Origin of the sequence: Rhodoferax sp. (assembly GCF_018063565.1) — a bacterium.
In the GTDB taxonomy this organism is placed as follows: Bacteria; Pseudomonadota; Gammaproteobacteria; order Burkholderiales; family Burkholderiaceae_C; genus Rhodoferax.
Genome location: NZ_JAGPBB010000016.1, coordinates 1 through 53,052 on the forward strand (window position 1 = coordinate 1; position 53,052 = coordinate 53,052).

At 58.8% G+C, this 53,052-nt stretch carries 57 protein-coding genes; 24 read left to right on the plus strand and 33 right to left on the minus strand.

What is annotated here, in order from left to right; translation table 11 throughout:
* Positions 1-487 precede the first annotated feature (487 nt).
* Complete coding sequence (locus tag KBF66_RS05725) at positions 488-1,867, minus strand: ribulose-bisphosphate carboxylase (RefSeq protein ID WP_296653713.1); 1,380 nt, start codon at positions 1,865-1,867, stop codon at positions 488-490.
* A 196-nt stretch (positions 1,868-2,063) separates the two neighbouring features.
* On the opposite strand from KBF66_RS05725, the gene KBF66_RS05730 reads away from it, so the two are divergent.
* Positions 2,064-2,831 (plus strand): ParA family protein, encoded by a 768-nt coding sequence (locus KBF66_RS05730; RefSeq protein ID WP_296653716.1) that lies wholly within the window; start codon positions 2,064-2,066, stop codon positions 2,829-2,831.
* A 7-nt stretch (positions 2,832-2,838) separates the two neighbouring features.
* Here KBF66_RS05730 and KBF66_RS05735 read toward each other — a convergent pair whose 3' ends face one another.
* The 4 genes from KBF66_RS05735 to KBF66_RS05750 form a co-directional block, all read right to left on the minus strand.
* Positions 2,839-3,771 (minus strand): AEC family transporter, encoded by a 933-nt coding sequence (locus KBF66_RS05735; RefSeq protein ID WP_296653721.1) that lies wholly within the window; start codon positions 3,769-3,771, stop codon positions 2,839-2,841.
* Between the two features lie 80 nt (positions 3,772-3,851).
* On the minus strand, positions 3,852-4,067 hold the full coding sequence (locus tag KBF66_RS05740) for a hypothetical protein (protein ID WP_296653728.1): 216 nt from the start codon (positions 4,065-4,067) through the stop codon (positions 3,852-3,854).
* Between the two features lie 10 nt (positions 4,068-4,077).
* On the minus strand, positions 4,078-4,347 hold the full coding sequence (locus KBF66_RS05745; protein WP_296653731.1) for a hypothetical protein: 270 nt from the start codon (positions 4,345-4,347) through the stop codon (positions 4,078-4,080).
* A 127-nt stretch (positions 4,348-4,474) separates the two neighbouring features.
* Positions 4,475-5,386 carry a LysR family transcriptional regulator gene (locus tag KBF66_RS05750; RefSeq protein WP_296653733.1) on the minus strand — a complete coding sequence of 304 codons (912 nt, stop codon included), beginning with the start codon at positions 5,384-5,386 and terminating at the stop codon, positions 4,475-4,477.
* A 131-nt stretch (positions 5,387-5,517) separates the two neighbouring features.
* On the opposite strand from KBF66_RS05750, the gene KBF66_RS05755 reads away from it, so the two are divergent.
* The 8 genes from KBF66_RS05755 to fba all read left to right on the plus strand — a co-directional run bounded on the left by KBF66_RS05755 (position 5,518) and on the right by fba (position 14,521).
* A complete protein-coding gene (locus KBF66_RS05755) occupies positions 5,518-6,246 on the plus strand; it encodes an HAD-IA family hydrolase (protein ID WP_296653739.1) in 729 nt (242 codons plus the stop codon).
* Positions 6,247-6,296: 50 nt separating this feature from the next.
* On the plus strand, positions 6,297-6,995 hold the full coding sequence (gene rpe / locus KBF66_RS05760) for a ribulose-phosphate 3-epimerase (protein ID WP_296653744.1): 699 nt from the start codon (positions 6,297-6,299) through the stop codon (positions 6,993-6,995).
* A 46-nt stretch (positions 6,996-7,041) separates the two neighbouring features.
* Positions 7,042-8,139 carry a class 1 fructose-bisphosphatase gene (locus KBF66_RS05765; RefSeq protein ID WP_296653909.1) on the plus strand — a complete coding sequence of 366 codons (1,098 nt, stop codon included), beginning with the start codon at positions 7,042-7,044 and terminating at the stop codon, positions 8,137-8,139.
* Between the two features lie 89 nt (positions 8,140-8,228).
* The gene (locus KBF66_RS05770) at positions 8,229-9,104 is read left to right on the plus strand and encodes a phosphoribulokinase (RefSeq protein ID WP_296653748.1); all 876 of its coding nucleotides are present in this window, start codon (positions 8,229-8,231) and stop codon (positions 9,102-9,104) included.
* Positions 9,105-9,246: 142 nt separating this feature from the next.
* The gene (gene tkt / locus KBF66_RS05775) at positions 9,247-11,328 is read left to right on the plus strand and encodes a transketolase (protein WP_296653752.1); all 2,082 of its coding nucleotides are present in this window, start codon (positions 9,247-9,249) and stop codon (positions 11,326-11,328) included.
* A gap of 14 nt (positions 11,329-11,342) precedes the next feature.
* Entirely contained in the window at positions 11,343-12,011 is a 669-nt protein-coding gene (gene gph, locus KBF66_RS05780; protein WP_296653755.1) for a phosphoglycolate phosphatase, read from the plus strand.
* Positions 12,012-12,075: 64 nt separating this feature from the next.
* Positions 12,076-13,269: a phosphoglycerate kinase gene (locus tag KBF66_RS05785; protein WP_296653758.1), complete on the plus strand. Its 1,194-nt coding sequence runs from the start codon at positions 12,076-12,078 to the stop codon at positions 13,267-13,269.
* Positions 13,270-13,483: 214 nt separating this feature from the next.
* On the plus strand, positions 13,484-14,521 hold the full coding sequence (fba, locus tag KBF66_RS05790; protein ID WP_296653761.1) for a class II fructose-bisphosphate aldolase: 1,038 nt from the start codon (positions 13,484-13,486) through the stop codon (positions 14,519-14,521).
* Between the two features lie 77 nt (positions 14,522-14,598).
* Here fba and KBF66_RS05795 read toward each other — a convergent pair whose 3' ends face one another.
* From KBF66_RS05795 to KBF66_RS05825, 7 genes are read right to left on the minus strand one after another with little or no spacing between them, the layout of a single operon-like run.
* Positions 14,599-15,237: a Rieske 2Fe-2S domain-containing protein gene (locus KBF66_RS05795; RefSeq protein WP_296653764.1), complete on the minus strand. Its 639-nt coding sequence runs from the start codon at positions 15,235-15,237 to the stop codon at positions 14,599-14,601.
* An 18-nt stretch (positions 15,238-15,255) separates the two neighbouring features.
* Positions 15,256-16,080 carry a universal stress protein gene (locus KBF66_RS05800; RefSeq protein ID WP_296653767.1) on the minus strand — a complete coding sequence of 275 codons (825 nt, stop codon included), beginning with the start codon at positions 16,078-16,080 and terminating at the stop codon, positions 15,256-15,258.
* Between the two features lie 2 nt (positions 16,081-16,082).
* Positions 16,083-16,511 carry a hypothetical protein gene (locus KBF66_RS05805; RefSeq protein ID WP_296653769.1) on the minus strand — a complete coding sequence of 143 codons (429 nt, stop codon included), beginning with the start codon at positions 16,509-16,511 and terminating at the stop codon, positions 16,083-16,085.
* A gap of 15 nt (positions 16,512-16,526) precedes the next feature.
* Positions 16,527-17,516, minus strand: coding sequence for a sulfite exporter TauE/SafE family protein (locus tag KBF66_RS05810; protein ID WP_296653774.1), 990 nt, complete (start codon positions 17,514-17,516; stop codon positions 16,527-16,529).
* Between the two features lie 49 nt (positions 17,517-17,565).
* A complete protein-coding gene (locus tag KBF66_RS05815) occupies positions 17,566-18,507 on the minus strand; it encodes a DmsC/YnfH family molybdoenzyme membrane anchor subunit (protein ID WP_296653780.1) in 942 nt (313 codons plus the stop codon).
* A gap of 21 nt (positions 18,508-18,528) precedes the next feature.
* The gene (soeB, locus tag KBF66_RS05820) at positions 18,529-19,254 is read right to left on the minus strand and encodes a sulfite dehydrogenase subunit SoeB (RefSeq protein WP_296653783.1); all 726 of its coding nucleotides are present in this window, start codon (positions 19,252-19,254) and stop codon (positions 18,529-18,531) included.
* Positions 19,251-22,172, minus strand: a complete 2,922-nt coding sequence (locus KBF66_RS05825) for a molybdopterin oxidoreductase family protein (protein WP_296653786.1) — start codon at positions 22,170-22,172, stop codon at positions 19,251-19,253. Before KBF66_RS05825 ends, soeB begins: the two co-directional genes overlap by 4 nt.
* A 193-nt stretch (positions 22,173-22,365) precedes the next feature.
* Between KBF66_RS05825 and KBF66_RS05830 the strand changes: the two genes are divergently transcribed.
* Entirely contained in the window at positions 22,366-23,583 is a 1,218-nt protein-coding gene (locus KBF66_RS05830; protein WP_296653788.1) for an ATP-binding protein, read from the plus strand.
* Positions 23,580-24,278, plus strand: a complete 699-nt coding sequence (locus KBF66_RS05835) for a response regulator (RefSeq protein WP_296653792.1) — start codon at positions 23,580-23,582, stop codon at positions 24,276-24,278. Before KBF66_RS05830 ends, KBF66_RS05835 begins: the two co-directional genes overlap by 4 nt.
* A gap of 17 nt (positions 24,279-24,295) precedes the next feature.
* Here the strand turns inward: KBF66_RS05835 and cobA are convergent, their stop codons facing one another.
* Genes cobA through dsrA form a run of 15 tightly spaced genes read right to left on the minus strand, consistent with a single transcriptional unit; the run spans position 24,296 to position 37,853 of the window.
* Positions 24,296-25,090, minus strand: a complete 795-nt coding sequence (cobA, locus tag KBF66_RS05840; RefSeq protein ID WP_296653794.1) for a uroporphyrinogen-III C-methyltransferase — start codon at positions 25,088-25,090, stop codon at positions 24,296-24,298.
* Complete coding sequence (locus KBF66_RS05845) at positions 25,087-25,455, minus strand: iron-sulfur cluster biosynthesis family protein (RefSeq protein ID WP_296653797.1); 369 nt, start codon at positions 25,453-25,455, stop codon at positions 25,087-25,089. Before KBF66_RS05845 ends, cobA begins: the two co-directional genes overlap by 4 nt.
* A 22-nt stretch (positions 25,456-25,477) precedes the next feature.
* A complete protein-coding gene (locus KBF66_RS05850; protein ID WP_296653800.1) occupies positions 25,478-27,217 on the minus strand; it encodes a cobyrinate a,c-diamide synthase in 1,740 nt (579 codons plus the stop codon).
* A 12-nt stretch (positions 27,218-27,229) separates the two neighbouring features.
* Positions 27,230-28,453, minus strand: a complete 1,224-nt coding sequence (nrfD, locus tag KBF66_RS05855) for an NrfD/PsrC family molybdoenzyme membrane anchor subunit (protein ID WP_296653803.1) — start codon at positions 28,451-28,453, stop codon at positions 27,230-27,232.
* A 3-nt stretch (positions 28,454-28,456) separates the two neighbouring features.
* Entirely contained in the window at positions 28,457-29,224 is a 768-nt protein-coding gene (gene dsrO, locus KBF66_RS05860; RefSeq protein WP_296653806.1) for a sulfate reduction electron transfer complex DsrMKJOP subunit DsrO, read from the minus strand.
* On the minus strand, positions 29,221-29,673 hold the full coding sequence (locus KBF66_RS05865; RefSeq protein ID WP_296653808.1) for a hypothetical protein: 453 nt from the start codon (positions 29,671-29,673) through the stop codon (positions 29,221-29,223). The genes dsrO and KBF66_RS05865 overlap by 4 nt, the downstream gene beginning before the upstream one ends.
* A gap of 4 nt (positions 29,674-29,677) precedes the next feature.
* Positions 29,678-31,636, minus strand: coding sequence for an NAD(P)-binding protein (locus KBF66_RS05870; RefSeq protein WP_296653810.1), 1,959 nt, complete (start codon positions 31,634-31,636; stop codon positions 29,678-29,680).
* A gap of 43 nt (positions 31,637-31,679) precedes the next feature.
* The gene (dsrK, locus tag KBF66_RS05875) at positions 31,680-33,173 is read right to left on the minus strand and encodes a sulfate reduction electron transfer complex DsrMKJOP subunit DsrK (protein WP_296653813.1); all 1,494 of its coding nucleotides are present in this window, start codon (positions 33,171-33,173) and stop codon (positions 31,680-31,682) included.
* Positions 33,174-33,187: 14 nt separating this feature from the next.
* The gene (locus tag KBF66_RS05880; protein WP_296653817.1) at positions 33,188-33,922 is read right to left on the minus strand and encodes a respiratory nitrate reductase subunit gamma; all 735 of its coding nucleotides are present in this window, start codon (positions 33,920-33,922) and stop codon (positions 33,188-33,190) included.
* A gap of 58 nt (positions 33,923-33,980) precedes the next feature.
* Positions 33,981-34,313: a TusE/DsrC/DsvC family sulfur relay protein gene (locus KBF66_RS05885; RefSeq protein ID WP_296653819.1), complete on the minus strand. Its 333-nt coding sequence runs from the start codon at positions 34,311-34,313 to the stop codon at positions 33,981-33,983.
* A 35-nt stretch (positions 34,314-34,348) separates the two neighbouring features.
* Positions 34,349-34,648: a sulfurtransferase complex subunit TusB gene (gene tusB / locus KBF66_RS05890; RefSeq protein ID WP_296653821.1), complete on the minus strand. Its 300-nt coding sequence runs from the start codon at positions 34,646-34,648 to the stop codon at positions 34,349-34,351.
* A 28-nt stretch (positions 34,649-34,676) separates the two neighbouring features.
* Positions 34,677-35,072, minus strand: coding sequence for a sulfurtransferase complex subunit TusC (tusC, locus tag KBF66_RS05895; protein WP_296653827.1), 396 nt, complete (start codon positions 35,070-35,072; stop codon positions 34,677-34,679).
* Between the two features lie 18 nt (positions 35,073-35,090).
* The gene (gene tusD / locus KBF66_RS05900) at positions 35,091-35,450 is read right to left on the minus strand and encodes a sulfurtransferase complex subunit TusD (protein WP_296653832.1); all 360 of its coding nucleotides are present in this window, start codon (positions 35,448-35,450) and stop codon (positions 35,091-35,093) included.
* 22 nt (positions 35,451-35,472) lie between these two features.
* Entirely contained in the window at positions 35,473-36,543 is a 1,071-nt protein-coding gene (gene dsrB / locus KBF66_RS05905) for a dissimilatory-type sulfite reductase subunit beta (RefSeq protein ID WP_296653835.1), read from the minus strand.
* Between the two features lie 29 nt (positions 36,544-36,572).
* The gene (gene dsrA, locus KBF66_RS05910) at positions 36,573-37,853 is read right to left on the minus strand and encodes a dissimilatory-type sulfite reductase subunit alpha (RefSeq protein WP_296653839.1); all 1,281 of its coding nucleotides are present in this window, start codon (positions 37,851-37,853) and stop codon (positions 36,573-36,575) included.
* Positions 37,854-38,159: 306 nt separating this feature from the next.
* Between dsrA and KBF66_RS05915 the strand changes: the two genes are divergently transcribed.
* From KBF66_RS05915 to KBF66_RS05955, 9 genes are all read left to right on the plus strand, one after another.
* On the plus strand, positions 38,160-38,414 hold the full coding sequence (locus tag KBF66_RS05915; RefSeq protein ID WP_296653844.1) for a hypothetical protein: 255 nt from the start codon (positions 38,160-38,162) through the stop codon (positions 38,412-38,414).
* The gene (cas6, locus tag KBF66_RS05920) at positions 38,411-39,025 is read left to right on the plus strand and encodes a type I-MYXAN CRISPR-associated protein Cas6/Cmx6 (RefSeq protein ID WP_296653849.1); all 615 of its coding nucleotides are present in this window, start codon (positions 38,411-38,413) and stop codon (positions 39,023-39,025) included. The genes KBF66_RS05915 and cas6 overlap by 4 nt, the downstream gene beginning before the upstream one ends.
* A gap of 31 nt (positions 39,026-39,056) precedes the next feature.
* The gene (locus KBF66_RS05925) at positions 39,057-39,386 is read left to right on the plus strand and encodes a TusE/DsrC/DsvC family sulfur relay protein (RefSeq protein ID WP_296653853.1); all 330 of its coding nucleotides are present in this window, start codon (positions 39,057-39,059) and stop codon (positions 39,384-39,386) included.
* Positions 39,387-39,404: 18 nt separating this feature from the next.
* The gene (locus KBF66_RS05930) at positions 39,405-40,031 is read left to right on the plus strand and encodes a hypothetical protein (protein ID WP_296653856.1); all 627 of its coding nucleotides are present in this window, start codon (positions 39,405-39,407) and stop codon (positions 40,029-40,031) included.
* A gap of 6 nt (positions 40,032-40,037) precedes the next feature.
* Positions 40,038-40,943, plus strand: a complete 906-nt coding sequence (locus KBF66_RS05935; RefSeq protein ID WP_296653862.1) for a TauD/TfdA family dioxygenase — start codon at positions 40,038-40,040, stop codon at positions 40,941-40,943.
* Positions 40,944-41,019: 76 nt separating this feature from the next.
* Complete coding sequence (locus tag KBF66_RS05940; RefSeq protein WP_296653866.1) at positions 41,020-42,495, plus strand: 2Fe-2S iron-sulfur cluster-binding protein; 1,476 nt, start codon at positions 41,020-41,022, stop codon at positions 42,493-42,495.
* Complete coding sequence (locus tag KBF66_RS05945; RefSeq protein ID WP_296653871.1) at positions 42,495-42,839, plus strand: S24 family peptidase; 345 nt, start codon at positions 42,495-42,497, stop codon at positions 42,837-42,839. The genes KBF66_RS05940 and KBF66_RS05945 overlap by 1 nt, the downstream gene beginning before the upstream one ends.
* A 26-nt stretch (positions 42,840-42,865) precedes the next feature.
* Positions 42,866-43,084 carry a hypothetical protein gene (locus KBF66_RS05950; protein WP_296653873.1) on the plus strand — a complete coding sequence of 73 codons (219 nt, stop codon included), beginning with the start codon at positions 42,866-42,868 and terminating at the stop codon, positions 43,082-43,084.
* 14 nt (positions 43,085-43,098) lie between these two features.
* Positions 43,099-43,539 (plus strand): hypothetical protein, encoded by a 441-nt coding sequence (locus KBF66_RS05955; RefSeq protein WP_296653875.1) that lies wholly within the window; start codon positions 43,099-43,101, stop codon positions 43,537-43,539.
* Positions 43,540-43,620: 81 nt separating this feature from the next.
* Here the strand turns inward: KBF66_RS05955 and KBF66_RS05960 are convergent, their stop codons facing one another.
* The 5 genes from KBF66_RS05960 to KBF66_RS05980 form a co-directional block, all read right to left on the minus strand.
* The gene (locus KBF66_RS05960; protein ID WP_296653878.1) at positions 43,621-44,724 is read right to left on the minus strand and encodes a YeeE/YedE family protein; all 1,104 of its coding nucleotides are present in this window, start codon (positions 44,722-44,724) and stop codon (positions 43,621-43,623) included.
* A 25-nt stretch (positions 44,725-44,749) separates the two neighbouring features.
* Positions 44,750-45,622 (minus strand): hypothetical protein, encoded by an 873-nt coding sequence (locus KBF66_RS05965; protein ID WP_296653879.1) that lies wholly within the window; start codon positions 45,620-45,622, stop codon positions 44,750-44,752.
* Positions 45,623-45,728: 106 nt separating this feature from the next.
* Positions 45,729-46,199, minus strand: coding sequence for a DsrE/DsrF/DrsH-like family protein (locus KBF66_RS05970; protein WP_296653881.1), 471 nt, complete (start codon positions 46,197-46,199; stop codon positions 45,729-45,731).
* A gap of 40 nt (positions 46,200-46,239) precedes the next feature.
* Positions 46,240-46,467, minus strand: a complete 228-nt coding sequence (locus KBF66_RS05975; RefSeq protein ID WP_296653885.1) for a sulfurtransferase TusA family protein — start codon at positions 46,465-46,467, stop codon at positions 46,240-46,242.
* A gap of 202 nt (positions 46,468-46,669) precedes the next feature.
* A complete protein-coding gene (locus KBF66_RS05980; RefSeq protein WP_296653889.1) occupies positions 46,670-47,404 on the minus strand; it encodes a phosphatase PAP2 family protein in 735 nt (244 codons plus the stop codon).
* A 161-nt stretch (positions 47,405-47,565) separates the two neighbouring features.
* Between KBF66_RS05980 and KBF66_RS05985 the strand changes: the two genes are divergently transcribed.
* From KBF66_RS05985 to KBF66_RS05995, 3 genes are read left to right on the plus strand one after another with little or no spacing between them, the layout of a single operon-like run.
* Positions 47,566-48,258, plus strand: a complete 693-nt coding sequence (locus KBF66_RS05985) for a response regulator (RefSeq protein WP_296653891.1) — start codon at positions 47,566-47,568, stop codon at positions 48,256-48,258.
* A 44-nt stretch (positions 48,259-48,302) separates the two neighbouring features.
* A complete protein-coding gene (locus KBF66_RS05990; RefSeq protein WP_296653894.1) occupies positions 48,303-49,655 on the plus strand; it encodes an ATP-binding protein in 1,353 nt (450 codons plus the stop codon).
* A 54-nt stretch (positions 49,656-49,709) separates the two neighbouring features.
* Positions 49,710-51,374 (plus strand): phosphoethanolamine--lipid A transferase, encoded by a 1,665-nt coding sequence (locus KBF66_RS05995; RefSeq protein ID WP_296653897.1) that lies wholly within the window; start codon positions 49,710-49,712, stop codon positions 51,372-51,374.
* A 23-nt stretch (positions 51,375-51,397) separates the two neighbouring features.
* Here the strand turns inward: KBF66_RS05995 and KBF66_RS06000 are convergent, their stop codons facing one another.
* Positions 51,398-51,784 (minus strand): diacylglycerol kinase, encoded by a 387-nt coding sequence (locus KBF66_RS06000; protein WP_296653902.1) that lies wholly within the window; start codon positions 51,782-51,784, stop codon positions 51,398-51,400.
* A gap of 124 nt (positions 51,785-51,908) precedes the next feature.
* On the opposite strand from KBF66_RS06000, the gene KBF66_RS06005 reads away from it, so the two are divergent.
* On the plus strand, positions 51,909-53,052 hold a 1,144-nt coding region (locus tag KBF66_RS06005; RefSeq protein WP_296653905.1), incomplete at its 3' end, for an integrase arm-type DNA-binding domain-containing protein.

Below are 53,052 nucleotides of genomic sequence, written 5' to 3' on the forward strand. Positions count from 1 at the left end.
GGCCACTTCATTGGTCTGTGCTTGATAGAACGGCTCTTGGGTGATGCTGTATTGCTGGGCAAGATTCGTCATGGCGGATTCCTGTGGGGTCAACTTTACGGTCGCTGGGAAAAAAGGATGCCGGGTGTTTTGTTAACTGTAACCCGCAGCGCGCGTGGGGTATCTGACTTCGCTCGTGTCCCCCGGCCCCGACTGCGTCTGGGCCTCCTCCTTAACCTCGCTACGCCAGACACCCCACACACGCTGCTGGACGCCGGTTAGGGGGTTACACAGTCTCAACGGAGGGCACAGTTCCACACTAAACGTAAGCGCTTGGTGATGGGCTGCCCTGCAAAGCGTGGACTTGGGGTTTTGCCAAGTCAAGGAGGAGGGGCGGACGCAGTCTACCCCGGGGGACATGAGCGGCGCAGGGCGGCCCATCGCCAGGCGCGCTCCAAACAAAGGAAACCCAAAGTTGCCTTCAGGTTTTCTGTATCAGAGCCCTTGCTTACTTGTGAACGCCAAGCTTCTCGCGCCAGCCCGGGAAGATCTGGTCAGCATCTTTCGGGAACGACTCGAACGCACGGGCAAATTCCTTGTGCTCTTTGGCGAACTCGATCGGGTCGGCACCGGCTTTCCAGCACTCATACGACTGGCGCAGGGAAATCGCACCGGCTGCGGGTGAGTCAATGTGGCCATAAGAGCCGCCACCGGCGGTGTTGATCACGTTGCCGTGGCCCAGATTCTGGAAGAAACCTGGCAGACGCAGCGCGTTCATGCCGCCCGAGATGATCGGGGTGGTGGGCTTCATGCCATACCATTTCTGGAAATAGACCGGGCCCTGACACTCGTCACGCTCAATCATGTAGGCAATGTTGCGGTCATCGCCTTCACCTTCCATCTTGCCGTAGCCCATGGTGCCGACGTGGATGCCGCTGGCCCCTTGCAGACGCGAGATTTTGGCCAGCACAAAGGCGGTGTAACCGCGCTTGGCGCTGGGGCTGGTGATCATGCCGTGGCCGGCGCGGTGGTAATGCAGGTACTGGTTGGGGTACTGGCGACGGGCGGTGGTGATCATGCCGGGGCCGCCGACAAAACCGTCCACCAGGAAGGCGACCTTGTCCGCATCCGGGCCAAAAGTTTCCAGAATGAAGTCAGCACGGGCGCACATTTCGTAGTGGTCGTCTGCGGTGATGTTGGCCGAGAACAGCTTGGCCTGACCGGTTTCGTCCTGGGCGCGCTTCAGGGCGTCATAGACCAGCGGATAAACCTTCTTGGCCGGGCAGAACACCTGGTTGCCTTGCGGCTCGTCGTTCTTGATGAAGTCACCACCCAGCCAGAATTGGTAGGCTGCCTTGGCAAACGGCTCGGGACGCAGGCCCAGCTTGGGCTTGATGATGGTGCCGGAAATGTAGCCGCCGTCTTTCACCGGGCGACCCAGGATGCGCCACATGTCAGTAATGTCTTTGGACGGGCCGTCAAACAGCTGGATGGCGCGCTCGGGCATGTAAAAGTCGTGGATCTTGGCGTGCTTGATGTCGCCCATGCCCTGGTTGTTGCCGATGACCAGCGTCAGGAAAGACACAATCATCATGCGCCCGTCAGTCATGTTGCGGTCAAACAGGTCAATCGGGTACGCAATGCGCATGTCTTCCGTGGCTTCGTCGATGTAGTACACCAGCGCATCCACACCGCGGGTGAAATCATCGGTGGTGCTGACTTCCACATTGGTGCCGGTGGAGGACTCGGCGGCAAAGTGCGCGGCCGCCTCCAGGTAGCCGTAGCCGGGCTTGGGTGCCATCTTGTAGGCCACCAGAATGTGTTTGCCACCGGCAATGAGGTCTTCTTCCTTGAGGCTCAGGTCAGCGTAGCGGTTCGATTGATCCATGGTTTATCTCCTGTTGAGTGGGTTGAAGCTGTTGATGGGCTGAACTATAGACACGCTTATTCATCATGAAAATTCAAATAAATTGCTAATCAAATTAGGTTTAACTGATGAATTGGAGGCCATGTGAGGGCGTTGAGTTCACGGACAATAGCGGCTATTACCCTGCCGATTCACTATTGCGTCAAAGGAGCGCTCCATGCCCATCGTTGTCTTCAATCAAAAAGGCGGTGTCGGCAAGTCCACCATCACCTGCAATCTGGCCGCCATCAGCGCCAGCCAAGGCCTGCGCACGCTGGTGATCGACCTGGACCCGCAGGGCAACTCCACCAGTTATTTGCTTGGCAGCACGGCCAGCGACGATCAACCCACCGTGGCGGGCTTTTTTGAGCATTCGTTAAGCTACAGCTTCAAAACCATTCCAGCGATTGAATTCGTGGTCGAGACGCCGTTTGAAAATCTTGACGTGATGCCGTCGAGTCCGGCGCTCAACGAGTTGCAGGTCAAGCTCGAATCGCGGCAAAAAATCTACAAGTTGCGCGAGGCTCTCAAGCAGCTGGGCGAAACTTACGACCGTATCTATATCGATACCCCACCGGCGCTGAACTTCTTTACCCGTGCCGCGCTGATTGGCGCCACCGGTTGCCTGATCCCGTTTGACTGCGATAGTTTTTCGCGCCAGGCGCTGTATGCGTTGCTCGAGAACGTGCAGGAAATCCGCGCCGACCACAACCCGCAACTGCAGATCGACGGCATTGTGGTGAACCAGTTCCAGGCGCGTGCCAACCTGCCACAACGCATGGTGGCAGAACTGATTGACGAAGGTTTGCCGGTGCTGCAGCCGTATTTGCCTTCGTCGGTGAAGATTCGCGAGTCACACGAGCAGTCGCTGCCGATGATTTATTTGGACCCCAACCACAAGATCACGTTGGCGCTGGTTGAACTGCATGACGGATTGCGCCAGTAACCTGGCTTCAGTGTTGCAGCACCAGGAGTAGCAAGCTCAATGTGATGAAAGATAGCACGGTTGCACCTAGTTGCGCCGCTGAGCAGAGTTTTTCTTGCCCAAAACGCTGCCCCAGCAGCGGGTAGATGCCCATCATGGGCACCGCGGCCATCAGGATGGCGGCGGTGCGCAAGTCGGGGTTTGACACCGGAAACAGCAGCAGGGCGGCCGCCACGGCCAACGGGTGCAGCAGCAGTTTGCCCAGCACGATCAGGCTGAGGTTGCCCACCATGCCACCCAGGTGCAGGCCATGCAGGTTGGCGCCTATGACAAATAGCGCCACCGGACCGGATGCCATCGCCAGCATGTCAACGGTGCGCGCCAGCGGTGTCGGCAATGGGATGCCCAAAATGGACAGGGCCATGCCCACGGCAATCGACACGATCAGCGGTGAACGCAGCAAGCGGGTGGCAATGCCGCCCAACACCGGCCAGAAGCGCTGCCCCTGACCGAAGCTGATCTCGGCCAGCGCCAGTGTCAGCGGGATCATCAGCAGGTTTTCCACCAGCATATTGAGTGCCAGCGCCACACTGGCAATCGGGCCAATCACCAGCAACGCCAGCGGATAACCAATGTAGCCACTGTTGGAACATGACATACCCATGGCACTGATGGCGCTGACATCAATAGGTGTCTTGAGCACCCAATGCGCAACCATCAGGCCCACTACCATGGAAACCAAGGACCCCAGCGCCAGCGCCAGCAGGTAGTGGGTGTCGATGACTTCGCCCATCGAGCGCTGCGAGAAAGTGCGCACAATGAGCGCAGGCAAGGCGAACATCAGCACAAAAGTGCCGAGCGGGCGAATCTCGGTTTTGGCAAATAGCCTGAACTGGATCGACAAATAACCCAAGCCGATGATCAGAAAAATGGGCAGGGTGATGGAAAAAATGTCCAGCATGGGGGCGATCTTGCAGCAAGGGGTCCCGCCAGAAACATCAGACCATCATGGTGTGCCCTGCGCGCATGTAAACCCGGAGTCTAGATCTGGCGGGCCCACGGACCCAGCGTCTGCCGCTCCGCGCGCGCCAGTTCGCGCGCAAACCGGGCGGATGCGAGCAACGAGTTCTTGAGCAGACCCCAGCGAACGGCTTGGGCGTACTGCTCACGCGCCAGGTCAAATGGCAGGCCCAGCAGCAAGGAGGCGGTGCGCCGAAAGTTGCCAGCGCCGGGGCTGGTCGGGGAGTTGGATTTCATGGTAATTTCCTCATTCGGCGGCTTTTTCATGACGGTTGGCGGCGGCATACAAGTCTTGGGCATACCGTGGGTCGTGGGCGTAAAAGCGGTCGGCATAGGCGCGCAGTTCTGCGGCTTGTTGTTGTGCCGTCAGTTGCGGATCCGGCTGGCGGTACTGCGCCAGCTTGAAAAATGCTGCCACGACCAGTCGTCGGGTGGCCAGCGCCAGATCTTGTAAGGCGGTCAGGACGTTTTGTGCTTCCAACGTCAGATTGGGCGCCTGATAAGTGGTGTCGGTCATGGTCGATTCCTTTGTGAAAACCAAATGGTGCAGTGCAGTGCAGTATAGGGTAAACCCTAATATCGCGAGGCATCCTTGGTTAGCGTGGGGTTTTTCCGTCTCCACTTTGCGACACCCTGACGAACCCTTAACTCCAGGTGTCCATCAAGGCGCCGCCCTGCTCGATCAGAAAGCCTTTGAACGCCTTGGCGGCCGGCGAGAGCTTTTTGCTGCTGAGATGCGTCACATACCAGTGGTTGATCTGTGGCAGGCCCTGTACGTCGAGCAGGGCAATGTGGCCGCTGGCGAGTTCGTGGCGAATGGTGCGCATCGACAAGAAGCTCAATCCCATGCCGGCCATCACCGCCTGCTTGATGGTCTCGTTGCTGGGCATGCCCATCACCACCCTGAGTGTTGTCTTGTGGTCTTCAAACAGGCGCTGCATCGCCGCGCGGGTGCCTGAGCCTTCTTCACGCACCACAAAGCTGTACTCGGCCAATGCTTCAAACGGCAGGTTTTTGCGCCGTGCCAGCGGGTGGTCGGGTGGTGCCACCATCACCAGCGGGTTGGTGGCAAAGGGGGTGGCTTCGCAGTCGAGGTGGCTGGGTGCGCGCCCCATCACCACCAGGTCGGTTTCGTTGCGTGCCAGCAGACCGAGCACGTTCTCGCGGTTATCGATGTTGAGCTGCACATCGATACCCGGGTGCAATCGGGTAAAGCGCACCAGCAGCATCGGGATGAAGTACTTGGAGGTGCTCACCACCGCCAGGTCGATGCGGCCTTTTTTCAGGCCCACATGCTCGGCCATCAGGGCCTCGAGGTCCTTGAACTGTCCCATGGCGTTGGTGGCGTAGGTCAAAAATGCTTCGCCTGCCGCAGTCAACTGAATGTTGCGCCCCATCGGCTCCACCAGCGCCAGACCGAACGCGTCTTCCAACTGGCGCAGTTGCATTGACACGGCTGGTTGCGTGACAAACAGGCGCTCAGCCGCCTTGGAAACCGAGCGCTGGCGCGCCACTTCCATAAAAGTCTGGATTTGTTTGAAGGTGTAGGGGCGCATGGACTGAGTTACATCAGGGGTTCCTGATGATTTTTCAATAAAACGTGATTAGAGTTTATGAGTCAGCCCCATTAAAGTAAAGCCATGCCGATCGCAGTCGGCCCTTTTTCACCCGCAAAGGACACTCTTCCATGGCCACTGGCGCTCTGAAAGCTCTGATTTTTGATGTCGACGGCACGCTGGCCGACACCGAGAGCGTGCACATGGCCGCCTTCAACCACGCCTTTGCCGAAGTCGGCCTGGGTTGGGTCTGGAGCACCGACATGTATATCGGACTGCTGGAGATTTCGGGCGGCAAGGAACGCATCCTGCATTACTGGAACCAGGTCAACCCTGCAGTCAGAGAGCTTGACGCTCACGCGCTGCACGACCAGATCGTGCGTATCCATGAGCTTAAAACAGCGGCTTACGAGGCGGCTGTCAACAGCGGTGCGGTGAGTCTACGCCCCGGCGTCCTCAAGCTCATGGACGAGGCACTGAGCGCCGGCCTGCAACTCTCGATTGCCACCACCACCTCACCGGTGAACATTGCCGCATTGATGCGTCACGCCGTCGGTGCGGACTGGCGTCTGAACTTTTCAGCCATTGGCGATGCGTCCACCGCCCCGATCAAAAAGCCGCACCCGCAGGTGTATTTGCAGATGCTGGCCGCACTCAAACTGCCTGCGGCTGCCTGCCTGGCGTTTGAAGACTCCAACAATGGCCTGCGGGCGGCCACGGCGGCGGGCCTGGGGACCATCATCACGCCGAACCCGTTTACCGCGCACCATGACTTCACGGGCGCGCTCAAAGTTGTGCCTGATTTGAGCCATGTCACGCTGACCGCCCTGCGCCAGTGGCAGAATTTCCCGCGGGCCTGAAGCGCACCCGCTGCCTGTTCAATTTTTAACCTTCTGAAAGCACCTTCCCCATGAACTCCAGCCCCGTCCTGCGTTTGGCTCCATCCATTCTGTCTGCCGACTTTGCCCGCCTGGGCGAAGAGGTACGCGCCATTGAGGCTGCGGGTTGCGACCTGGTGCACTTTGATGTAATGGACAACCATTACGTGCCCAACCTGACCATTGGCCCGCTGGTGTGCGAAGCCATCCGCCCCCATGTGAGCATCCCGATCGACGTGCATTTGATGGTCGAGCCGGTGGACGCCATCATTCCGCTGTTTGCCAAGGCCGGTGCCAACATCATCACCTTTCACCCCGAGGCGTCCAAGCATGTGGACCGCAGTCTGTCGATGATTCGCGAGCTGGGCTGCAAGGCCGGTCTGGTGCTCAACCCGGCCACCCCGGTGGATGTGCTGGACCATGTGATGGACAAACTCGACATGATTTTGCTGATGAGCGTCAACCCTGGCTTTGGCGGGCAGAAGTTCATCCCCAGCACACTCGCCAAACTGCGCACGGTGCGCGCCAAAATTGACGCCCATGTGGCCGCCGGTGGCCAGCCGATCTGGCTGGAGGTGGACGGTGGTGTCAAGACCGACAACATCGGCGAAATCGTCGCCGCTGGCGCCGACACCTGCGTGGCGGGCAGTGCCGTATTTGGTGCCAAAGACCCCGATGGTGGCTACAAGGGTGTGATGCAGGCGCTACGCCGCGCGGCCCACCCTGCCTGATCAGACCACCGCAAGTATTTAAATTACCAGGAGACTTCCTATGTCCATGACCCTTCGTTCCAACCGGTCGACGCTGACGCAATTCCTGATCGAGGAACGCCGCCGTTTCCCTTCTGCCAGCGGCGACTTCAATGCGCTGATTCTTGACGTGGCGCTGGCCTGCAAAGGTATCGCCAAGGCCGTGGCCTATGGCGAACTCGCTGGCATGATGGGCAACCATGCTGCCGACGAGGGTGGCTCGGTCAATGTGCAAGGCGAAACGCAGAAAAAGCTCGACGTGCTCTCCAACGACGTCTTCATGCAGCGCACCGAGTGGTCAGGCAACCTGGCTGGCATGGCCTCGGAAGAGATGGACTTGCCCTACCAGATCCCCAAGCAGTACCCGCGGGGTAACTACTTGATCGTGTTTGACCCGCTTGACGGTTCGAGCAACATCGACGTCAATGTGTCGGTGGGCAGCATCTTCAGTGTGCTGCGCGCGCCACAAGAGGTGATTGACTCCGGGCGCGATGTGGTCGAGGCGGATTTTTTCCAGCCCGGCACGAAACAGATGGCGGCGGGTTACGCCCTGTATGGCCCTACCACCATGCTGGTGCTGACCGTGGGCGACGGCGTCAACGGCTTCACGCTGGACCCGAATCTGGGCGAGTTCATGCTCACCCACCCCAAACTGCGCATTCCCGAAGACACGCAGGAATTTGCCATCAACGCCTCCAACGCGCGCTTCTGGCAGGTGCCGGTCAAACGCTATGTGGACGAGTGCCTGGCCGGCAAGACCGGCCCGCGTGGCAAAGACTTCAACATGCGCTGGATTGCCAGTATGGTGGCTGAGGCGCACCGCATTCTGATGCGCGGCGGCGTCTTCATGTACCCGCGTGACACCAAAGACCCGTCCAAACCGGGTCGCCTGCGCCTGCTCTACGAAGCCAATCCGGTGGGCATGATCATGGAGCAGGCCGGTGGGCGCGCCTCCACCGGTGAGATGCCGGTGCTCGAAGTCCAGCCCAGCAGTCTGCACCAGCGCATAGGCTTTGTGTTCGGCTCGAAAAACGAGGTGGAGCGCATCGAGCGCTACCACCGCGAACCGGTCGAGGTCGAACTGCACAACCCGCTGTTTGCCGAACGTAGTCTGTTTCGCGACTGATTATTAACAAAAAATATAGCTGCCAGCGCATACCCATATTGGGCTAGAGCCTGTTTTATACCAATTTTTAAACTTGAGGAGAGCTTGCCATGTCAGTACGTCACCCCATCATCGCCATCACGGGTTCCAGCGGCGCTGGTACCACTTCGGTTACCCGTACGTTTGAGAACATCTTCCGCCGCGAAAAGGTCAAGGCGGCGGTGATCGAGGGCGACAGCTTTCACCGTCATGACCGCAAGGCCATGAAGCTCAAGGCTGCTGAAGCCGAAGCCGCCGGCAACAAAAACTTCAGCCATTTTGGCCCGGAAAACAACATGCTGGGCGACCTGGAGGCGCTGTTTCGCAACTACAGCGAAACCGGCACCGGCAAGCGCCGCAAGTACCTGCACGACGCAGAAGAAGCTGCGCCGTACAAGCAGGACCCGGGCACCTTCACGCCTTGGGAGGACGTGCCCACCGGTACCGACTTGCTGTATTACGAGGGTCTGCATGGCGCGGTGGTGACCGACGAGGTAAACGTGGCCCAGTACCCCGACTTGCTGGTGGGGGTAGTGCCAGTCATCAACCTGGAGTGGATCCAGAAGCTGTATCGTGACAAGAAGCAACGTGGCTACAGCACCGAGGCGGTGACCGACACCATCCTGCGCCGCATGCCCGATTACGTGAACTACATCTGCCCGCAGTTCATGCACACCCATGTGAACTTCCAGCGTGTGCCCATGGTCGACACCAGCAACCCGTTCATTGCGCGCGACATCCCGAGTGCCGACGAGAGCATGGTGGTGATCCGCTTCAGTAACCCCAAGGGCATCGACTTCCAGTACCTGATGAACATGATCCATGACAGCTACATGAGCCGCGCCAACACCATCGTGGTACCGGGTGGCAAGATGGAGCTGGCGATGCAACTCATCTTCACGCCCTTCGTCTGGCGCATGATGGAGCGACAGAAAAAGGCTTCCTGATGCCTGGGGACAGACCAGGATTTGCAGCGCAAATTTGCTCTGTCTCCGCCGCCCGATCTTTTTCCCGTTTCAGATAAGACTAAGATTTGCACCGCAAGAAACTGCGCGTTCACTCAAAGACACTCTCACCATTTAAAAGACCATGACAACACCCACCCCCGAATTCGCCAAACAGATGGCCAATGCCATTCGCATGCTCGCCGTTGACGGCGTCGAAAAAGCCAAATCCGGCCACCCCGGCGCGCCCATGGGCATGGCCGACATTGCCGAAGTGCTGTGGAACCGCCACTTGAGCCACAACCCGACCAACCCGCTTTGGGCCAACCGTGACCGTTTTGTGCTTTCCAACGGGCATGGTTCGATGCTCATTTATGCGCTGCTGCACCTGACCGGCTACAACCTGCCGATGGAAGAGCTGAAAAACTTCCGCCAGTTGCACAGCAAGACCGCGGGCCACCCCGAGTACGGCATCACCCCTGGCGTGGAGACCACGACCGGTCCGCTCGGTCAGGGCATCACCAATGGCGTCGGTATGGCGCTGGCCGAAAAGCTGCTGGCACAGGAGTTCAACCGCGAAGAAGGCGGTGTCCAGCACAGCATCGTTGATCACTTCACCTATGTGTTTTTGGGTGACGGTTGCATGATGGAGGGCATCAGCCACGAGGCGTGCGCCCTGGCGGGCACACTGCGCCTGTCCAAGCTGGTGGCCTTCTATGACGACAACGGTATCTCGATTGACGGCCATGTCGAAGGCTGGTTCACGGACGATACGCCCAAGCGCTTTGAGGCCTATGGCTGGAACGTGATTCCTGGGGTTGATGGTCATGACCCGGCTGCCATTGACGCGGCGGTCAAGGCTGCCAAGGCGCAAGCCGGCGACGCCGCAGGCAAACCCACGCTGATCTGCTGCAAGACTGTGATCGGCATGGGCTCGCCCAACAAGGCTGGTACGCACGATGTGCACGGTGCTGCGCTGGGAGCTGCCGAAGTGGCCGCCACGCGTGAAGCACTGGGCTGGACATCGGCACCGTTCGAGATCCCGGCCGACATCGCCGCCAGCTGGAACGCCGTGGCGCGCGGTGTGGTGGCCGAGCGCGCCTGGCGTGACCGCTTTGAGGCCTACCGCGCGTTATACCCGGACGACGCTGCCGAGTTTGAGCGCCGCATGGCCGGTGACCTTTTGCCTGCATATTCCGAGAAGCTGCCAGGTCTGCTGGAATCCATTGCGGGCAACGCCACGGCCTTTGCCACCCGCAAGTCCAGTCAGAACGCGTTGGACGCCATTGCGCCGCTGGTGCCCGAGTTTTTCGGTGGCAGTGCCGACCTGACCGGCTCCAACCTGACCAACTTCAAGGGCTGCGTGCGTGCCAGCCGTGACACCTGGGGCAACCACCTGAGCTACGGTGTGCGCGAGTTTGGCATGGCCGCCATCATGAACGGTATTGCGCTGCATGGCGGCTACATCCCCTACGGTGGCACCTTCCTGACCTTCAGCGACTACAGCCGCAACGCCATCCGCATGGCGGCGCTGATGAAGATCCGCGTGATTCATGTGTTCACCCACGACTCCATTGGTCTGGGCGAAGACGGCCCGACGCACCAGAGCATCGAACACATCCCTTCAATGCGCATCATCCCCGGACTGGACGTGTGGCGTCCTGCCGACGGACTGGAAACCGCAGTGGCCTGGGCGCATTCGATTGAGCGCCGTGACGGCCCGAGCGCCCTGTGCCTGTCGCGCCAGAACCTGCCGCGTCTGACCGATGTCAGCATGGTGGACAACATCCGCAAGGGCGGCTACATCCTGTCGGAGGCGGAAAACCCTCAGGCCGTGATCGTGTCGACTGGCTCCGAGCTTGAAATCGCCATGAAGGCGCAAAAAGTGCTGGCCGAGGATGGTATTGGCGTGCGGGTGGTGTCCATGCCGTGCACCAACGTGTTCGACCGTCAGCCGCCGGCTTACCAGGAAATGGTGATTCCGTTCAACACCCCGGCGCTGGCCATCGAGGCTGCACACCCCGACTTCTGGCGCAAGTATGTGGGCCGCCACGGGGTGGTGCTGGGCATGCCCACGTTTGGCGAGTCGGCCCCGGCTCCCAAGCTCTACGAGCACTTTGGCCTGACGGTGGACCGCGTGGTGACCAACATCCGCACCATCGTGCACCGCGCCGCCAGCAAGCGTGCCGAGCCGCTGCCCGACACCGTGGTTCCCTCGGGCAACTAAGGCGCGGCCGTTTCATGCGCAAGTTTGATCTGGTCATGTTTGACCTGGATGGCACGCTGGTAGAGACCGCGCCCGAAATCATGGACGCGGTCAACGACACGCTTGCGCGTTTCGATCTGCCGCTGGTGTCGCAACAGCAGGTTAACGACTGGATTGGCCACGGTACCTTGTCGCTGCTGGTCGACGCGGTGGCGTTTGCCACCGGGCGGCCACCCGACGAAGTCCGTGCCAGCGAACTGCTGCGCACCATGGTGGGCGAGTACAACGTGTTTTACGGCCGCCGCTGTGGTACGCGCAGTCATTTGTACCCGAAGGTGCGCGAAACCCTCGAAGCGCTGCGCGCGCAGGGCACCCGGCTGGCGGTGGTGACCAACAAGGAAGAGCGTTACACCCAGATCGTGATGGAAGTGCAGAAACTCACGGATTTGTTCGATGTGGTGATCAGTGGCGACACCTTGGCGACCAAAAAACCCAACCCGGCCGGTGTTGCGCATTGCCTGACCCGGTTCGGTGTGACTGCCGATCGCGCGCTGTTCGTCGGTGACTCCAGCATTGATGCGGCGACCGCACGCGCGGCCGGGGTTGCGGTGTGGCTGTTGCCCTATGGCTACAACATGGGTCAACCCATTGCGGCGTGTCAGCCCGACCGTCTGATCCAGAATTGTTCTGAACTTCTTAATTAGTAGCTGCTGGCGCTTGTTAAATAAGCGCTAGAGCCCGATTTGTCATTAACTTTTGGAGTCTGTCATGAAAGTCTTGCGTTTTGCTGATGTGATTGCTGCGGGTCAAGCCAAGGGCAAGCGGGTGTTCATCCGCGCCGACCTCAACGTGCCGCAGGACGATGCGGGCAACATCACCGAAGACACCCGCATCCGCGCCAGCGTGCCGTGCATCAAGATGGCGCTGGAGGCCGGTGCCGCCGTCATGGTCACCAGCCACCTGGGCCGCCCGACCGAAGGCGAGTTCAAGCCCGAAGACTCACTTGCACCCGTGGCCAAGCGCCTGGGTGAACTGCTCGGGCGTGAGGTGCCGGTCGTAGCCAACTGGGTCGATGGTGTGGACGTTCAACCCGGTCAACTCGTGATGCTGGAAAACTGCCGCGTCAATAAAGGGGAGAAGAAAAACAACGAAGACCTGGCCAAAAAAATGGCCGCACTGTGCGACGTGTTTGTGCACGACGCCTTTGGCACTGCCCACCGCGCTGAAGGCACCACCTACGGCATTGCCCAGTTCGCCCCAATCGCTTGCGCCGGCCCCCTGTTGGCGGCTGAAATTGACGCCATCAACAAAGCCCTGGCCAACCCCAAACGCCCGCTGGTGGCGATTGTGGCGGGCAGCAAAGTCAGCACCAAGCTCAGCATCCTGCAAGCGCTGGCCAAAAATGTCGACAACCTGATTGTGGGGGGCGGCATCGCCAACACCTTCATGCTCGCCGCCGGGCTAAAAATCGGCAAAAGCCTGGCCGAACCCAGCCTGCTGGGCGAAGCCACGGCCGTGATTGCCGCGATGAAAGCGCGTGGTGCCGACGTACCCATCCCCACCGACGTGGTCTGCGCCAAAACCTTTGCCGCTGACGCACCTGCCACGGTCAAGGCCGCCACCGATGTGGCCGACGACGACATGATTCTCGACATCGGCCCGCAAACTGCAGCCAAACTCGCTGCGCAGCTCAAGGCCGCAGGCACGATTGTGTGGAACGGCCCGGTGGGCGTGTTTGAATTTCCCGCATTCGAGAACGGCACCAAGACCATTGCCATGGCCATTGCCGAGTCGGATGCGTTCAGCATCGCCGGGGGGGGTGACACGCTGGCAGCCATTGCCAAGTACGGCATCGAGAAAGACGTGGGTTACATCAGCACTGGCGGCGGCGCGTTTCTTGAAGTGCTGGAAGGCAAGACGCTGCCGGCGTTTGAGATTTTGCAAAAGCGCGCCGAAGGCTGACTCAGCAGCCTTTGGGGTCAGATCCGCGAAGCGAAGCGCAGACGGCTCTGACCCCAATGGCTGCGGTGAGCAGGCGCACGGCCGACGATCCAAGCGCGGAGCCATAGGGCGGCATTCAACGCAAGCCGCCAAGTAAACACAAAAAACATAGCATCTCTCGCATTCCAGATAAGCGCTAGAGTCAATTTTCATCAGTAAAACCAGGAGACAAACCATGGCCTTCGTATCCCTTCGTCAAATGCTCGACCACGCCGCTGAAAACGGCTATGGCGTGCCTGCCTTCAACGTCAACAATCTGGAGCAAATCCAGGCCATCATGGAGGCCGCCGCGGCCACCGACAGTCCGGTGATCCTGCAAGCCAGCGCAGGTGCCCGCAAGTATGCGGGCGAAGCCTACCTGCGCCACATGGTGCTGGCCGCTGTTGAAACCTATCCGGACATTCCGGTGGTGATGCATCAGGATCACGGCACCACCGCTGCAGTGTGCCAGCAGTCGATCCGCTCTGGCTTTACCAGCGTGATGATGGATGGCTCGCTCATGGGCGACGGCAAGACCCCCTCCAGCTATGAGTACAACGTGGACATCACCCGCAAGGTCTGCGAAATGGCGCATGCCGTGGGTGTGTCGGTGGAAGGTGAATTAGGTTGTCTGGGTAGCCTGGAAACCGGTGATGCCGGCGAAGAAGACGGCATTGGCGCCGAAGGCAAACTCAGCCACGACCAGATGCTGACCGACCCGGTGCAGGCCAAAGACTTTGTCGCCAAGACCGGCGTCGATGCGCTGGCGATTGCCATTGGTACCAGCCACGGCGCTTACAAATTCACCCGCAAGCCCACGGGCGACATCCTGGCGATCGACCGCATCGCGCAAATTCATGCGCAAATTCCCAATACGCATCTGGTGATGCACGGCTCCAGCAGTGTGCCGCAGGAGTGGCTGGCGATCATCCGCCAGTACGGCGGCGAGTTGAAAGAAACTTACGGTGTGCCGGTGGAAGAAATCGTGCGTGGCATTCAGAATGGCGTGCGCAAGGTCAACATTGACACCGACATCCGCCTGGCCATGACCGGTGCCATGCGTGAGAGTTTTGCCAAAAATCCCAGCGAGTTCGACCCGCGTAAAAGCCTGATCGCCGCGCGCAAGGCGGCCATGGGAATCTGCAAACTGCGTTTTGAGGCCTTTGGCTGCGCCGGCAAGGGCTCGCGCATCAAGCCGATCCACCTTGACGTGATGGCTGCACGGTACAACTAGCCGGTGTTTGGCCCGACAGCGTTCGTCGGGCCGATACCGCGGGCTGAACTCGCCGCGCGTTGCCGCATCCTGGTTGTTTACCAGTGCGCCAACAGGCGACCCTTGACCACTTTCGATTCGATTCGTGTCAAGCCGGTGTTGCCCTTTTTGATGCAGCTACCATCGTGCGCATCAAATTCCCATTGGTGTTTGGGGCAGGTCAAGGTGGTGCCGCTGATGGCCAGTTCCGGGATGTTGGTGCTTTGGTGCGGGCAGTGGCTGTCGTAAATCTGAAACGTCTTCCCCTCACGATAGACAAACAGCCCGCGACCCTGGCATTCGGTGCGGGTAACCTGTCCGTCCTTGACGTCCTTGCTGGCCATCACGTCGCGCCACTCGGCCGGTGCAGGGGTCTTCTGGTTGATGACGTCTGGGTCAAAACCCGGGATGTTCATGTCGAGAATAATGTCCACTGCCCAAGTGATCTTGGCCAGTCCCAGTGCCGGGAAGGCCATCAGCAGGGCGTCAAGCACTTCCATCGGTGTGCAACCCTCGCGCAGAGCGCGGCCCAGGTACTGGCGAAAACCACGGTCGGTCTGGGAGTAGACCTTGGTGATGACGGAGATCAGGTTTCTGGTTTTGGGGTCCAGATGGGTGCCGGTCTGTTTCAGAAAGGCAAAGTAATGGCTGATGGTCTCGGGCCGGGTCTTGATCAGGTAATTCAGGGCGTCACTCATCGCAGTTCTCCAGGGGGTTCAGGTTAAATTGAGCGCAAGCACCGGATTGTCCGACAAGCCGATGATTTTTTGCGCCACGCCACCAATCATGGCATGACCGACGTGGCTGTCGTTGCGACTGCCAATCACCAGCAAATCGGCCTGTATCGCCGAGCCCGCAGCAATGATCTCGGCATAGGCTTTGCCATGGCGCACCTGGGTCTGCAGTGCGATACCGGAATTGAGCGCGGCTTTCCTGGCTTGTGCCAGAAAGCTGTCGGTATCGGCGGCGGGCTTGTCGGTCGCCGTGACATAGACCAGATGCAGCGGCAGGCTGCATTCGGCGGCAATGGCCGCGGCGGTGCTGACCAAGCGCAACCCTTGGACACCGGGCTCGGCTGCCACCAGAACACACTGGCTCCACATCCGTGCGCCGCGGGGTGCAAACAAGACGTGGCAGGGCGCGTGTGCCAGCACCTTGCTGACCATTTCGCCCATCATCAACTTGGCCAGAAAGCCGCGCTTGCCGCGCCGGCGCACGATGATCAACTCGGTCTTGCGGTCCCGCGCTTCGTCAACGATCTCCTGATACGGCTCCTCGCCGCGTCGCACATGCAAGTCAATGACCACGCCTTGCTGGTCGGCCTCAGAACGAATCTGGGCAATTTTGGCCGCAGCCTCTGCTTCAGCGCGGGTGGCGATTTCTGGCGCCAGTGCTTCGTACTCGGGGTTGCTGATCAGTGGCAATACGGTGGCCAGCGGCAAGCCACAACGTTTGGCCATGCTCAGCGCAACGGCCTCGGACCCGGTATCAAACTCGGTATGTTCGGTGGCCAACAGCAAGCGGGTAAAGACCTGACCCATGTTCAATGCCCTCCGGTCAGAACGCCGGATGCGGCCAGCACCAGCACCAGCATGATGGCCAGGCAAATACCGGCATAGGTGAAGTCGCGCCGCTGGAGGTACAGCGGGATCAGGCTCAACAAAGGCGGAATCGAGCAACCGGCCAAGATGGCAATGCCCAGCAGGTTGAGCATGTCCCCCTTGCCCAGCATGGACAGCCAGCCCCAGCCCAGGGGTGTGCCGGTCTTATGCTGAAAAACCGCGACCGGTTGATTCCACAACTGGGGTAAGTCCTGCAGTGCCACCAGGGGGGTGGTCAGTCCCAGAACGTAAGCGGCAAAGCTCAGAATCAGAACCAGCAGTCCAAGACGCGTACCCCAGTCCAAAATGCTGGCATAGCGTGTGGCCTCGGCTTTCTGAAGCGTGGTGTTTTCTGCAGTGGGTGCAATCATGATGTGGGTTAGTCCTTAAATCCAGATGCCCAGACCTTTGAGAAGGGCGCGAATGCCGGCGAACAGTAGCAAGGCAATCACCATTTTGCGAATCACCGAGGCCTTGAGCACACTCAGCAACCGGGCACCGATTTTGGCACCCGCCATCATGCCCACCACGGAGGGCACGGCGATCATCGGCAAGACCGCGCCCCGGTTGATGTAAACCCATGCGGCAGAAGAATCCACCAGCGACAGTACCAGACTGGAGGTGCCTGCAGACACTTTCAAAGGGGCACCCATCAGCAGGTTCAGGGCAGGCACGTTGGCCCACCCCGCGCCGATGCCAAACATCCCCGCCATGACGCCAATCAGCAAAAACAAGAACAGACCCATCGGTGTGCGGTGCACCTGCCAGTTGATGGCGTTGCCCGATGCACCGTCAATGAAAATGCCGTGAATACCCAGAGCACTGGAGAGGCGGTCCGGTTGGGATACCACTGGAAACTCCGATTTTTTGGCGGTGAACATCAGCACCACGATGCCGAGAACGATCACTCCAAGCAGGATCTGCACCGTCGATGCCGGCATTGCCAGACCCAACATGGCCCCGGCAATGGAACTCATGGCCGCCAACAGGGCGAGTGGCAGCGCCAGCCGCAAGCTTGAAAGCCCACCGCGCAGCAACAATGGGCCAGCGGCCAGGGCACTGGCCAACGCGACCAGCAATCCGGCACCGCGTACAAAGTCCAGGTGAAACGGAAAAAAACCGCCAATGATGGGCACAAACAGGGTGCCGCCGCCAATGCCGGCCGGCACGGCGACGATGCCAATCAAAAAACAGGTGACAAACAGGGCCAATGGCCAGAACCACCAAGGCAGAGTTGAGGCGGGCACCACACTCTCGGCTGCGGCGTGCGCCGAGTTGCCTAGCAGAACGAACAGCGCCAGAAGAATGAAGGGACGGGCAAAAATTGCCAGTTTCTTGAATGCGGGAACGCCGCAACACAGGTCAAAACGGTTCATGATGCCCAAGGTGAATGTTGGCAGGGCCTGCGCTGACAGATCCGCCGACTCAGGAGATGGTCTGGTAATACAGGTTTTGTGGGTGGTTGGCTTGCGCAAAAAAGAACCATCGTTCAGCCAGCAGCCCCAGGTATTGCAAGGCGAAGGCAGCCGTCAGCAGTCCAGCAGATGCCGAAGAAGCACCCATCGCCAAAAGCAACAAAGGAACTGGAAATACCAGCAGCAGGAAGATCCATTTGATGGAGCGCAGCATCTCGGCGCTGCGACCGTGGAAAAACTCCCGCGTGTTGAACGAGCCTCCCATAAAACCCTGTGACTTCTGCACGATTCGCGGGTGCTTGATGCCGATGGCGCTTTGCAGGGTCGACTTGGGTTTCAGACGCGCGTTACGTATCAGAGACGCGGTGCGGGTGATCCAGGCCAACAAAGTCAACACCACAGCCGCCATGGCGTAGGGAGTCACCAGACCCGGCACGCCTTTGAGGGCCGCCAGGGCAGTGGCCAGCGTCAAACCGGAAGCGCAGCCAAGCAGAAAATAGTTCACCAGCGTCAAGGCACTAGCCCACTCCTGTAGGAAACGCACCGAAGCGTAGATCATTGCGGTGCAGACAAACAGGGTCAGGCAAGCCAGCACCGTAAGTGCGCCAATCACCGGGGTCATGGGCAAACCCAAGAGATGTGCCAGTGCGTAAACAAACAGGCCGCCCATAAAAATGGGCAGTGCGATGACTTCACGCGACAGCCAGGAGGTGCGCCACATGGCCGCAGAACGCCAGGCCCGCTCCGGGTGCCCGAGGTGGAAAAACGATGCGATCAAGCCCAATCCGGTCAAAACCAGCGCGACCAGACTGCCAGTGGCCAAAAAGCCTTGTTGTTCCTGCGGGGTCAGTGCCCCAATACCTGACACCTCTGTGCCATAAAGCGCGAGAAACAGGCCTTGTGCCGCACCGGCCAGGGTGGTGAGAAAAATAACGGAAAAAGCGGGTTGCATGTTGGGAATCGCGGTTGAGGTTCAGGTGGCAAAGTCTTCACGGCCCGCGCCACGATAACTGTCGGGCAGCTTGGTGTCGATCTTGAGCGGGTTGTCGACCCGCTCAAGATCCTCGGGGTGAATCCGCATCTCGGTCTTGCGCCGTGGCAGGTAATGGTTGGATGGCTTGGTGCCCCATTCGGGCATCAGCGGGTAGCCACCCCGCTCAGTGATCGCCTTGGAGACCACGGATTCCGGATCGTGCACATCGCCAAAAAGGCGTGCATTGGCAGGACACGCCAGTACACAGGCCGGTTTTCGCTCTGCTTCCGGTAGCGTGGTACTGGTGACACGGTCCACGCACAGGGTGCACTTGGTCATCACCTTGCGCTGCTCGTCAAATTCACGCACACCGTAGGGGCAGGCCCAGGTACAGTATTTGCAGCCAATGCACTTGTCGTAGTCCACCAGCACAATGCCGTCCTCAGCACGTTTGTAGCTGGCGCCCGTGGGGCACACCGGCACGCAAGGCGGCTCTTCGCAGTGCAGGCAGGATTTGGGGAAATGCACGGTCTGGGTGTTGGGAAACTCGCCGACCTCAAAGGTTTGCACCCGGTTGAAGAAGGTGCCGTTGGGGTCCGCGCCGTACGGGTCCAGGTCGGTCAGATAACCGGCAGAACCCGAGGTGTTCCACTGTTTGCAACTGGTCACGCAGGCATGGCAGCCTACACACACGTTCAGGTCAATGACTAAAGCGAGTTGGGTCATTTCTGCATCCCCTTGCCCGCAAACCAGGCTTGCCAGCGCGGCAAGCTGGCCTGTACCCCGGGCGCTGCGGGTACGGCCTTGAACTGTGGAAATGTTTCAGCAGGCTCACCCGCCTCAGCCTTGTAGATGCGCACGCGCACGTCGTACCAGGCAGCCTGCCCGGTGATCGGGTCAGAGTTGGAGATGTGCGCGCCGTCCGCCGAAGCCGGCAGTTCCTCGGAAATCAGGTGGTTGAGCAGGAAACCCCGTTGTGATTCGTTGGCATCAGGCGTCAGGTTCCAGGCACCTTTGGATTTGCCAATGGCGTTCCAGGTCCAGACCGTGCCGGGTTCAACGGCTTCAGAATAGCGGCACATGCAGCGTACTTTGCCCCACTGCGATTCAACCCACATCCAGCCACCGTCGGTGATGCCTTCGCGGCCCGCTGTTTTGGGGTTGACGAACAGGTAGTTGTGGGTATGAATCTGGCGCAGCCAGGCATTCTGTGAGTCCCAGGAATGGTACATGGCCATCGGGCGCTGGGTCAGGGCATTGAGCGGGTACTTGGCTTTGTCCGTGGCCTGCTCTTCGAGCGGAGCGTAGTAGAACGGCAGCGGGTCAAAATAGGTCTCCACGCGCTTGCGCAGTGCGTCTGGCGGCTGCTTGCCGGCACGTTTGCCTTGAGCGGCGCGGCGAAACCCTTGCAGGAATTCAGAGTAGATGTGGATGACGATGGGATCTTTATCGCGGCGGATACCGATGCTCTGCGCCCATTCCATGTAGCCCTTGTTCCAATTGCGCATGTACTGGTGCTCATGCGGCATCTCGTAATGGAAGAAGCAGTTGTTCTTGGCGTACATCTCCCATTGGTTCGGGTTGGGTTCACCGCGCATGGATTTTTCGCCGCTCTTGCCGCGCCAGCCCGAGAGGAACCCGATGCCAGAGCCCGGTGCGGTCTCGTAATTGACGACGAAGTCAGGGTAGCTTTTGAACTTGCGGGCGCCGTCGGCCTGGGTGAAAGCGGGGAACTGCAGGCGGCTGGCCAACTCGATCAGCACCTCCTGGAACGGCTTGCAGTCGCCCTTGGGCGGCAGAATGGGAACCCGCACCGCGTCCACCGGGCCGTCGAACTCGGAAATGGGGCGGTCCAGCATCGACATACAGTCGTTGCGCTCCAGGTAGGTGGTGTCGGGCAGGATCAGGTCGGCAAATGCCGTCATTTCCGACTGGTAGGCATCGCACACCACCAGGAACGGAATTTTGTATTCACCCTTTTTGTCGCCATCCGCATGTTTGTCGTTGAGCATCTTGCGCACTTCAGAGGTGTTCATGGTGGAGTTCCACGCCATGTTCGCCATGAAGATCAGCAGGGTGTCAATGTGGTAGGGGTCGCCGCGCACCGCGTTGGTGATCACGTTGTGCATCAGCCCGTGAGCCGACAGCGGGTGTTCCCACGAAAACCCTTTGTCAATGCGCACCGGTTGGCCCTGGTCGTCGACAAACAGGTCGTCCGGGCTTTCGGGCCAACCCAACGGCGCACCCCCCAACGGCGTGTTGGGCTTGACATCTTGGGGGCCTTTGGGTGGGCGGGCGTTGGGTGGCACGGCGCGTGGATAGGGTGCCTTGTGCCGGAAACCGCCCGGTCGGTCAATGGTGCCCAGCAACGACATCAGGATCGCCAGCGTGCGGATGCTGTGAAATCCGTTGGAGTGTGCGGCCAGGCCGCGCATCGAGTGAAAGGCCACCGGGTTGCCGGTGACGGTTTCGTGGCGTTTGCCCCAGCAGTCGGTCCAGGCAATGGGCAACTCGATCTTCTGATCGCGCGCTGTAATGCCCATTTCGTGCGCCAAGCGGCGAATGGTCGCTGCAGATATGCCGGTGATGCCTTCGGCCCACTCTGGGGTGTAGGCTTTGACACGGTCTTGCAGGAGTTGGAATGCCGGCACGGCAGTAGTGCCATCAGGCATTTTGAAACGGCCAAGCAGCGCCGGGTCTGCACCCTCGGTGTGGTCGGCCACGGCGCTGTCGGTGTGCCGGTCCCACCATTGAAAATTGGCGGGGCGCAGCGGGTTGACAATGTCGCCGTCAGCCTTGCGCAAAAACATGCCGAAGTCGTCGCTGCTCGTATCCTGATTCACCAATTGCCCGGAGTTGGTGTAACGGGTCAGAAACTCGCGGTCGTAGAGACCTTGTTTCAGCAGTTCGTGAATGAATGCCAGCATTAGGGCGCCATCGGTCCCAGGCTTGATGGGTACCCATTCATCTGCAATCGCTGAATAACCCGTTCGCACCGGGTTGATGGAGACGAAACGGCCACCGTTTCGCTTGAACTTGGAAAGTTCACGCTTCATCGGGTTGGAATGATGGTCTTCGGCCGTGCCGATCATCACGAACAGCTTGGCGCGCTCAAGGTCCGGGCCGCCAAATTCCCAAAACGACCCGCCAATGGTGTAGATCATGCCAGCGGCCATGTTGACTGAGCAAAAACCACCATGTGCGGCATAGTTGGGTGTACCAAACTGGCGCGCGAACAGACCCGTCAAAGCCTGCATTTGATCGCGGCCGGTAAACAGGGCAAATTGCTTGGGGTCGGTGGCGCGCAAGTGGCGCAGCCGCTGCTCCAGCGTCGAAAATGCTTCGTCCCAGGTGATTTCTTCAAACTGGCCATCACCGCGTTCGGCACCGGGCTTGCGTTTGAGGGGTTTGGTCAGACGCGCAGGTGAATACTGCTTCATGATCCCTGATGAGCCTTTGGCGCAGATGATGCCCTGGTTCAGCGGGTGTTCGGGGTTGCCCTCGATGTAACGTACCTCGCCATCGCGCAAATGCACACGGATGCCACAACGGCAGGCACACATATAACAAGTGGTGGTGCGTATGTCGGTGCTGGCACCGCTCAGTACGGGTTGGGTAGGGTCGTGGAGTGGTACAGCGGACATGCAGTGGGTGCAATCTAGGGGTCAAATCGGGACGTATGAATAACCCTTATTACATGTAAGGAACTTGATAGCGTCCATAGCCGCCACGGGTAATTTAAGCTAAACCAAATGGGTAGCCGATGCACCAATATGGTGCAACTACGGGTTTTCACGCTATATCGCAGGCAACGAATGTATTAGCATCGAGTAGACCATGATCAACGCTCCCACCATGATGATGACCAAAGAGGTGCATGGCATTTCCACGGCAAACGCCTTGGCTGCCGCAGCGGCCTTGGGTATGTCTGATATCAACGACCTTGAAATGCTGTTGGAGCGATTCCTGGTGTCGATCATCGCCATGGCCGGAGCCAAGGCAGGTGCCGTGCGCGTGTTGACAGACGATGGTCAGAAAATGCGCCTGGTGAGTCAGCTCGGTCTGCCAGATCATGTGGTGGCCGCGGAGCGTCATGTAGAACGCGGCTGCGGCATGTGTGGTGTGGCGTCTGCCCAAGACACCCTGATCTGGATGGATGACATGGGTCCGTGTGCCCAACACAGTCAACAAAGCTACTTTGGTGTGCAATGTCAGCGCGTACTGGTGATCTCGCTACCCCATGGGCCGGAGATTCTGGGCATCTACAACCTGTTTTTTGAGGATTCCGTCCACCTTGCCTCAGAAACAGAAACCATGTTGCGTCTGATCGGGCAGTTGCTGGGTCTGGCCTTGCACAATGCCCGACTGGAACGGGAACGACTGCGCGCCACGGTGATGCGCGAGCGGCAGGAAATGGTTGGCGAGATTCACGATGTTATTGCGCAGACCCTGGCCTACGTGAAGATGCGCTTGCCGCTTTTGAACGCCGCCATGCTGGCGCATGATGACCTTCAGTCAGTCAAGTACTTTAACGATGTGAAAAACGCTGTCGGCGAAGTGCACCATAATTTGCGTGAAGTCATGACGTACTTTCGCGCCCGCATGGACCCTTTGGGTTTGCTTCATGCGATCGATGGCATCGCCAAAGGTTTTTTTGACCGTACCGGGATTAAACTGGAGATACGAAACTCGGTTCGCCAACTAGGCCTGAACGACGAACAGGAGATTCAGGTGTTTCACATAGTTCAGGAAGCATTGGCCAATACCGCCAAACACTCGATGGCCCGCCATGCGATGGTGGGTATTGACCGAACAGAGGCGGGACTGGAGTTTTGTATTGAGGATGATGGTTTGGGTATGGGGGTGCCATCAGTGTCAACCATTGTGGCTATGGCGAAAGAAATGACCAGTTCCAGTCATTTTGGTCTGGAAATCATGCGCAGTCGTGCCCAGCGATTGGGTGGCAGCATGGATGTCAGCACCAACGAGCGTGGTGGCACCCGTGTTCGGCTGCTGATCCCGGCAAGCGTTTTGTCCCCTACACTGCGTCAATGAGCATGAGTATTCGGGTGATGCTGGTCGATGACCATGCGCTGTGTCGTAGCGGGCTGACTGAGTTGTTGATCCACCGGGGCAATATGCAGGTGGTGGGAGCCACCGGAAATCCTGATCTGGTGGTTCCGATGCTGAGGGAGCATCAACCTGACCTTGCCGTTTTTGATTTGCGGCTGGCGTCAACCGACGGGTTGAGTTTGTTGCGCCATGTGCGGTCGCAAGGTTGTGAGACCCCCGTGGTCATTCTCACCATGAGCGACAGCGAAGCTGATTTGTCGGCGGCATTGCGGGCAGGAGCACGTGGCTATCTGCTCAAGGACATGGAGCCTGAAGAAATGATCGATGCCATCGGCCGCGCCGCACGGGGCGAGATGGTCGTTGCCTCTGCCATGACCTTGAAGCTGGCGCAATTGCTGCAGTCCGGGCCAAAGGTGTCGGTGCGAGGTGACCTGGTGGCGTCTTTGACCGAACGGGAGCGCGAAGTGCTCAACCATGTGGCGCACGGCCAAAGCAACAAAGTGATTGCCAAAGCGCTTGACATCAGCCACAACACGGTCAAATTGCACGTGCACCATATCATGGACAAGCTCAAGCTGAAATCGCGGGTTGAAGCGGCTGTCTTTGCCTTTGAGTTTCGCAGCGAGACCGACGGGCACAAAGCGGTTGGTGATTCCGCCATCAAAACAAAGAGCTGAAGAGCACCCACCAGAATTCATGCGGCCGTGTCGGCGGCTTTGGCTTTTGGCCTGAACCAGGCAAGCTCGGCGTGCAGTTTGACGACGTTGCCAATGATCGTCAGACTGGGTGATTTAAGTTTCTGCGTCGTGACGCGTTCGGCAATAGTGCTCAGAGTGCCCGTCACCACTTTTTGTGTGGGGCTACTACCGTCCTGCACCACGGCCACCGGCAAGTCCGATGGTGCACCATGAAGAACCATCCGCTGGCAGATATCAGGAAGCCCACTCAAACCCATATAAATCACCACAGTTTGCTTGGGTCGCACCAGACTCGGCCAATCCAGATCGGCCGTGCCGTCCTTCAGGTGGCCCGTGACAAACAGACAGGTTTGGGCGTAATCCCGATGCGTCAGGGGGATGCCGGCATAACTTGAGACGCCTGACGCAGCGGTGACGCCAGGGATAACCTCAAAGGCAACACCATGCGCCGCCAGGGTCTGCAGTTCCTCGCCACCGCGTCCAAAGATAAATGGATCACCGCCCTTGAGGCGCACCACCCGCTTGCCCTCGCGCGCCAACTTGACCAGCAGCGCATTGATTTGCTCCTGGCGCATGGTGTGTTCATTGCGCCGCTTGCCCGCATAGATGCGCTCAGCGCCGGGCGGCAAAAAGTCCAGCACTTCTGCCGACACCAAGTTGTCGTACACCACCACATCGGCGCGCTGCAACAAGCGCACCGCTCGCAGCGTCAATAACTCGGCATCACCGGGGCCAGCTCCGATGAGGTAGACACAACCACTGGTCAGGGATTCAGGATCGGATGCGCTCAATGGCAACCTCCACCTTTGCTACCGCAACCACCACTGCCACAGCCACCGGAAGAGCAGCCACCTGAGGTCACCCCCCGCGTTTGACGACCATCCACAAAGATGAAGTTGAACTCACCGGGTTCGAGTTCAACAAAGTCGAGCGTGGTTTCTTCGAGCAAAGGCTGATGCTCAGTGCCAATGACAATGCTCACACCTTCAAGATTGAGTTTGAGATCATCGTCATCTGGCTCATCAAAGCCCATGCCGTATTGCAGGCTGCCGTCGCTGTCGAGCTTGGCCGCAAGTCGCAGGGCCATGTGCTCCGCGCTGCTGGCCTGAGCCGCCAACTGGATTTGCTGCGCTGCAGCGCTGGTGAGTGAAAACATACTGATCTCCTATATAAATAAATTAGTGCTCGCCTTTGGTTTTCCATAAACCAGCCAACCGATTGCCCTGTTTTTGCGGACCACCAATGGGAAACATGGCGTGCAAATTATGATTGTTGCCACGTTCTACCCCCCAGGTTTCCGTGAAATGTTTGATCATAAAACGGACCTGCGCCTGAACCTGATGCTCTTCGTAATAGTCCCTGAGGAAATAAATAACTTCCCAGTGCGCATCCGTCAGTTCAAGCCCTTCCATCTGCGCACGGGCACGGGCGAAGTCTTCAGACCATTGGTCGACCTGAAGAAGATAACCTTCCGAGTCAGTAGCAATGGACTGATCTTTGACGTGCACACAAAACGGTTGGTGGGTTCGTTCTTGGTGTTGTTTCGACTCTTTGACCGAGCGCACAAATGCGGCGAAGGCGGGAGCCCAATTGGAGCCAGCCCCGGTGCGCAGGTGTGTATACGAGGCGAGCACATTGCGATAGACCAACCCGTCATGGTCACCGTCGACTCCATGTCCTCGGGTCACTTCATAGGCGAATTTGACATCCGGTGCAACGTTCTCCAGACTGGAATAGTGAAACTCATGCCCGCGCACCGAGCCCGAGCCGTCATATGTTCGCCAGGGTGCCTGCGGGGTGAGCTTGAGCGATACATAACCTCTTCCGACCGGCCTTTCGTGCATCACAACGTCGGCCGGCAGCGCACCGACCATGTTGAACTGTTGGTTCTTCCAGCGCAAGCTGCGCGCCAGATACATCAGCCCACCGCATTCGGCGTAAACCGGCAGGCCCTGCTCAACCGCTTCTCGAATGCTGTTGCGCATGGCTTCATTGGCAGAGAGTTCGGCCATGAAAACTTCAGGGAAGCCACCACCGATAAATAAACCGTCAATGTCCGGAAGCCGTGGGGCTCTCAGAGCGTCGAAGCGGACGATATCAGCACCCGCGTCACCCAGCGCCTGCAAATCATCCGGGTAGTAAAAGCCGAAAGCCTGATCAACGGCGACACCAATACGCAAGCGGTCTTGACTTGAACTTGCCTTTGCTGACTCGACAGGCGTTAATGGCAAGGGTTCGACGCCACGTGCAACCTGCAGCAGTTCACTGAGATCGACCTGCTGTGAAATACGTTCGCCGATGGACTGAACCAGGGTCTGCGGGTCAGCGAGTTCGCGGCTGGGCATCAGGCCAAGATGCCGCTCGAGCACGCCGAGTAAAGGATCATGTGCCACCGCGCCGAGCACTTTGACATTGGTGTAATGCTCGATCACCGCCCTGAGTTTGGATTCATGGCGGGCACCACCAAGCTGGTTGAGGATCACTCCGGCAATCCGGATCTGCGAATCAAAAGCCTGATAACCGAGGATCAATGGCGCGATGCCACGTGTCATGCCACGTGCATCGAGCACCAGCACCACCGGGAGGTCCAGCAAGTTGGCCAATGCCGCATTGCTGTTGCTGCCGTCCAGTGCCAAACCGTCGTACAGGCCTTTGTTGCCCTCGACAATGCTGATGTCAGCCGTTGCAGCCCATCGGCCAAACAGCGAACTGATTTGGTCGCTATTTGACAGGTAGGGGTCCAGATTGAAGCAACTGCGACCACTGGCTTGGGTCAGCCACATGGGGTCGATGAAATCCGGCCCCTTCTTGAAAGGCTGGACTGCCAAGCCCCTCGCGCTGAGCGCGGCGCACAGTCCAACAGTGATGGTTGTTTTTCCAGACGACTTGTGAGCCGCTGAAACCAGTACGCGCGCCATGCTATGGCAAGATCAGTGTGCAGCAGCAGGTGTTGTGGCGTTCGTATCAGCTGATTCTTCATCGGCCAGATCGGCAGGTAAAAAGCCCAGTACCTTTAACGACAGAAGAACAATGATCCCGACGATCGCAATCCCCCCAAAACCCAGCAACCACTCCGGTAATGTCGGCGAATAACTGTTGATGACACCATCGTAGAAGGTACTGCGCACTTCTTTGCCAGGAAACAGCACGAGCGGGAAAGCCTGACCACCGATGATGGTGACATACATCTGGGCAAATCCACCGGCAACCACCAAACCGGCACAGGCCACGATGCGCCCACGCATTTGGCCGATTTTGGGATGCAGCAGCAAAGCCAGAGGAAGCACCCCACCGAGTATTACCGGTCCCAACCAGAACAGATAGGTATAGACACTGCCACTAAGCAGGATGAAGTGGTCAAACGCGTGGTGGCGGGTGAAATACAGGTTGGTCAGATAGTAAATGGTGACAAAGTACAGCCCGGCAGAGATAAAGATCACTTGCAGGCGGGCAAATCGCGCCATCATGGTGTTCCCGATGGGACGTCCGCTGCCAAGGCTTGCTGCCATCAAAACCAGCAGGAATACCGCCAGCCCGTAGCTGAAAGACAGGGCGATGAACAATGGCGCGAGCAACGCAGAATCATAAGCCTGACGGGCCACCAGAAACCCGAAAATCGACCCGGTTCCGGTAGTCAGTGCCATGCGCCAGATAAACGCAAACAAGCCTGCCAACGGCGTAAAGCGATTCATCCGGTGCTCCATCATGGTCCAAAGATAGGCAATGACAAACCCGGTGAACCCGGAATACAGAAAAATATTCAGCGCAAAGATCGACTTGAAGTTGTAATACGTCATCGCCACGATCAGCCGATCAGGACGGCCCAGATCAAGCATCAAAACCGTCAGTCCGCCGATCAGCAATGAGATCGCCAACATGCCGGACAAGGGCGCCAAGGGTTTGAACTCGGTTTTTCCAAACACCGATGCCATCGACGCTACGTTCAGGGCACCTGACGCTGCCACGACCAGGAATACGGCAAAAACGTGCGGCAGACCCCAGACAATCTGGTTGTTCATGCCCGTGACGATGTGACCGTTATGCTCCATGTACCACACGGCAATCAGGCCAATCAGGGCAACCAGAGCCAACCCTCCCAGAAGCGTGTAGTACCCGGGGCTACTGCCCTTGAGTTCTCGCAAGGTGATTTTCATGCTTCAGACTCCCAAATAGCGAACGCCGGTATTGAGGTTGAGGTTTTCGCGAATCTGGCGAGCCGGATATTTGGCAACACGCTTGGAAATCTCACTGTTGGGGTCATTCAGGTCGCCAAACACAATGGCTTCATGCCCGGCCTGTGAACAGGCGCTGACACAAGCGGGTTGTTCACCCCGATCCACCTTGTGCACACACAGAGTGCACGACTCCACCGTTCCCATGCCGCGAGGGACGTTCGGGTTCTGATTGGTTTGCGGTGAGTGAACAAACGAGCGCGCCTTGTACGGGCAAGCCATCATGCAATAGCGGCACCCGATACAAATGTGTTTGTCGACCAGCACAATGCCATCAGCGCGCTTGAACGAGGCACCCGTGGGGCAGACGTCGACACAGGGTGGCTCCGCGCAGTGCTGGCACATCATGGGCAGTGACTGCAGCTTGCCGGAGTGCACGTCCTTGATCTCGATCTTGCGAATCCATTGCGAATCAGTGGGCAAGGTACCACCCGACAGGCCGTTCTCGGTATTGCAGGCGCTTACACAGTCGGTGCATCCGCTGCTGCATTTGGAACTGTCAATCAACATTCCCCAGCGCACTTTGCTGGTGGCACCCGTGGCGGCAGGTGCCGCTTGCGCGATTTCAATCAGACGTACGCCGGGTGCAATCAGGACACCCGCCAGACCGGCGGCCGCGACACCCAGGAAGCCGCGCCGACTTGGGGTCGGGTTGTGATCACCATGGGTGGGTTGTGATGTGTCTGGCTTCATGGCTTAACCTGCTGCTCGGTGGATACCAGCGGTGTCTTCGCAACCTGTGCTGTCGTTGAGGCTGGCTTGCTGGCATGGCAACCAAAGCAATCCAGCGAGACCGCTGCATAGTTATGGCAGCTCTGGCAGAAGTTGCTGTCGCTGGCGCTCACACTGTTGGTCTTCTGACTGGCATGGCACTCAATACACCCCTGCAAACTGTACTTGCCGGTTCGCACGCCGCCGCGCAAGGTATCCACGCGCTGATGTTTCAACAGCAGCATATGGTTGCGGCGCATAAAGTCAGGGCTTTCAACACACTGGCCACTGCGAGCCGGTTCGATCACCGGCTTTGGCACGCGCCCTGCGTTGGCATTTTGCGCCTGAGCCCCCAAGCTCCAAGCCAGCAGCATGACAGCACAGATCCACAGCCGACGCACGCCTGGTGCAAAGACAGTGCAAAGCGACATGGAATCAGTCCCCCAAACCCATCTGGATGTAGCCAGTGGGGCATACGTCAGCGCAAATATGGCAGCCAATACACTTGTTGTAGTTGGTATCGACATAACGCCCGGTGGTGGCTTTGGCCTTGGGCACTTTGAACACTGCTACCTGCGGACAGTACACCACACAGTTGTCACATTCAAAACACTGACCGCAACTCATGCAACGCTTGGCCTCGGCCATGGCCTGCGCCTCAAGCAGCGGCTGTAAACGCTCCTGAAAGTTGTTGAGGGCTTCCGCGGCTGTCAGCGACGTGATGCCGCGGCGATTGCGTTCGGTGTAAGAAAAATGGCCGAGGAACAGTTCCTTGTGCGAAATCACGTAGCGGTCCGAGCGGTCATCAAAATTGTGAATCGCCACATTGCTGTTGCAGGTGCCGCGCATAGGCTCCGGAGCCTCGGCGAAGGTGTAGCCCTTCTCCAGCATCTTGCGTTTCAGATCAAACGCATGGACGTCGATCTTTGGCCGCTTTTCCAAGGCTTCATTTTGCAGGAAGCGATCAATGCCGTCAGCGGCAATGGCACCATGCCCAATGGCGGTGGTCAAAAGGTGCGGACGAATCACGTCGCCACCGACAAACACACCGGGTTGACCCTGCACCTGGTAATTCTTGTCGCTGTTGATGGCGCCCTTGCCGTTGTTGAATTCCTCCAGACCGGAGAAATCAACCGCCTGGCCGATCGCCGACACAATCAAATCAGCTTCAATGTCTTCTTCGGTGCCAGCAATGTTCTTGATGTCCAGGCGGCCACTGACGATCTTGGCCTCACATTGAATGACGCGCAACGCTGTGGCACGGCCGGTCGCATCGCGGACCACGCCGATCGGAGCCATGCCGCCACGGATGGTGATGCCCTCGGACTGCGCGTGCTCAACCTCATGGCGGCTGGCCTGCATTTTGTCGACCGCAAAAATGGAGGTCAGCGTCACCTCTGCGCCCTGGCGTACCGAAGCTTCGGCCACGTCATGGGCCATGTTGCCGCCGATCACGTTTTCGGGACGGTCTGACTCATGAATTTTGTCGATATGGCCCAGACGCCGTGCCACCGTTGCCACGTCAATCGAGGTGTCACCACCGCCAACCACCACCACACGTTTGCCGACATGGCGCAGACGGCCATCGTTGAAGGCCTTGAGGAAGGCAGTCGCCGTGACCACATTGGGCGCATCGGACCCGTCCACCGGAAGAGCGCGCCCAGCCTGGGCACCAAGTCCCAGAAACACGGCGTCGAAGTCAGCGCGAATCTGCGCCATCGTGATGTCCTTACCGATGCGGCAATTCAGCCGTGCGGTCACACCCAAATCCAGAATGCGCTGAATCTCAGCGTCCAGTACGTCACGCGGTGTGCGGAACCCCGGAATGCCGTACCGCATCATGCCGCCGAGCTCGGCCCGCTCGTCAAACAAGGTCACCGAGTGGCCCTTCAAGGCGAGCTGGTAGGCCGCAGACAGGCCGGCCGGACCACCACCAATCACGGCGACCGACTTGCCAGATGCATGAGCGGGCCTGTTGAAAGCCAGCTTGTTGTGGACCGCGTAGTCACCCAAAAAGTGCTCGACACTGTTGATGCCGACAAAGTCTTCGAGCTGATTGCGGTTGCAACCGGACTCGCACGGTGCCGGGCAGACACGGCCCATCACCGAGGGAAATGGATTGGCTTCGGTCAGACGGCGAAATGCGTATTCTTGCCACTTCATGCCTGCCGGTGGTTTTTCAACACCCCGAACAATATTCAGGTAACCCCGAATATCCTCACCTGCCGGGCAGCTACCTTGGCATGGCGGAGTGCTCTGAATGTAGGTGGGGCATTTGTGCGAGTGACCGGCATCAAAAATATCTTTCTGCAGGGACTTCACCTTGCTGTCGCCGTCTTTAAAGCGGCGAAAGTTCAGTGCCTGAACGGCAGGGGCTTCTGTGGTTGCTGACATGTCGGAATCTCCTGAAATTTATAAGGACTGCCTAAAGGACGGATTACTTGTCACCCAGGCGGATCGCCTTGCTGACCAACTGATGAACGCCGCCGACCATACTCATGTTGAAACCGTAGTAGGGCAGCACCTTGGTGAATTGCGCTTTGCAGATCGCACAGATGGTGGCCATGAAATTGACGTCGTGGTCGTCCACCACATGCTTGAGCGCTTCCATGCGGGGTAGCGCACCCTTGACGCGCAACTCCATCAGGTCATCGGTCAGCAGGCCTCCACCACCACCGCAGCAAAAGGTGCTCTCGTGGATCGTCTCGGGGGCCATGTCGTGAAAATTGTTGGCGACTGACGTAATGATGCGACGTGGAATGACAAACTGGCCACCAGGCATGTTGCCCATGCGCGATGCCCGCGCCACATTACACGAATCATGAAAGGTGATGATCCGGCTGTCGTTGGCTTCCTTGTCGAACTTCAGCGCACCCTTTTGAATCAGGTCGTCAGTGACCTCGCAAATATGTTGGGGTACCGGGTAGCGCTGGTCCAGGAAATCAAAGGGACCAATCAGTGTGTTCCAGAAACTGTAGGCCACGCGCCAGGCGTGCCCACACTCGCCGACCACAATGCGCTTGACGCCGAGCTCAAGCGCCGCTTCTCGGACGCGCATCGAGATGTTGCGCATCTGCTCATAGTTGCCGATGAACATGCCAAAGTTGCCGGCCTCGGAGGCATGAGAACTCAGGGTCCAACTGATACCTGCGGCGTGAAACACCTTGGCATAGCCAATCAGGCTCTCGACGTGCGGCTCCGAGAAAAAGTCGGCCGATGGGGTAATCAGCAAGACCTCGGCCCCTTTGACGTCCAGCGGGAACTTGATGTCAAACCCCGTGTCATCTTTGGTGTCTTCTTCAAGACCTTCCAGCGTGTTGATCAGTGCCGGCCCTGGAATGCCCAGGTTATTGCCAATGCGGTGCACCTTGCCAATGATCTCGTTGGAGTATTTCTGCCCCATGCCGATCGAGTCCATGATCTCGCGGGCAGCCATGGTGACTTCGGCGGTGTCAATACCATAGGGGCAAAACACCGAGCAACGGCGGCACTCTGAGCACTGGTGGTAGTAGCTGAACCACTCGTCAAGCACTTCGCGGGTCAGGTCAACTGCGCCCACCAACTTGGGAAAATACTTGCCAGCAACGGTGAAATAGCGGCGATACACCTTGCGCATCAAATCCTGGCGCGCGACCGGCATGTTCTTGGGGTCGCCGGTACCCAGGAAATAGTGACATTTGTCAGAGCAGGCACCGCAATGCACGCAGGCATCCATATAGACCTGAAGCGAGCGGTACTTACCCAGTAACTCGCCCATCTTGGCGATGGCCTTGGCCTGCCAATCGTCGACCAATTGCTCCGGAAAATTCAGAGGCTTTTGAATGGGACCCGGTGCCACGAAGGGTTTAAGGTGCGACATCGCACCCGCCTGGACCAATGGAATGACAGGGTAGCTCTTGAGCTTGGGCGTTTCAAATGCAGCGGTAGCCATGGTCGTGCAGGTTCTCAGGGACGTTTTTCAAGCGCGGCAGCCCAGGCCGACACATGGCGGACCTCCCGGGCGTTGTCTGTCTGATTGCGCGTTGGACTAAAGAACAATCCGGGCGCATGCAGCAATTTGCTCAACGGGAAAATAATCATCAAAATGGCCACCAAACCCAGGTGGACCAACAAAACTGGATCAGCTGGCAAGGGCTGCCAGTCAAAGCGCATCAGGCCCAACATAAAAGCCTTGACCGCCACGATATCCGTGTGCGAGACGAAGCGCATCGTCAGGCCGGAAATACCAATCAGCATCAGCAGTGCCAAATGCAGGTGATCGGAAGGCGTCGAAATGTAGCGAACCCGGTCAACCAGCCACCGCCTGGCCCACAGCCCGCCCAATGCAGCGACCATGACGAAGCCACCGTAAGTCCCAAAGGGCTGGATCATGGCCACAGGAAGCCACACCGGCTCCTGAAAATAACGCAAATGGCGCAGCGTGACCAGGAACAAGGTAAAGTGAAATGCCCAACCAAATATCCAGGTCCATTTGCTGGACTTGAAAAGGCTTTCAAAATAGACAACTTCCCGAACCAGGCGCCAATACACCCCACTTTGGGTCATGGGTGCTGGTGTGGTGGCGATTTTCAAAGGTGCCGGGCTGCCGGCATAGCGGCGAATCCTGTTTGCCAAACCCGCAAACAAGACAATGGCCGCTACATTGAAGAGCACAGCATAGAAAATCGACAGCATCGACATGGCCAGACCCGAGGTTAATCAGCGTTCGGTTGGAGAAGTGAGTTCCGCAAACTGTGCTTTAGATACAGCCGGTGGGCTTGGGCAAGCCAGCGATTTTGCAAGCCTGCTTGGCCGGACCATAGGGGAACAGGTCGTACAGGTACTTGCTGTTGCCTTTTTCTTCACCAAACTGTTTGCCAATGGCCTTGGTCAGCACACGGACGGCTGGGGCAATCTGGTACTCGTTGTAGTACTCGCGCAGAAAGTTGATCACTTCCCAGTGGTTGTCGGTCAGAACCACTTTCTCTTCTTCTGCCAGGTGTCCGGCAGCGTCGGTGGTCCACTCTGCCAGGTTCAGCAGGTAGCCTTCTTCGTCGGTTTCGTAGGTTTTACCGTTAATTTCAAAGCTCATGTTTTTCTCCAGAAAGTTAAATAAAAAATCGCTGATCAAAGCCAGGAATGCGAGGTGCTGTATTCCAGCGTCAGATCAACAAAGCCACTGTAATCGACCAGGGTGATGCCGTCCATGACTTTGCCGGTGGCGCCACGCGCGTCAACATCGGGCTGTAAGGCATAAAACTTGATGCCACTGGCGGCCTGGCGCACCATGGTTTCAACGCTGGTGCCGACGGTGGCACCGTACACGCCGTCTTCAATCAGAAGCACGGCACTGCCGGGTTTGGCCAAACGCAGGCAAGTTTGCAAGCTGGTGGACTGGAACGGTGATTTGTTAACAATGTGCAACATGGGATGGGTCCTATTTCTTGGCTGCTGGTCAGAAACTCAGGATCACATCCTGTTCGGCCATGAGTTGCCCCATTTCCTCGGTGTCCAGCACTTCCACCGGGACCAGCAAATCCTTCTCTGTCAGGCCGCGCTGGTCAAGCGACGCGCGGTCGACGTAAAGTTTCTCGACGTCGTAACCATCCAGCGCCCGGTAGGTTTTGGAGTGGTTCTTGATACCGATGGCCTTGGTTTCCTGGCCCTTGAGCAGTTCATAGACGCCATCATCGATAAAAACCAGGCTCACATCCTGGTCGAAGGTCGCGGTAATCAGGACCACTTCCAGGCTTTCCAGCGCGTAGATGGTGCCGTAGGGTGCCTTGCGGTTCACAAACATGAATTTCTTCACTTTGGGGCCGCTGGCGGGGGATGCTTGCTGTTCACTCATTTGCTGTCTCTTTATGCGTTAATCACCAAAGGTGACCAGTCGATCCGCCTTGATGCCACTGTCCACCAGCTGACCCAGACCCGAGATGCGGAAACCTGGCGCCAGGTTTTCGTCGCGGATACCGCGACGCAAAGCAGCCGCCACACACACCACCAGATCCACCTTGTGGTCCGCGGCCAGCGCCGACCAGCGGTTGACAATGTGGCGATCATCCTGTGGCGGGTCCGTCAGTCGGGTCGCGTTGTTGACACCATCGTGATAGAAAAAGATACGCTGGATCTCATGCCCTTTGGCGATAGCGGCTACCACAAACTGGTAGGCGCTATCAGACGCCTGATGCGTGTAAGGGCCTTCACTGACAAGTAAGCCGAATTTCATGGTGAAGATGTTTGGTAATGGATCAGAAGCGGATATGAGTCGAGGCATTCAAGCTCGAGCGAGAACCACGCCAGTCGTCAATCAGGTACTTGGTAAAGGGCAGATCGCATTTCTCAAAGAACTGCGGCCAGCCGATGCGCTCGATCCAGTCCGAAACGCGCTCCCACGAACGTGCATCTTCCTTGTAGGTGTAGAGAATTTTCTTCACCATGGCCGACACTTCGGGCCAACGCGGCGGGTTGTTGGGCAGGCCAGAGGCCACCATCTTCATGAACGTTGGCTTGCCACGGGCGTTGGAATTCTTGCCGCCCACCCAGATCGCCAGCTTGCTGTGGTCCGGGTCATTGATCTGCATCGGGGGGCAGGGCGGGTAGCAGGCGCCGCAGCACATACATTTCGACTCGTCAATTTCGAGCGACGGCTTGCCGTTGACCATGGCCGGGCGAATGGCTGCCACCGGGCAACGCGCCACCACGGTGGGGCGTTCACACATGTTGGCCACCAGATCGTGATTGATCTTCGGCGGTTTGGTGTGTTGCACCACAATGGCGATGTCAGCCTGGCCGCCGCAATTGATTTCGCAGCAGGAGGTGGACAGGTGCACACGGTTGGGCATCTCTTCCTTGACAAATTCAACCACCAGCTCGTCCATCAGCGCTTTGACCGCACCGGAGGCGTCTGTGCCAGGAATGTCGCAGTGCAGCCACCCCTGGGTGTGGGCGATGGCAGACACCGAATTGCCCGTGCCGCCGACCGGAAAACCATTGCTGCTCAGCGCCTCGATCAGGGGTGCCACCTTGGTCTGATCCGACACCATGTATTCGATGTTGCTGCGGATCGTGAAACGCACATGACCGTCGGCAAAGTTGTCGGCGATGTCACACAGCTTGCGAATGGTGAACAAATCCATCTGGCGCTGCGTGCCGGCTCGCACGGTCCAGATCTCATCGCCCGAATGCGCCACATGGTGCAGCACGCCCGGACGCGGCCGGTCGTGGTACTTCCAGTTGCCATAGTTCTTGACCATCAGCGGGTGCAGATACTGTTTGTTATCTGGCACGCCACTCTCAATAGGTGTACGTAAGGTTGCCATGTTGTCTTCCTTTTACAAGTTCTTGGGGTTCAGGCCGCTGCTTTGCGTGCGTTGATCTTGGCGACTTCGTCGTCCCAGCCGTCGGTACGGACATAGGGGTTGGTCCGTGGAGTCGAGACCATATTCGGGTCGATTTCCACGCCGATGCCTTCGAGGAAGTTGATCAGGCCGATGCGCTCGATCATTTCGCCGGTGCGTTCATGCTCCAGGGCGTTTTCGGCGAAGAAGTCGATCGATTTCTGTGCGTGCTCCACCAGGGCTTCGTAATCTTCATCGGTTTCCATCTTCATGAACGGAATCACCACGGTACCCATCAGGTCACCAATCTTCAGGGTGCGCTTGCCGCCCATCAACACGGTCACGCCCTTGTCGGTGCCAATCTGCAGGGCGCCGGTCATCACGTTGATGCAGTGCATGCAACGCACGCAGTTGCCGTTGTCGATTTCGAGGGCCTGGGTGTCATTGACGGCGACGCTGGAAATCTTGGCACCGGTGCCGACATCCTTGATTTCCTTGAGCATGATCGCCTTGGTCGGGCAGCGGCTGACCACGTCGTTCACCAGTTCGTTCATGCCATGCTTGGCGAACCACTTCTTGGCCATGCCTTCGTCGGTGCGAATGTTGTCGCGCCAGGTACCGATCACGGCCATGTCGGCGCGCTGGATCGAGTTCATGCAGTCGTTGGGGCAACCCGAGAACTTGAACTTGAACTTGTAGGGGAGCGCCGGGCGGTGCATGTCGTCCAGGAAGGTGTTGACCACTTCGCGGTGGGCACGGGCTTCGTCGTAGCACGATTGTTCGCAGCGCGCTGCACCCACGCAGGACATCGAGGTGCGCACTGCCGGGCCGGCACCACCCAAGTCAAAGCCGAGTTCGTTGAGTTCGTCAAAAGCACCTTGCACATTGGCGGTGCTGGCACCCTGGAACATGATGTCGCCCGATTGACCGTGGAACGCGATCAGGCCTGAGCCATGTTTCTCCCAGATGTCGCACATCTTGCGCAGCACGTTGGTGTCGTAGTGCATGCCGGCGGGCGGCTGAATACGCAAGGTGTGGAACTCTTTGGATGCCGGGAACATCTCGGCCACTTCAGAAAAACGGGGGATGACACCGCCGCCGTAGCCAAACACGCCCACGGTGCCACCCTTCCAATAGCCCTTGCGGGTTTTGTAAGAGTGCTCGAGCTGACCCATCAGGTCAGTCATGTAGTCGTTGTCTTTGGCCAGGCGTTTCAGACCAGTCACGAAACTCGGCCATGGACCGCTTTCGAGCTGATCGAGCATTGGGGTGTCATGGGGTTGTTTGCTCATGGCGAATCTCCAGTCAGGGGCTAATTGGGCGTTGATAAAACGGGGTTTGGCGATAGCAACAAGAAAGGCCGCTAAAGCATCAGAAGCGAGACGAATGTTACGGGCCGCCGGTGCTGCCCAACTATCACCCTCGTTGAGTAGGCAAGGCTACCCATTCGGTCTATATGCGCCCACCCGAGTCGGTTATAGACGCCAAGCTCAGGATTGCGCCAAATACGGTTTGTGGCAGATTTTTGTTTGATCTGCAGATTTTTGCGACCCGATCGCATCCGATCCATTGAATCCTAAAAAAGCGAAACCAGGACTATGTTCAGCGTGATACCCCTGGAAAAATTTACCAGCCCGTTAGGCGGGCAGGTCATCGAACTGCAGCAGCTTGACTACGACGCCGGCGGCATGAGTCTGTTGCGTACCCGTATTCGCGAGCGCAGCCGCTTTACCGTTTTTGAAGTGGATCCCCTGCTGGCACGCCAATGGGGCGAAGCGCTGTTGCGTTGGGCCAATTCGCAACCCCAAGAGCAGACAGATCGCAGCACCACCACAGCGGGTGGGGCGACATGAACACCATCCCGGTGGGGGTGGCGCATCCTGTGGATGCCATTTTCTCCGTCGAAGGGCAGTGTTTGCCCAGGGATCACGCGCAGGCCTTGCAGCAATCACTGTGCGTGCTGTTTCCGTGGCTGCAGCAGGATGCGGTAGCAGCCGTGATGCCGCTCAAACTGGTCGACGGGGAGGGCGAGTTGGTCGCGTTGTCCAAACGTATGCAGTTGGTGCTTCGGGTTCAGAGCAGCCGTATGCCCGATGTGTTGGCGGTGGCCGGGCGTGAGGTATCGGTGGCGGGCTGCAAGTTGCGGCTCGACAAACCGCATTTTCGCGAACTGCGCCCCCACGCCACCCTGTACGCCTACAAGGTGGCATCGGCGGGTCAAGGTGAGTTGGCGTTCATGGAGAGCATGAATCAGGAGTTGGCGCGGCTGTCGATTGGCGGCGAGCGGGTTTGTGGCAAACGCAGCCAGATGACGGTGTCGGGTCAGGTGCTCGAAACTTTCAGTCTGATGTTGCACGCCTTGCCGCCAGACCAGTCTTTGCGGCTGCAGCAGTTTGGCCTTGGACCACACCGCCTGTTGGGTTGCGGGGTGTTTGTGCCCCACAAATCAGCGGCGGCGGTGTGATTTTTTATCAATTGAAACTGGAGAAAAGGGTATGAGCTACAACATTGGTGGCGTGGAGCACGAAGCTGACGATCAGGGCTATCTGGTGGAACCGGTGTTTGACGATGAGGCACCGCGGGTGATTGCCGCAGCCGAGAACATCGAGCTGACCGACGCCCACTGGGAAGTCATCAACTACCTGCGCGACGAATACCGTGAAAATGGTCACACTCCCAATTTCCGCAACATGCTCAAGGGTTTTGCAGAAATTCACCCCGGGGTTGACAGCAAATACCTCTACGACCTGTTCCCCATCGGTCCGGCCAAGCAGGGCCCCAAGGTGGCCGGTTTGCCACAGCCGTTGGGTAAAGGCGGTTATTGATCATTGTCAGGATCGAGCGTGTCCAAAATCCGCATCAAGAGCCAGTGGTTTCGCCCCGGGGCCGACAAAACCCCTGAGCAAACTGCCAGCGCCGTGGCCTTTACCGCCTGGCGCGTGGCGCAGAACATGCTCAAGCAGATGCGGGTGGCGCAGTTTGACATTGAAATCGGCGAGCAGTACTTTGCCTTTACCCGCGAGGTGCTGGTGTTTCTCACCCAAGTCCTTGACCGCATGGCCTACCAGCGCATGTCAGCGCAGGAGCGCCTGGCTTTCGTGACCGCACTGGTCAAGCGGGTGGGTGAGATCTTGCAGGACAACGAAGACGGGTTGCTGGGACAACCGGCTGTAGGGCAGCCCAGCCATTACGAGCAGTTTATCGACCTGTTCAACGAACTGGCGGACCATTACGCCGATTTTGGCTTCAACGCCCAAGGGCCGGACTTTGATTTTGTGCGCTACCTGGGTTACCGCATTGAAATGCTGATGCCCAAGAAGGACCAGCGATGGGTGCTCGATCAGGTCATGGCCAGCGAGGTACCCGAGGCCATTGCTTACCTGCAGAAAGCCATGGATGGTGTGCTGAGCACCGAGCCGCGCGCGCCACGCCCGTCGCGAGTGCCGCGTGGCGTCCTGTCGGGTGACTGATTTGAAATGAACGCGTCCCCCTTTGACCTGCAGACAGATGCTGCCTATCAGCGCTGGCGTGCCGATAAGTTGGCCCGATGTCCCACCCGCGCCGAACAACTGGTGGTGGACATTGGGGATCCGCGCGTGTTGACCGCTGCAGAAAAGCAGGCCTTGCTCACACGCTGTGTCACCAGCAATATGGTGCTCTATCGCAGCCCGGTGCTCGCAGAAGACAAGGTCATCCCGCTTGCGCTGGGCCGTCAGGTGGGTTTGCACCAGCTCGACGGCAACTGGCTGGCCGATGAAGACGGCATTTCACCCATTGCCGTGTCGCAGCCACCGGGTGAGCGCATGGCCTTCATCCCCTACACCAATCGCCCGATCAAGTGGCATACCGATGGCTACTATCAGCCGCCCGAGCGCAAGATTCGCGGCATGATCCTGCACTGTGTGCGCCAGGCGGCGCAAGGTGGCCACAGCGCCCTGATGGACCACGACATGGCTTACCTGGCCATGCGCGACGCCAACCCCGAATGGGTGGCTGCGCTGATGCATCCCGATGCCATGACCATTCCCGAGCGCCTGGACGACGACGGCATCGCCCGTGCCGCGCAAAGTGGTCCGGTGTTTTCAGTCGATGCGGCTAGCGGGGCCTTGCACATGCGCTACACCGCCCGCACCCGCAGCGTGGTCTGGCGCGATGACGCAGTGACCCGCGCGGCGGTGGCGTTTCTGGAGCAGTTGCTCGCCAGCGAGCACCCGGCGGTATTTCGCCTGCAGCTGCAGCCCGGTATGGGCCTGCTGTGCAACAACGTGCTGCACGACCGATCGGGTTTTACGGACGACCCGGCGGCCCCTCGTTTGTTGTACCGCGCGCGTTATCTGGACCGCGTCGCAATGCCACATCCTGAACCCGTCAATGGTGGCTGAATTTTTCATAAAAACTGTTTATAGCCCATATTTGGTATGGTTTTAATGCTATATAAATTATAACAAATCAATCGTCATGGCGCATCAGGTCAGTATTTGGCGAGCGGCCCAGTTGGTGGGCGTGGCACGGGGTGTGTTACAGCAGCAAGTGCGCACCGGTGCCTTGCTGCTCAATGATGGCATGGTGTCGACCGAAGCATTGCTGCGTTTGTACCCGAACGCTTCTCTGGAAGAGTCCGGTCTGCTGGAGCGGGTGGCGCAAATCCGTGACGAGGCTTTTGGCAAGCGTTTGCGCGAGCGCCTGTTGCCCAGCCAGGAGGTCCTGGCACAGCGCCTGTTTGCACAAAGCCAGGAGCTTGGTGACGTCCGCCTGCATTTGCAGCGCTACCACGAGCTCGTCATTGCCTTGCAAAAAACCATTCGCGAGCGATTGGCCCACCGTCCGCAGGACACAGCGTGGCAAGCGCTGGAGCGTCAGGTGACCGGTGGCCTGGCCGCGGCACTGGCCACAGATGCGGTCGATTTACTCGAAGTGATGGACGATATGCTCAAAATCATGACGGCACAGGTCACGGTGCAGCCCAGCGGTCACCAGTTTCTGGTGGAAGGGCATTCCAACCTGCTGCAGTCCGGCCTGCATTCGGGCTTGCGGCTGAACTACGGCTGTGGCAACGGCAGCTGCGGTATGTGCAAGGTGCGGGTCATCTCAGGCGATGTGGTGCAAACCCAGCATTACGACTACTGCCTGTCCGAAACCGAAAAGTCACAGGGTTACACCCTGATGTGCTGCCATACTGCCGGAAGCAGTGAGCTCACGCTGGAAATGCTCGAAGCGGGGGGGCCGCAGGACATCCCCGAGCAGCAGATTGTCACCAAGGTGCGCGCACTGACCACCCTGGCACCCAATACCCGATTGCTGCAGTTGCAAACGCCGCGCACCCACCGACTGCGTTTTCTTGCCGGGCAGTCGGTGTCGCTTGGGTGGTCAAATTCCGCGCAGGGTGACGCCCAAAGTACCGAGGCCATTGCCAGTTGTCCGTGCGATGACCGCAATCTGCTGTTTTTTGTAGCGCGTGATGAAGACAGCGCATTGGCTCAGGCGGTGTTTTCGGACCAGTTGGGTCATGGTGACGCCGTCACGGTGCGTGGCCCGATGGGGGAATTTGTGCTGTCCGAGGGTCATCGGCCCCTGGTGTTTGCAGCCTGTGATCTGGGTTATGCCCCGATCAAAAGCCTGATTGAACACGCGCTGGCGCTGGATGCCGTGCCCTCGCTGTCGTTGTTCTGGCTGACTTTGCGTGCCGATGGCCACTTTCAAGCCAATCAATGCCGTGCCTGGTCAGAGGCACTCGACAATTTCGAGTACGGCCTGTTCACCAATACCGACGTGGTGGCGGGTGCCAGGGAGATTGCGCTGGCCATGCACGCTGACCTGTTTGACATCGAGTGCGACTTTTACCTGTGTGGCCCGGCGGCATTTGTTGACACCTTGTTTGACGACTTGCGTCACGCGGGCGTTCCCGCTGCCCAGATTTTCAAGCAGGTGATGTGATGCAGCCTCATGCCCAGGACCCTGAAATGGCGGTGCCCGACTGCGCCGGAGGGGAGTCGTTTGCCCTGATGGTGATGGGGCAAAGCATGACACCCGAGTTTCAGGAGGGCGAAATCATCATCATCGAACCCGAGGGTTTGGCCAAGGATGGCTCCTATGTGCTGGCCTGGCATCATGAAGAATGGACGTTTCGGCAACTGCTGCAGGCCGGGGACGGCTGGCTGCTGCATGCGCTCAACCCGGCTTTTCCGGACGAGCCCCTGTCGAGCCTCGCCGATGTGCGCGGCGTGATCATTCAAAAAGCCTTGCCGGGCCGACGGCGCGCGTCAAAGCACTACATCTGAACCAAATCCTGATCTGAAATTTCGCCATGCCCTACTACATTTTTTCGGTCAACCCTGGTGCACAGTATAAAAAACTGAGCGAATTTGGCGCCTTCAGCGAGGCGTCTGCCCACGCCAAAACGCTGCGGGCACAACAACCCGCCAAAACCCTTGAAAAAATCAAGGTGATGTTTGCCGAGAGTGAAGATCAGGCCATCGAGCTGATGTTGCAAGTGCGAGAACCTGGCCCCAAGGGCGACGACTGAGCGCTCTGGCGTCCATGGACGAAGCAGCCTTCCACGCGGCGCGTCAGGCTCTCACGCCTGCGGCCTGCGTGTTTGCCAAAGCGCTGCTGTCAGGGTGCGCACCATGCACCCTGGCCAAGCGCACGGCCATGGCCGAGCGCGAAGTCATCACGTGCGGCTCGGCGATTGCACACATCAACTGCGGCACGCTCAACGATTTGTTTCGTGAGCGCGCGCGGTTTGCGCTGCGTTTGCCCCACCGGGACGAACCCATTGTTCATGCCAAGGCGATGAAACTGCAATGTGGCGGACTACGAGGACTGCAGCTTGCGCTCGACGCGTCGGGCGGCGATGTTCATGCGATGGTGCAGCAGGCGATGCAAGAAGGCGGCAGTCTGCTCGATCTGCCCTGGGATCGCATCGTGGCCAGTATCGCGGGATGGGAACTTCGTCGGCGGGCTCCGCCGTTGCACTAGCTCCCATCAATCGTATGCATTTGGTGCTCTAGCGCTTATCCAGAAAGCGCTGGAAGCTACTAAAAAAGTACCAAGTTTGACCTATCGCTGTTGCCACTTCATCATCGCTACCGCCCCCGCGACAATGCCCGCGAGCGTGATGAATGAGCCAATCGCCAGCGTCGACACGCCCGACATACCCTGACCGACGGTGCAGCCGATGGCGGTCACCCCGCCAAAACCCATCAGGATGGCGCCGATCAGTTGGGTCTTCAAATCGTCAATTGAGGCAAAACCTTCCCAGCGGAACTGCTTGGTGCTGATGGCATATACAAAGGAGCCCATGACCACACCCAAGGCGGTGGCAATGCCAAAGGTCATGCGGGTTGAGGTGTCGGTCCACAGCATCAGCAACTCCAGGCTGAAAGACACCGGCGCCACAAAACTGAAGGATTCGATGGTGCGGCTGTTGGTGGCAAAGTAAACCGTCTCCAGTGTCTCCTGGTTTTCACCGTAGCCGATATGCCCACTCAGGTACCAGGCCGCTACCACCAGCAAGCCCAAAATCACCGAGGCCACCACCTGGATCAGGTTGCCGCGAAACCGCTTGTCCTTGAATACGAATGCCAGGATGGCCAGCACCAGCACTGCCAGGGTCAGCAGCAGCGCAGTCTGCTCCGCCATCCCCGTCAGCTTGGCCAGCAACTGCGACAGACTCTGGTTGGTCATGCCCAGTTTGCTCAGGTCAAGGGTGACCGGATCCAGAAAACCTGCACGCCACTGGCCAAACAGCCCTTTGAGGGTCATGTATGCAGACAGACCCAGAAACACCAATACCACCACCGAGCGCAGGCTGCCAGCGCCGACGCGGATCAGGTTCTTGTTGGCGCAGCCACCCGACATGGTCATGCCCACACCAAACAGGACGCCGCCCACCACCATCGACAGCCAGGGCAAGGCCGGGCGCTGATACACCGACTTGGTCAGATCGATCATGCCAGCGCTGTGCAACCAGTTGGCACCGATCATGGCCACCGCAATGGCCAGCAGCCACATACGCACGCGGCCCCAATGCTCCATGTTCACCACGTCCGAGATCGCACCCATGGTGCAGAAGTTGGACTTGCTGGCCACAGCACCAAAGACAAAGGCCAGCACAAAGCCACCCCAGATGACGATGCTTGACGGGTTGACTGCTTCATTCATGACAGTTGCTCCAACTCAATCTGGTTCAGTTACCACCGCCTGCGACACGAACCATCGTGGCGCGAATGGCGTCCGGTGCGTTGATGATGCCCATGAACTGGCCCATACCCAAGGCGGGCCAAGCCAGTGCGATGCGATAGCGGGCATACAGCGAGTACACCTTGTTGCCGACAATGAACACCTCATAGGGCAGGCCAGCCATGTGATCGGCACCAATCTTGTTGACCCACCAGCCCTCGCCGTCCGAAGCGCTGTTCATCGCCACGCCAAATACCGCCGTCTGATTCTCGGCTGACACTACTTCGTACACCCGGCTGGTGTCCGAGACGCCGCTGGCCAGATTGGCACGGACCGCCTTTAGCGCTGCGTCAAAATTGGCATGGGTGGCAATCTCACTGTTGGGCGAGTCAAAACGCTCCATGCCGAACATATATCGGTAGTTTTCCAGATCACCCTCTGCAACATCGCCGCCCATGCCACCGCCATCACCCAGTGCCTTGGCCAGGCGTGCCTGCACCGACTTGGCACCAGTCTGTGCTGATTTGAACTGACCACGCAGGTAGGCGCGATACCAGTAATCAGGATTGGTGTATGACACCGAGCCGTCGGGCAGCACGCCCACCCGGATCGCCGACGCAATGACCGTAGAGCCACCCGCTTTGCGGATGACCGCAAGCATGGCCGGATCGGTGACCACCACCGTGGCATGGTCGGTCAGCCCTTTGGGCAGGTGCCGACCGGCCAGGGTAAAACCCTCGGCCTGCAATTTTTTCTCCAACAGATCAACCCGTGCCGTCAGGTCTGCGGCGGCGACCTTGTCGCCTTTGATGTACGGTGCCAGCGCAAGACTGAGTTGCGACCAAAAAAGCAGGACAGCCCAAAGGATCAGTTGTTTCATCGTGGTTCTCGGAAAAATGACATCAGCAAACAAACGACCGGCCCGTTGCGGCAGGGTCGCAAGGGCCGATTTGGCACCCAGCGGTGCGGCGACAGGCAAGCGGAAATCAGATAAACAGGCAGACGTCGGATTCGCCAGCAAACTTCATGAATGTGGCGGCTCCACCGTACTCCACATCCTTGATGAACTCGCTGGTTTCAAACTCAAACAAATCCACGGTCATCTGGCAGGCGACAAACTTGACGTCGGCCTCCAGGCATAGGTCACGCAGTTCCTCCAGCGTGGCCACACCTTTGGACTTCATCTTGTTTTTCATCATCATGGTCGCCATCGACTCCATGCCCGGCAACATCTGCACAAACACCGGCATCGGCACCGGCATGGGCATGGCCGGGTTGGCCAGCGGGCTGATCTTGACGTCATCCAGACTCTTGCGCAGCAATTGCAGACCGTAGAAAGTGAAGAATATCTGCACATCCCAACCCAAGGCCGCCGCTGTCGAGGCCAAGATGAAAGGAGGGTACGCCATGTCGAGCGTTCCCTTGGTCGCGATCAGCGCCATTTTTTTAGTAGCCATGGGTAGGATGCTCCGTTAGAGAAGAACTTAGCGTTCAGGCTCAGGCCTTCTTGATGAAGAACACATACTTGCCGCCTTCAGTGCCTTGCTCCAGCAAGGGGTTGCCGGTTTGTTCGGCAAAGGCGGCCATGTCACACACCGAGCCTGGGTCGGTCGAAATCACGCGCAGCACCTGACCGGAAGTCATGTCGACCAGCGCTTTCTTGGTCTTGACGATAGGCAGCGGGCACGACAGACCAGATGCATCAAATTCTTTGTTGAATTCCACTTTAGTTCTCCAATTGCTGACTGCAGGCAGTCGATAGGTTGTTTTCAGATTTGACAAGTGCGCCAAACACCACAGTGCTCGAATGCACCACGGTTGCACGGGGTGATTTTTCGGTAGTCCTTGGGGTACGTCCATCACCCCAAAGGGTAATCCGGCGTAGCCCATATGGGTAATAGGGTCTTGGTGAACCCGGGTTTGCCAGTCACCGTGTTACCCCCGGCTTGCCAAGGGTGACGAAGATCTGGTGGTTGGCCAGCGACACCAGCCAGCATACCAGGCCAGTCCAAAGGGTATGACTGGGGTAATGTGCACCGCGCAAGGTTTGTGTCGCCCCCAGCAGCAGGCCCACCAGCAAAACCCCCAGCAGGATGTGCTGGCCAACCTTCTGCTGTGACGAAACCGATGACAACAGCCACGGCAAGGGAAATGCCAGATAGGCAAAAGCTGCCGAGGCGTGCCCCCCCGGAAAGCAACGTCCGGAGCCGCCGTCCTGAATTCCCCAGGCCCAGTGCGACACAAAGTGCGCGTTGCCCCCGTAGGCCTGCAGGTCCCACGGGCAACTGGTCTGACTGTAGTGTTTGATCGCACTCACCACCAGCAGACTCAGGGTGATGCCACAGGCGATTTCAAGCCGCTGCCGTCGGCTGATGCGCTTCAGCGCTCCCAGCGGCCGCCAAACCATCATCCAAATGCCCACGAAGAGAACCACCGCCAGTTGTCGGGTGCCATCGTGCAACACCCGCTCCAGCCACCAGTTGTGCCGCAGCGCGAAGCCGTGGCCGTCGGCCAGCCGGGACATCACGGCCGGATCAAGCCCACTGGCATCCCAGAGCAGCGCTGGCAGTGCAAGGATCAAGGTGTAGTACCACCAGCTTCGCAATCGCAGGGGCACGCTTGGCTCGGTCGGTGAGTCGTGCAGGCGGGAGATAGTACTCATCCACCCGATTGAAGCCGCAGCGTGTTAAGTGAACCTTAAATCGGGCCTGGTCCGCCCCAATCAAGTCGCGACAGTGCGCGCGCGGTGATCCAGTCCTGGCAAAGGCATCTGAGACAATCCGTCCGATCAGCCACACGATAGCCTGGAGCCTGCAAATACCGATGCGGATTTTGATTGTTGAGGACGATACGGGCATCGCCGAGGGATTGGCGGCGACCCTCAAATCAGCCGGATACGCCGCGGATGTCTGTGCGACCCTGGCGCTGGCCGACGCGGCGCTGCTTGTCGAGTCGTTTGACCTGGTTCTGTTGGACCTCGGCCTGCCTGATGGTGACGGTTTGCACTGGCTGCGCCAGCAACGCCAGGCGGGCTGCAGCTTGCCAATGCTGATCATGACGGCGCGCGACAGTGTGCCCGATCGTGTTGCCGGACTGGACGAGGGAGCCGATGATTACCTGGTGAAGCCGTTTGAGCCAGAAGAGTTGCTGGCCCGGATGCGCGTGGCATTACGGCGCAGTGAGGGGCGTGCCTCACCCATGCTGTACCACGGTAAGCTGACGGTCGATCCCGCCGCTCACATGGTTTGGTACGCCGGACAACGCGTGCCATTGCGTGCCAAGGAGTTTGCGCTGTTGCTCGCTTTGCTGCGTGGTAGCGGACAGGTGTTGACGCGCCGCAGGCTTGAAGAGGCCTTGTATGGTTTTGATGAGGCGCTCGACAGCAACGCGCTGGAGGTGCACATCCATCACCTGCGGCGCAAACTGGGTGACGATCTGGTCAAGACCGTGCGCGGCGTGGGTTACTTCGTACCACCCTCAGACCCCGATCCAATGGCACTCCGGCGAGCCAGGTGATGCACCGCGCCGCACCCCTTCGACCCCGCCCATTGTGGCGTTACTTGTGGGTTCTGACCCTGATTGCGCTGGGCATGAGCTGGTTGACCCTGGTGTTCGTGGCGTATTTCACCGGCTTGCACGAGGCCGATGAAGTCACCGACGGTCAATTGGCATCCAGCGTGCAGATGTTGTTGCGTCAACCTGCAATGGCAGCCCCAGCGGCGGCGCCAATGGTCTTGACCAAGCGCGATGGCACGGTTGAGGACCTGGCCAGCTATGCCCCCGAGCTGCACGTGGTCGTTTGGCAAGATGAGCGCGTGCTGTGGGATACCCATGGCCTCGCCAGCGCATTGCCAGCCCGTCTGACGGAGCAGCCGCAGGATGTGTCACTGGTATGGAAGGGGCAGTCCCAGGTCTGGCGGGCCTTGCTGGGTACTGCAAGCACCGGGTCTGGCGGTACACGCAAGGTGTTGGTGTTGATCGACAAGGACCGGCGCGAAGCCCTGGGTCGGGACATTGCCTGGCACATCGTGCGGCCAGCCCTGGTGCTGTTGCCGCTGGTTGCGTTGCTGCTGCTGTGGGCGATCCGGCGCGGCTTGCTGCCGCTGCAGCGACTGGCCGAAAAAGTTGCCGATCTTGACCTGGATGCCGGTCAGCTGTTGCCAACCCTGCAGCCCTATGAGGAGCTGTCGGGCACCGTGAATGCGATCAACCGTCTGGCACAACGTTTGCAGGCGCAGGTGCTGCGAGAGCGCAGTTTTGCTTCGGATGTTGCCCACGAGCTGCGCACACCGCTGACCGCCCAGGTATTGCAGGCAAGGCTGGCGCGCGTCGCTGTTGAAAGCAACGAACGCGATCTGGCGCTGCAGCAGGTGGAACAAAACGCGCTGCGCGCCGGGCGCATTCTGGCGCAGTTGATGGATCTGGCGCGTGCACAGGGGTTGGACCACCAGGCGTTGCAGCGGCTCGATCTGAATGCGCTATGCCATCAGCTGGTGGCAGAGCATGTCCCCTTGGCTCACCAGCTGGGACAGGAACTTGCGCTGGAGGTGCCAAACCAGGCTCTGTGGGTGTATGCGCACAACACCATGCTTGAGTTGGCGTTGGGCAATCTGATTGACAACGCCTTGCGCCATAACCCGGCGGGGACACAGGTGGAGGTGTCGGTGGTGCAGCAGGTGCAGGGTCAGGTCAGTGTGAGGGTCAGTGACGATGGCGTGGCCTGGTCGTCCCGGACGGTGGTGCAACCCGGCATGGGGATCGGGTTGACACTGGTGCGGCGCATCGCCGACTGGCATGGCCTGGTGTTCGATCAGCGCGATGGCACGGCACCCTTTACCAAATGTTACGCACTGACCTGGCGCGCCGCGCCAGCGCAGAGCAGCGACGCAGTCAGCGCCGCAAGCCCCGCTTAATCTGCTGATAAGGCAAACCGCGGACAATCTGAGGCGTCACTCTGCTACTGAAATATGCTCTTAGCCGTCTCTGCCAGAACACCCTGGCACCCCGTTGCACTTCTGTTGATCCTGGCACTCTGGCTGGCCACGGTGGGCAACATTCCCCTCTGGAGTGCCATCTGGCGCCTGCCGGAGACCCATGGATGGCACGCCCTGGTGACCGTGGGCAGTCTCGGACTTGCCGTGCTGGCGGTCATCTGGTCTGCCCTCTGTCTGCTGCTCTGGCCGCGTTGGCTTAAGCCGGCGGGCCTGCTGTTCCTGATCATGAGTGCTGCAGCGAGTTTTTTCATGCAACGCTACGGCGTGGTAATCGACCCAAGCATGATCGCCAATGTGGCACAAACCGATGCCCGCGAAGTGCTGGATCTGTTGTCGTGGTCCATGTTGTTGACTGTGCTGCTGGGGGTCGTGTTGCCGGCAGTCTGGCTTTGGCGGCAGCCGCTGCGGCAGGTGGCCGTGTGGTCCCTGATGTGGCAACAAATGGGGGTTGCACTGCTGGCACTGCTGCTGACGGTTGCACTGTTGTGGTTGTCGTTTCAGGATTTGGCCTCCTTGATGCGCAATCACAAGTCGCTGCGCTACATGATCAACCCGTTCAACAGCGTTTACGCCATCACGCGGCATACCCTCGGACAGGCAGCAAAGGCGCAGCAGCCCTTGCTGCCCTTGGGTGAGGATGCTCGCCTGACGCGGGCAGCGGGTGCGCCGGATGCTTCGCCCCTGATTGTGGTGGTGGTCGGTGAAACGGCACGCGCGGCCAATTTTGGTCTGGGCGGGTATGCGCGTGACACCACACCACGCCTGAGAGAGTTGCAGTCTGCGGGTGACCTGGCGTACTTTTCGGACGTCAGCTCCTGTGGCACCAACACCCAGACCTCTGTGCCGTGTATGTTCTCGCATTTGGGTCGTAGCGCTTACCAGAAAAGCGATGTGCGCTATGAAAATATGCTTGACGTGTTGCAGCGTGCCGGCCTGGCCGTGCTTTGGATGGACAACCAGTCGGGCTGCAAAGGGGTCTGTGACCGGGTGCCAGAACGGCAAACCAGTGATCTGAAACTCCCTGATGTCTGTGGTCAGGACGGCTGTTTCGACGAGGTCATGCTGCGTGAGCTCGCCACGCAGCTCGATACTCTTGACCCGCAGCGCCGTGCCCGCGGCACGGTGGTGGTGCTGCACCAGATGGGCAGCCATGGCCCCGCCTATTTCAAGCGTTCGCCGGCAGCGTTCAAACGCTTCCAGCCGGAATGCACCAGCAACGCCCTGCAGGACTGTCAACCTGAGCAATTGGTCAACACCTATGACAACTCGATTGTCTATACCGACCATTTTCTGGCCGAGGCAGTACATTGGCTAAAAACGCAGGCCTCGGTACGCCCGACCGCGCTGCTGTACATGTCAGACCACGGTGAGTCCCTGGGTGAAAAAGGCCTGTACCTGCACGGCATGCCTTACAGCATGGCACCCAAAGAGCAAACCCATGTGCCGATGGTGCTGTGGTTGTCACCCGCCATGCAGCGTGAACGCGGCTGGCACATGGACTGTGTGCGGCAGCAGGCGCAAAAGCCCTGGTCACACGACAACTTGTTTCACACCGTGGTTCGCATGGCAGGCGTGGCAACCCAGGTGGTGGAACCGCAACTTGACGTCCTCGCAGCGTGCTCGGGCCCGGCAGGTTAACGGCAGGCTACGTTTCGTCTGCGTCAGACTGCCCACCAGCGCCACAACGCACTGAGCCAGACACCGCCGCACAACAGCAGACTGATGTGCACCGCGGCACTGCCCATGTCCTTGGCGCGTTTGGACAGTTCATGCCATTGGGGGCCAATGCGGTCGATGGCGGACTCGATGCCGGTGTTGAGCAGTTCCACCACCAGCACGAACGCCAGGCAGGCAATCAAAAAACCGGTTTCGAGCCAGCTCTGACCCAGCCAGAACGCTGCCGGTAGCCCCAGCATGGCGAGCAGGGCTTCCTGGCGGAAAGCGGGCTCAAACCAGGCGGCGTAAAGTCCTTGCCAGGAGTAGAGGGTGGCGTGCCAGACGCGCGCCAGCCCTGTACGTTTGGGTGCAACCGGTGGGGAGTTGTTCACATCAAGCCACGTGAGAATGCCGTCAATTTGGTCCGCTGACAGGAATCAAAGTTCCCTAGCGTCAACGGGGGTTAATGCAAAATGTGCCCCCAAATGTGCCCCCAAATTGCAAAGGATACCCATTATGCCAATGACCGACGCCCTACTTCGCAACCTGACCGAACCCGGCAAACACTTTGACGGTGGCGGCCTTTATCTGGAACTGACCAAAGCGGGCGGCAAATACTGGCGCTTGAAGTACCGATTTGGCGGCACTGAAAAGCGACTGGCGTTCGGGGTTTATCCTGAAGTCGGATTGAAGGCCGCCCGCGATCTGGCCAATGAAGCCCGCAAGGCACTGAAAAGCGGAAGCGACCCGGGCGAGCTACGCAAGGCCGAACGGGCGAGAGTTGTTCAGGAAACGGTCAACACCCTTGAGGCCGTTTCCCGTGATTGGATGACGCACCAAGCCGCCCGCTGGGCACCTGTCACGCGTGACCGAATTCGCGCAAGCCTTGAAGCAGATGTTTTCCCGAGCCTAGGGGCACGCCCTATTGCCAGTCTCAAGCCCGGCGAGATCATGGCAGCGGTGAAAGCAATTGAAACCCGGGGCGCTGCGGATCAGGCAGACCGGGTTCTGAAAAGGGTCAAGGCGGTGTTTCGCTGGGCTGTGACCCATGAACGCATCGAATCAAACCCGATGGTCGATCTGGTTCCAAGCGAGATATTCAAACCCCGTCACGTAACGCACCGGGCCGCACTGGCTGACAAAGACTTACCCGAATTCCTGGCCAAGCTGGACGCCTATGAAGGCGACCCCCACACCTTGAACGCCCTGCGACTGTTGATCCTTACCGCAACCCGCCCCGGTGAAACTCGCGGGGCAAGGTGGGCAGAATTTGACATTGACGCGGCGCTGTGGGTGATTCCGCCCGGACGTATGAAAATGAAGATTGAACACCGAGTACCACTGTCACGGCAAGCGGTGGCAGTGATGCGCACCATGCAAACCTTGACCGGCGGCGGTGATCTGGTGTTTCCAAGCCCGTTCTATCCCAGTCAAGCATTAAGTGAAAACACCTTTAATTCCGCCCTGGCACGCCTGGGCTTCAAAGGCACGGCGACTGCCCATGGTTTTAGAGCGCTGTTTTCCACGGTAGCGAACGAATGCAACTGGAACCCGGATGCGATTGAACGTCAACTGGCACACGTTGAGCGCAACGGCGTTCGGGCTGCTTACCATCGTTCAACCTATCTTGATGACCGGGCAAAGCTGATGCAGTGGTGGG

Excerpts from the sequence above, each read along its gene's own strand:
- KBF66_RS05825 (WP_296653786.1), bottom strand. The coding sequence starts at position 22,172 with ATGTCCGCTGTACCACTCCACGACCCTACCCAACCCGTACTGAGCGGT.
- fba (WP_296653761.1), top strand. The coding sequence starts at position 13,484 with ATGGCCTTCGTATCCCTTCGTCAAATGCTCGACCACGCCGCTGAAAAC.
- KBF66_RS05735 (WP_296653721.1), bottom strand. The coding sequence starts at position 3,771 with ATGCTGGACATTTTTTCCATCACCCTGCCCATTTTTCTGATCATCGGC.
- KBF66_RS05845 (WP_296653797.1), bottom strand. The coding sequence starts at position 25,455 with ATGTTTTCACTCACCAGCGCTGCAGCGCAGCAAATCCAGTTGGCGGCT.
- dsrO (WP_296653806.1), bottom strand. The coding sequence starts at position 29,224 with ATGAAGCCAGACACATCACAACCCACCCATGGTGATCACAACCCGACC.
- KBF66_RS05940 (WP_296653866.1), top strand. The coding sequence starts at position 41,020 with ATGGCGCATCAGGTCAGTATTTGGCGAGCGGCCCAGTTGGTGGGCGTG.
- KBF66_RS05955 (WP_296653875.1), top strand. The coding sequence starts at position 43,099 with ATGGACGAAGCAGCCTTCCACGCGGCGCGTCAGGCTCTCACGCCTGCG.
- tusD (WP_296653832.1), bottom strand. The coding sequence starts at position 35,450 with ATGAAATTCGGCTTACTTGTCAGTGAAGGCCCTTACACGCATCAGGCG.
- KBF66_RS05870 (WP_296653810.1), bottom strand. The coding sequence starts at position 31,636 with ATGTCAGCAACCACAGAAGCCCCTGCCGTTCAGGCACTGAACTTTCGC.
- KBF66_RS05880 (WP_296653817.1), bottom strand. The coding sequence starts at position 33,922 with ATGTCGATGCTGTCGATTTTCTATGCTGTGCTCTTCAATGTAGCGGCC.
- KBF66_RS05795 (WP_296653764.1), bottom strand. The coding sequence starts at position 15,237 with ATGAGTGACGCCCTGAATTACCTGATCAAGACCCGGCCCGAGACCATC.
- dsrB (WP_296653835.1), bottom strand. The coding sequence starts at position 36,543 with ATGGCAACCTTACGTACACCTATTGAGAGTGGCGTGCCAGATAACAAA.
- KBF66_RS05915 (WP_296653844.1), top strand. The coding sequence starts at position 38,160 with ATGTTCAGCGTGATACCCCTGGAAAAATTTACCAGCCCGTTAGGCGGG.
- nrfD (WP_296653803.1), bottom strand. The coding sequence starts at position 28,453 with ATGAAAATCACCTTGCGAGAACTCAAGGGCAGTAGCCCCGGGTACTAC.
- KBF66_RS05950 (WP_296653873.1), top strand. The coding sequence starts at position 42,866 with ATGCCCTACTACATTTTTTCGGTCAACCCTGGTGCACAGTATAAAAAA.
- cas6 (WP_296653849.1), top strand. The coding sequence starts at position 38,411 with ATGAACACCATCCCGGTGGGGGTGGCGCATCCTGTGGATGCCATTTTC.
- KBF66_RS05970 (WP_296653881.1), bottom strand. The coding sequence starts at position 46,199 with ATGGCTACTAAAAAAATGGCGCTGATCGCGACCAAGGGAACGCTCGAC.
- KBF66_RS05800 (WP_296653767.1), bottom strand. The coding sequence starts at position 16,080 with ATGGGTCAGGTCTTTACCCGCTTGCTGTTGGCCACCGAACATACCGAG.
- KBF66_RS05730 (WP_296653716.1), top strand. The coding sequence starts at position 2,064 with ATGCCCATCGTTGTCTTCAATCAAAAAGGCGGTGTCGGCAAGTCCACC.
- KBF66_RS05865 (WP_296653808.1), bottom strand. The coding sequence starts at position 29,673 with ATGTCGCTTTGCACTGTCTTTGCACCAGGCGTGCGTCGGCTGTGGATC.
- KBF66_RS05755 (WP_296653739.1), top strand. The coding sequence starts at position 5,518 with ATGGCCACTGGCGCTCTGAAAGCTCTGATTTTTGATGTCGACGGCACG.
- KBF66_RS05740 (WP_296653728.1), bottom strand. The coding sequence starts at position 4,067 with ATGAAATCCAACTCCCCGACCAGCCCCGGCGCTGGCAACTTTCGGCGC.
- gph (WP_296653755.1), top strand. The coding sequence starts at position 11,343 with ATGCGCAAGTTTGATCTGGTCATGTTTGACCTGGATGGCACGCTGGTA.
- KBF66_RS05750 (WP_296653733.1), bottom strand. The coding sequence starts at position 5,386 with ATGCGCCCCTACACCTTCAAACAAATCCAGACTTTTATGGAAGTGGCG.
- KBF66_RS05945 (WP_296653871.1), top strand. The coding sequence starts at position 42,495 with ATGCAGCCTCATGCCCAGGACCCTGAAATGGCGGTGCCCGACTGCGCC.
- rpe (WP_296653744.1), top strand. The coding sequence starts at position 6,297 with ATGAACTCCAGCCCCGTCCTGCGTTTGGCTCCATCCATTCTGTCTGCC.
- dsrA (WP_296653839.1), bottom strand. The coding sequence starts at position 37,853 with ATGAGCAAACAACCCCATGACACCCCAATGCTCGATCAGCTCGAAAGC.
- KBF66_RS05995 (WP_296653897.1), top strand. The coding sequence starts at position 49,710 with ATGCTCTTAGCCGTCTCTGCCAGAACACCCTGGCACCCCGTTGCACTT.
- KBF66_RS05850 (WP_296653800.1), bottom strand. The coding sequence starts at position 27,217 with ATGGCGCGCGTACTGGTTTCAGCGGCTCACAAGTCGTCTGGAAAAACA.
- KBF66_RS05935 (WP_296653862.1), top strand. The coding sequence starts at position 40,038 with ATGAACGCGTCCCCCTTTGACCTGCAGACAGATGCTGCCTATCAGCGC.
- tusC (WP_296653827.1), bottom strand. The coding sequence starts at position 35,072 with ATGAGTGAACAGCAAGCATCCCCCGCCAGCGGCCCCAAAGTGAAGAAA.
- KBF66_RS05805 (WP_296653769.1), bottom strand. The coding sequence starts at position 16,511 with ATGATTGCACCCACTGCAGAAAACACCACGCTTCAGAAAGCCGAGGCC.
- KBF66_RS05770 (WP_296653748.1), top strand. The coding sequence starts at position 8,229 with ATGTCAGTACGTCACCCCATCATCGCCATCACGGGTTCCAGCGGCGCT.
- KBF66_RS05885 (WP_296653819.1), bottom strand. The coding sequence starts at position 34,313 with ATGAGCTTTGAAATTAACGGTAAAACCTACGAAACCGACGAAGAAGGC.
- tkt (WP_296653752.1), top strand. The coding sequence starts at position 9,247 with ATGACAACACCCACCCCCGAATTCGCCAAACAGATGGCCAATGCCATT.
- KBF66_RS05985 (WP_296653891.1), top strand. The coding sequence starts at position 47,566 with ATGCGGATTTTGATTGTTGAGGACGATACGGGCATCGCCGAGGGATTG.
- KBF66_RS05965 (WP_296653879.1), bottom strand. The coding sequence starts at position 45,622 with ATGAAACAACTGATCCTTTGGGCTGTCCTGCTTTTTTGGTCGCAACTC.
- KBF66_RS05980 (WP_296653889.1), bottom strand. The coding sequence starts at position 47,404 with ATGAGTACTATCTCCCGCCTGCACGACTCACCGACCGAGCCAAGCGTG.
- KBF66_RS05810 (WP_296653774.1), bottom strand. The coding sequence starts at position 17,516 with ATGAACCGTTTTGACCTGTGTTGCGGCGTTCCCGCATTCAAGAAACTG.
- KBF66_RS05725 (WP_296653713.1), bottom strand. The coding sequence starts at position 1,867 with ATGGATCAATCGAACCGCTACGCTGACCTGAGCCTCAAGGAAGAAGAC.
- KBF66_RS05815 (WP_296653780.1), bottom strand. The coding sequence starts at position 18,507 with ATGCAACCCGCTTTTTCCGTTATTTTTCTCACCACCCTGGCCGGTGCG.
- KBF66_RS05765 (WP_296653909.1), top strand. The coding sequence starts at position 7,042 with ATGACCCTTCGTTCCAACCGGTCGACGCTGACGCAATTCCTGATCGAG.
- KBF66_RS05830 (WP_296653788.1), top strand. The coding sequence starts at position 22,366 with ATGATCAACGCTCCCACCATGATGATGACCAAAGAGGTGCATGGCATT.
- KBF66_RS05835 (WP_296653792.1), top strand. The coding sequence starts at position 23,580 with ATGAGCATGAGTATTCGGGTGATGCTGGTCGATGACCATGCGCTGTGT.
- KBF66_RS05745 (WP_296653731.1), bottom strand. The coding sequence starts at position 4,347 with ATGACCGACACCACTTATCAGGCGCCCAATCTGACGTTGGAAGCACAA.
- tusB (WP_296653821.1), bottom strand. The coding sequence starts at position 34,648 with ATGTTGCACATTGTTAACAAATCACCGTTCCAGTCCACCAGCTTGCAA.
- soeB (WP_296653783.1), bottom strand. The coding sequence starts at position 19,254 with ATGACCCAACTCGCTTTAGTCATTGACCTGAACGTGTGTGTAGGCTGC.
- KBF66_RS05925 (WP_296653853.1), top strand. The coding sequence starts at position 39,057 with ATGAGCTACAACATTGGTGGCGTGGAGCACGAAGCTGACGATCAGGGC.
- KBF66_RS05785 (WP_296653758.1), top strand. The coding sequence starts at position 12,076 with ATGAAAGTCTTGCGTTTTGCTGATGTGATTGCTGCGGGTCAAGCCAAG.
- dsrK (WP_296653813.1), bottom strand. The coding sequence starts at position 33,173 with ATGGCTACCGCTGCATTTGAAACGCCCAAGCTCAAGAGCTACCCTGTC.
- KBF66_RS05960 (WP_296653878.1), bottom strand. The coding sequence starts at position 44,724 with ATGAATGAAGCAGTCAACCCGTCAAGCATCGTCATCTGGGGTGGCTTT.